The sequence below is a fragment of the Pseudomonas sp. AC083 genome, assembly GCF_979253165.1.
Window position 1 is genome coordinate 55,512 of sequence record NZ_CEEDDH010000008.1, and the last position, 48,311, is coordinate 103,822.

Sequence of the window (48,311 nt, forward strand, 5' to 3'; positions counted from 1 at the left end):
CGCGAATATTCCAGAACTGCGTGCTGAAAACCGCCACAGGTGCCGAGGAAAGGTCGCCCTTGCTCGCGGGCAAAGCGGATGGCGCGTAGCGCACCGTCTTCACTTTTATAAGGGCTGGCGGGTACACACCAGAACCCATCGAATTGAGTCAGCGCAGTGTCGGTGCCGATCTCTTCAGTGGCCAGCCACTCGAACTGCACGGTGCGTTGCAGGTGTTCGGCGACCAGGCCGAGTGCAACCGGAATCGCTTGGTGGGCGGTGACCTGAGGGTCGTAATCGCCAACCAGGGCGATGCGGACGGCGCGATTTTCCATGGGATTTCCCTGCGCTTGCTGAAGGATGGCAGTCACTATAGATCGCGTGATTGCCATCCCACTATCCCGAGTTTTACCTGGTGACTGAGACTACCGCCATTACCCCGGCACCCGCTCATTGGCAAACATGCTCACCGCATCCACCGCCTCACTGGCGCCATCGCGAATCTGCAGAATCACCGTGCCGGCCTGATTGGCCAGTTCCACGCCTTCTGCGGCGCGGTCGCGGGTGCCTTGCATGCTCTTGATCGCCTGCCGTGTTTCGCTTTGGATCAGACTGATCATGGTGGAAATCTCCGCGGTGGAACCGCTGGTGCGCGCCGCCAGTTGCCGTACTTCATCGGCCACCACGGCAAAGCCGCGGCCCTGTTCACCGGCGCGCGCGGCTTCGATGGCGGCGTTGAGGGCGAGCAGGTTGGTCTGATCGGCGATCGCGCGGATGGTGTTGACGATGGCGGTGATCTGCTCGGAGCGGTCGCCCAGTTGTGCGATCAGCGTTGAGGACTGGCTGATGTCTTCGGCGATTTCGCGCATTTCGCTGGCAGCCTGTTGAATCACCTGCGTACCTTGCTCGGCGACTTTTCGCGTCGCTACCGAGATGTGATAAGCGGTGCTGGCACTGCGCGCGTCCTGCTCGTGTTGCTCGACACGGGCGGTAACGTCAGACGCGAACTTCACGACTTTGTACAAACGCCCCGAAGCGTCGTAGACCGGGTTGTAGTTGGCCTCCAGCCAGACGATCTGACCGCGTTTATCCACGCGCTCGAACTGCCCGTGGAAGAACTCGCCCTGATTCAGGCGGCGCCAGAAATCCTGATAGGCGCCGCTGTTGACCAGCGCCGGCGTGCAGAACAGGCGGTGATGCTGGCCCTTGAGCTCTGCGAGGCTGTAACCCATGCGCGTGAGAAAATTCTGGTTGGCGGTAAGAATATTGCCGTCGAGATCGAACTCGATCACCGCCATCGCGCGATCAATCGCCTGCAGTTTGGCGTTGGCCTCGTTCTCCTGCTGCACCTTGGCGGTGACATCCATCGCGTACTTGACCACTTTGATCACCCGTCCCGACGCATCCTTGATCGGGTTGTAACTGGCCTCGAGCCAGATCGGCTGGCCCTTGCTGTCGACCCGTTCAAAGGTGCCGGACTGGAACTGACCGTTTTTCAGGCGCGTCCACAGCTCAGTGTATTGGGCACTGCGCCCGAACTCCGGTGTGCAGAAATGCCGATGCGGCTGGCCGATCGCCTGGGCAGCCGTGTAACCCATGGTCTTGAGGAAGTTGTCATTGGCACGCAACACCACGCCATTAAGATCGAACTCGATCACCGCCATCGAACGGTCGATCGCTTCGAGCATTGCAGCTTGGTCAAAAACGGTGTGTTGCAGTTCAGCGAGGGCGGCTTTCTGGCGATTGAAGAACATGCTTGCGATACTCGGAAGTGGGGAAAATCAAAAGGATTCAGTCCCTATTCCTGCGCCGGCAGACCGAAATGCACAGACGGCATTCGGTGGTGACTGCTCAATGCCAGCGTTCCGTTACTGGCAGATGGCTACTTATACAAAACTTAATAAAGTTGTACAAGAAAGGAATTTTTCACGAGTTTGTATAACTTTTTGCGAAATTAGTTGTACGCGGCTCGCCGCGCCAGTGATTCACCGCTGATACAGTGCCAGGAACATCTCCAGCGCCGACTCGGCAACTGCATTCTGCGCGTCTGGATCAAGGGCCGCGCGACCCAGCGAGATCTGCGGCCAGAACGCGAATGCCTTGAGCAAACCTTGTACTTGATGCGCGGCAAATTCTGGATCCACCGGCTTGAGCCGTCCGTCGGCTTGTGCTGCGCGTATCCAGACGGTCAGGCCTTCCTCGCGCTCGCCCATGCGCTCGATCATGTTCTGCGCACGTTCGGGGGAATGAATGGTTGCGGCAATCGCCACCCGGGCGAGGGTGAGAAAATTCTCGTCAGCCATCATCTGCACTTTTTCTCGCAGCATCAGGCGCAGCTGCTCATGCAGCGGTTGCTCGCGGTCGTAGCTCACCGACGGCTCGGCAATGATCCGCGCCCACAACTGATTAAGGATCTCGGCGAACAGCTCTTCCTTGCTCGGAAAGTGGTTGTACACCGTCCGCTTCGACACCCCCGCCGTGGCGGCGATCTTGTCCATGCTGGTGATTTCGAACCCGTGGGCACGGAATTCGGCGATCGCCGCCTGGATGATGGCTTCGCGTTTGCGATCGGTGAGGCGTTGTGGAGCGGTCATGAGCGGACTTCAGTAGAGAAGGGATGAAATTACACTCGGCAGTTTACTTGGCGTCGGCTTTGATGCAACCTAGAAACTACACCGCTCAGTGTAATGTTGCGTTAATCCTCGCACCTTACAAACCAGAGCGTTTGGCCTTTGCGTGCAGCTTGGCCATTTTCATTTCCCGTGGAATACCGTGCAGCACACGGTTTTTCGGAGTCGTTCAGTCATGGCCAATCGAGTCTCTCTCCCGGATAACACTCCCACGCCTGAAGCCTCTCGACAGGATCAAGGGCTGTTTCGCAATCATGCGCCGGTGCAGCGCGAAGGGGGACGCAAAATGCTGCGGATCATGTGGAACATGATTTTCCACAAACCGCGCGACACCCGTCCGAGCGCCGCCATTCCTGTGCAGCCGCTGACCCGTGAAGATCTGCTCGCAGCGCCCAATCACAGCGTTTACCGCTTGGGGCACTCGACGCTGCTGCTGAAGATGCGCGACAAATTCTGGATCACCGACCCGGTCTTCGCCGAGCGCGCCTCGCCAGTGCAATGGGCTGGCCCGAAACGCTTCCACCAACCACCGATCAGCATTGACGAGCTGCCACCGATCGAAGCGGTGATCCTCTCGCACAACCATTACGACCATCTCGACTACGAAGCGGTACTCAAACTCGCCGCCAAAACCACGTACTTCCTGACTCCACTCGGCGTGGGCGACACCCTGATCAAATGGGGCATCGACGCCAGCAAGGTGCGCCAGTACGACTGGTGGCAGGGCACCGAAATCGCAGGCATCCGCTTCATCGCCACCCCATCGCAGCACTTCTCCGGCCGTGGCCTGTTCGACGGCAACAGCACGCTGTGGGCGTCGTGGGTGATGATCGACGCCGACACACGAATCTTTTTCAGCGGCGACAGCGGTTACTTCGACGGCTTCAAACGCATCGGCGAACAATACGGCCCGTTCGACCTGACCCTGATGGAAACCGGCGCCTACAACGTCGAATGGCCCCACGTGCACATGCAACCGGAAGAAACCCTGCAAGCCCACATCGACCTCAAGGGCCGCTGGCTCTTCCCGATCCACAACGGCACCTTCGACCTGGCCATGCACGCCTGGCATGAACCCTTCGACCGCATCCTTGCCCTCGCGTGGGAACGCAGTATTGCGATTACCACACCGCGGATGGGGGAGGCGTACAACCTTGCGCATCCACAACGGGGGAGTGCGTGGTGGATGGCGGTTGAAGAGGAGGGGGAGGCGCTAGTGCAGAACGCCTGACGATTTCATCCGGTTCGCCTCGGTGCGAACCGGATGAATCAGATTCCTATTTCCGTCATTCGCCGGTGGTAATCCTCCATCGTAGCGACTGACAAATCCCTGAATTTTCCACGAAGTATCTGACTTAGTGTTTCCAAGGTGATGCCAGTAATTTGCGCCGCTTCAGACTCGTTCAGGTTGGCAGTCTTGATCAACGCGGCCATTTTTGTCGCATATCCCGATTTGATCAGCATTTCATCTGCACCCTGCAGTCCCAAATCTGCGTAGACGTTGCCCGTGCTTCTTTCGATATCCATCCTTAGCGCTCCTTATTCGGCCATCGCAAAATCCCCACGCCCCACCGATTCCCCCGCCATACCCTGCGCCCTGACACTGCGCCCCGGTGCAAACCCCGGGAAGAACACCAACCCCTGCGCTTCAAACCGATAAGCCAGTGCCAGTCTTGCGGCGTCCGCCACGTCCTGCTGCGCTTCGAACCGCTGGATATCTGCCACCGCCACTTCGGCCTCGCGCGACAGTTGTTCAACGCTCCAGCCCAGCATGGCGCGGGCCTGGACGCAGTGGGTCGGGGTGAACTGGAAAAGGGCAATGCGTTCGAGGACGTGGTTCATCGCAAGAGAGGCCATGGTGTGCTCCGGGCTCAAAAGTGCTGATTGAAAATGTACTGTGTTTTTGTACAGTTGTTTTCGGCCGGGATCAAACGCATTTTTCGAATTTGCCTAGTTCGTTGGCTCCAACCAGACGGACGGTGCCTGTCCCAGCACACGCCGAAACATCGTCGAAAACGCCGCCGGGCTCTCGTAGCCGAAGTCCAGGGCGATCCGCGTCACCGCTTCCCCCGCCGCCAACCGTGCCAACGCCTGCACGACGCACGCCTGCTGGCGCCACTGACGAAAGCTGAGCCCGGTCTGCTGCCGAAACAATCTGTTAAAGGTACGCAAGCTTATGTGTAACTGGTCTGCCCAATGCTGCGGGGATTGATGCGTATTGGGCATGTTCAGAAAGGTCTGACACAGACTGAGGAGCTTTCCTTCGGCGGGCATGGGAATGTGTAGGGCAAGGGGCGCGCTGCGTGCCAGTTCATGCAACAGCAAGTTGATCAGCACACCGTTGCGTCCGGCCTGGTCGTACATCAGTGGCACGTCCACCGCTTCCATCAGCAAATGCCGCAGCAGTGGCGACACATTGAGCACTTGGCAGTCCGGCCCCAATTCCACGTTGCCCGGTTCGACATACACACTGCGCGTGCTCACCCCGAGCATCAACACCTCATGGGCCACGCCCGGTGGAATCCACACCGCGCGTTGCGGCGGCACCACCCAATTACCGTTCCGAGTGCTGACTTGCATCACGCCTGTTGCGCCGTAGAGCAATTGCCCACGTTGATGCGTATGAAACGGGAGTAGGTGGCCGTGGGAATAATCGGTACCGATGGCCACGACCGGGCGAGGCGTGTCATCGAGCTGATTGATCGAAATATTGCGCATCAGGCGTGTTCCAGCGATTGGCGTAAACGCGAACATTATTGGCCCAACTACTGAAGCCGGCCAATGCCTGACGCACTAATGTAACGGCTCCCAGTTCTGGACGCTCACCATGTTCTACCTCCTGCTTGCACTGTTCGGCTGCCTCACCGGCATCAGCGCCGTGCTCTTCGGTTTCGGCGGCGGGTTCGTCATCGTGCCTCTGCTCTATCGCATGCTCACCGCCAGCCACGCAGCTGACGACCCCATCGCGCAATCGGCCATGCACATCGCCGTGGCCACCTCGACCTGCGTGATGATCGTCAACGCCCTGATCGCCACACGCAAACACCAACGCGCGGGCAATCTGCTCAGGGAATATCTTTGGCCATTGGGCGGGTTTATCGGCGTGGGCGCGATCGTCGGCGCCATCGCTGCGATGTGGGTCAACGGCCAAGTCATCCGCTACGCCTTCATCGCCTATATAGGCGTGACCATCGTCGATTGCCTGCTGCGCCAAGGATTTCTCACACAGTCCCAAACCACTTTCCCACGGCGACTGACCATGACGGAAACATCCGCCGGCGGTGTAGGCATCGGCGCCGTCGCAACCTTCCTCGGCGTAGGAGGAAGCGTCATGACCGTGCCGCTGCTGCGCCGTTGCGGGTTGAGCATGTCGCAAGCCACATCGCTGGCCAATCCGCTCAGCGTGCCGGTAGCGTTGGCCGGCACACTGACGTACATGGCGCTGGCCGGTTTCACCGGGGCTGATCTGGGCGTTTGGTATATCGGGTATGTCGATGTGCTGGCGTTTGCGCTGCTGACGGTTGGCTCGTTGCTGGGGATCAGATTGGCAGCGCGGTGGATTGGGCGGATACCGGATAGAATGCATGCCCAAATCTATGTTGGCTTACTTATGCTAGTGATGCTGGGTATGTGGACGAGATGAGCTAATGCGGTTAACCGGGTTAATCTTGCTGAGGTCAAACAGAACACACGGGGAACGTCATGTCGATCAGTGAAAGTGACTGGAAGAAATTCAAGCAACTGCGCAAAATCGCGCTCGACCGTTTTTGCCAAGGTGTGCTCGCCGATACCAAGACAATCACACAGCACGGTGCGCTGTCAGCCCATGCCCGCTACGGCATGATCTACGGTTTGATCAATGATCGAAACCGCGACATGGCTCGCATGTTCGATGGTCTGGCTCGTTCCTCCGCGCTTTGGAAACTGACGCTCATGGTCTCGCATGATTTATTGACCCATGCGGAGTTGTCGATTCTGAGCGAGGAAGTGCAGAAGCTGACTTCTGATATTGAACGTCGGGCTTACGAAATTGAGTGGGTCGAAGAGATCGTTCGAGATGACTGACCCAATGTCACCCGCGCTTCCAAGAGAACCTGAATGTTGATCTTCAATTGCACCGAAGCCGCCAGTAAGTTCTTCAGCCGTGTTCATAAAGGCAAAACGATCACGCCGGTGGACACCAAACCGCCGTCATCAGTTATTGAGGATGATGCGCTGAACGGCGCGGACGAACAGTGGTTGGTTCATGCGATCACTGTGCAGCGCAAACATGTGTTGTTGGTCCTGCACATCAAAACCCGCTATTGCGTGATCCTGGCTGACGCGAAAAAAGCCGACGATCACGAGTTCGTTTTGCGCTTCACCGAGCGTTGGGTGAATGGCCTGATGATCAATGCCCAAAACCATGGCCTCGGACAATGGCTAGACCCCGAGGTGATGTTGGCGCGGATGCAACAGACTTGTGAGCACCAGCGATTCTATCGGCGCGGCCATCGCAGCGCGCAAAAACACATTGATGAAATTGCCTGGTGTTTTCGAGACAAGGTCGCTGGAACGGGTTGCTTACCACCCAATGAAGTCACGGCGATGGTTTTCGACGAACAAATGAACGACACGCCAAGAAACAGCAAGGGAGCCAAGTCCTACTACTTCCCGGACGAGGAAATGACGCTTCACTGGCTGCGCCATTATTGCTTCCTCGATGATGTCCAGCTGCACGCTGCGAAAGAGCGTCGGCATCAAGTCGCGCGGGAGATCGCGGAGATGGAGCGCAAGGCTTTTAGGGAAGAGTATGAGAGGCAGAATTCTAGGAACTGAGTTTGGCCCGTCACCATCTGCGACGCTTTTTTACGGGCAACGGCCCGCTCATTCAAGGATGAAACGATGCATCTTGGACTGTTGCGCATCAACTTGGCTTTAGCACTTATAGCTTTATGTCTCTCACCGCGCGCCTGGGCCGAAGACAGTAGGCAAGTCTTCACCGGCACCTTGGGTAAAGCCGCGATTGTTGTTGAACTCGACGCGCGCTACAACGAAGGCCGTTATTTTTACCGAAAATACCGAACCGACCTTGCGCTGGAAACTAGTAAAGACGGCGACGCGTTGGTGATGCTGGAAGGCGCTGCAATGGACGGTGACTCGCGCCCGACCTTGCGCTTGCTGCCCACACTCAGCGGTTGGAGCGGCGAGTGGAAGGCCCCTTCCGGAAAAACGCTAAAAGTGGACTTACAACCCGCCAGGCTTCCTGATGTTCCTGCAGGTGCCGCGCCATATCTGGCGCAACTGCATGACACACAGCCCTACGAATACCTGCGGCTCGAGGGTTTGCTGTTGAAAAAAGGCAAGACCGAAACCTTCATGGGCTACACCCTGCAGTGGTGGAGCGAGCCGAAGTCGGGGGCTTCGCTGTTTGAAGTGGTATCGGGTTACGCCCCGGCAGCGCAGGAACGCATCAATCAATATTTGAGGGCGCGGTTATGGAGCGAAGTGTCGCAGTATTACGGTTGTTCGGGGAGTTACACGCAATCCGCGCAGCCGCTGTGGATGTCGTCTTCAGTCATGAGCGTGCGAGTGTCCACCGAGTATTATTGCGGCGGTGCGTATCCTGATCAAAATAATGAATCGCTGAACTTCGATACGCGGACTGGGCAACTGTTGAGCCTTGAAGATGTGCTGTGGGTGGGCCAGGGTGAGCCGCTGCATCGTGAAGAATCACCTGACGCATCTTCGGAGGCAAGCTCCAATTACCGCGCCAAAGAACTCGCCCCTTGGCTCGTCGAACAATTGTCGAAGCGTTACCCTACCGAAATGACCGTTGTCGCTGAGGGCGAAAATGATTGCGGCTATGACGAGCCAGAACCCTGGCAATTTCCTACATGGCAGTTTGGAGAAAAAGGCGTCACCTTTTTTCCGTCCTATCCGCATGTCATGGCAGTTTGCGGATACGTCGAATGGGGCGTTCTACCCTATGGTCTGCTCAAGCAGCATCCGGGTGCCGTGAAACTGCAACTGCCCGAAAGCTAACTCTCATTCCAACCCCGGCGCTTCACGAATAATGAAGTGATCCAGGTTCTCGATATTGGCATTGAAGACCTCGAAAGGTTTTTCGGGGTTCTTCTTGCCGGGCACCTGCTTCAACTCCGGCGTCACCCCATAGAAGAAACAGAACAACGCCTTGTCGCTGTCCACCGCGTGCTTGATCTCTTCCAGAAACGCCTTGCGCTTGCGGTAGTTGTCGATCAGCTTCTTGTTCAGATAAACGCTGACCGGATACGGCTTCTTCTTAGTGTCCTCGGGCTTCTTGAACCAGACCTTGTCCTCGAAATCGATGCGAAAACTGGCACTGTGGAAGTCCTCGATTTTCTTGATCCGCCCCCAGTAAATCAGCCCCTTGTTGTCCGTCAGATACTCGATCTTCTTGAAGAACGAACTGTACGGCGCCGAATGCTCACCGACCTTCAACGGCATCCGCTTGAGCAACTCCTTGTCGGCGAAGTTGGAAACAAAACACTCCACCGGATGCGCAAACACACTGGTCTTGTCCGGCGCCGACTCGCGACTCGCTGACTCTTTACCACTGTCTGCCACCACCCGAACCGGATCATCCCGCAACACATCCGCCGCCCCCGCTGGCGCGACAGGCTTGCGCACATACTCACGCCGGGTCAGCAATAACTCCGACGGGAAATGCTCCTCACGCCCGTCATCCACCTCGCCATCCGCCGTCTCAACGCCAGATGCCGACGCCTTCAAACTCACATACGGACAACCCACCACATGCTGCGTAGTCGGCAGATTCTTGAAGTGCGGCGTGCGCACGTAATTCACATTCTTGGCGTTGAACGTACCCAACTCATTGGAAGCCTCGAACGCCGAGCGACAGGCATCGTTGGGGCACTTGAAGTGTTCCTTCGCCGAGTCAAACGCCACCGTCTCATCGAAATTGAGATCGCGAACGTCATAGATCGACAACTTGTCGTCGAGGCTGAGGCAGTAGGCGAGATCGAATTTCATGGTGAGGCTCGGATCCTTGAGTGGGGGAGGGGTATTAATAGCGGGAGGCGGCGCGGGTTGCACTGATTGTTTTCAGGGGGAGGCGGAATTTGTGGGAGACAGCCTGCTGGCGATTGGTGGCATCAACTCAATATCGAATCCAGACACCCGCCCGGCAGCAACACGTTTCAAATGTGGTGAGGGGATTTATCCCCGATGGGCAGCGAAGCTGCCCCAAATCCAGCAAATGAGGTTAGCCAGACAAACTGCAATTATTCCTTTTCGAGTCTTCCAACGTTGTCATAAAGCCAAGCAGTGAATTCCGCTCTGTCGTCCGAATGGTGGCAACGTTGGTGACAGTTGGGACACAACGCCACAACATTCGAAGGAAGGTCCGAACCCTCTTGCGACATATGTTTAACGTGATGGGCTTCCAGAAACGGTTTCCCATTCTTTTTAAATGGAGCTAGTTCGCCACAGCCTTCGCACTTTCCGTTGGCCTGCTGGCGAACCCAGCCCCTCAATTCAGGATCGCGAAAGTAAGTCTTTCTGGTGGTCTCGGTCCAAACAGGATTTTTTATTCCTTTTGGGACGTATAGGAATGGCTGCCGCTCAAATTTGGCCGCTCGCTGTTCTAGCTTTGCTTCGTCCGCCGTGGGATCAAAGTCCTCAGGAGTAACAACACTAGAAGCGTCGAGTGCTGTACGAATGCTACGCGCAACATTAGCGCCGACATTCTTGGCAGGTTTGTAACCCTTGATAGGTTCACGGCCCAACTCGACCATGACGGAAGAAATGTTCTGCATCCGAAATTCGATAGAACTCTTGGTTCGCTCAGCCAGTACGCCCTCGCGAAGTACGCGATTCTCGTGTGCCTTGTTGTATGCCTGTTCTTTCTGTTCACACGACCACATCCGGAGATAGGCATCGACCGCTGCCTGAATCTCTACTTCACTCCAGTCGCTGTTACTTTTTTCCATAACCATACAGTCGCCGAGGGTTGAAAACCCTCGGACGATACTGAGTGGCCATTGCTGCTGTCTACGAAAATTCCTACAAAAAATAGCGACGGATCTCGCATGTGATCCTACAAACGCATAGCTTACCCCATTGAATGCTTCGACGACTGAAACGCCTGCGCGAGCCTTCGCCACCAAGGCTTCGTCGCCATCGTTTTTCGTGGTGTCTGATCGCTCAACAGATAGGGCATGTCCCGTAGCCGAATCCAACCCTCGTTCTGCCAATGCAACAGACTCAGAGGCATCTCCGGCCAATCCAACAAACTCAGCATCGGTCGATCTGAATGTCCCGAGTGCTCTACATCACGCAGGGCTGGCACAACCTGATGAGTCAACCACTCACGCAACAACCGATTCCCGGGCACGTAGTGATACACCAATAGAGCGTACACACCGGATTCGCTGAGCATCAGTTGCTTTTCGGGTTGTCGGAAATACTCAATCCACAAAACGCGACGCTGATCCTTGTCCAGTTTGTTGACCATGCGTTCGCTCAGATGGACACCCATCAAGCGGCCGATATCGCGGGCGCAGAACCATGGTTGGTTTTCAAGGAGGAGGGCGTGGAGAGAGAGGTTGTGGCGAGTGAATAATGTGGGTGTATGTGAATCAGGCATGGTAGGCCTCCAGAACTGGAAGCTTGCAGATGGCGACGCGGTTGAAGCTAATTACCTTCGTATCGAAGGAGACATTTTTAGGCATATCCTTTACCTCTGTGTGATGTCAGCTTTCTTAGGGCTGGGTGCCGGGAGCTAAGAAACCCCACACAGAGGGCCGGACATATTCCCCATTCGGGTCTTGTATTCGCCCACTCCCGGCATAACAGAGTTTTTTGATGCGCACGGGGAAACCGTAGGCACAAAAAAGCCGCTACTGTCGGGTGCGGTCAGTCCGCTGTGTGAGGTGTTTCTTAGGCACCTTTTTGAAGCCTATTGCTTTACAAGTATTTGGTCAAGGCAGAGTTTTAAATACGTCCGCAGATAAGCGGATGTACGTTTTAGTGGATGTCAAACTTGCTGGAAACTGTATGTGTTTCTAATGTTTGCGTGAAAGAATGATCCTACAGAGCTAGCATCAATTAAATCTGTATAAGTATGTTCTGGAACATCGTAATAATCATATATTGTCCCATTGTTGAACTCGACTTGTAAGGTTGAGGTGCCTGCGTCATAACCCACGCTGGCAATATTACTTGAGCTAACGGGTGTTCTTTCCATTTACGTTTTCTCCTTTAGCGTTTCCTGGTTTCGCCAGGCCGATACTAATATTTCATAATTTTCCTGTTTCCGGTCAGCAGACCAGTTTTTTGATACGTCTGGATCTTTACTGTTTGGATATTTATCAGGAGGTAATATGCTTATTCTGCATCGTGTTGGAAGTTTTGCGGCTTCTCCAACTATTACGGCTTCGCCTGTTCTGAGAACAGGTAGAGAGTCGATTATTCCTGCAAGTCCCTCTGACATCGCAGATTTTACAATTCCTCTATCTGTTGAGTTGTTAATTCGAAGTGCGATGATCGTTCCGCATTGCGATAAAATTGTTTCATCTATTTCTGATGGTCTCTGGCTTACAATCATAGCGCCTATGCCAAACTTTCGCCCTTCCTTAGCAATTCTTTGAACCATATGTTTCGCCAACCCGCTGTCGGATTTCGAAAGGTATCTGTGTGCTTCTTCTAGTACTACCAGTAGGGGACGATTTTTCATGCCGGAAGAAAGGTTTCTTCCCCATAGCGCTGACTCGAATAAGATATCTAAAATTGAACCAAGAAGTAGGCTTAGTCTCGTGGATGGCATTCCAGATAAATCTAGGATTGTTATTGGTTTGTCGTGCCCTAGCCATTCAGCTAAAAGCTGATCTAAGTCTTTTTGAATTGCTCCATCTTTGTCTGGATTCCAAGGGCCAGGGTTTAGCAGGAATGAGTATTGAGAATCAAGCAGTCTGGACTTCATCAACTCGAGCTGTTTTTTTATCACTCCGGGCCCACCTTTCTGTGGCGGGCTTCTTCCGGCACCTGGCGGTACGAATTTCGGTGATACTAACGTATCAAAGTCACCTTTCGATGTATAAGCTGGATCTGTTTGCGCGTCATCATTCCAATTTACAGTGTCGTCGTGATAAAGGTCGTACCAGATTTTTTTTATTCTGTATGGTAAGGGAGTGAATCCAGTTATTTTTTCTGGATCAATTCCTTTGATTTTGTTTGTGGTAAGTGAAAGCTTCTTTTCTTCAATCGTTTTGTCTAGGTATTGAGTCTTGGCGGATTCGTTTAAATTTCCGCATAAGAAGTCGATAAGGCTTTCGGGGGAAATGCACCAGTACGGAATAAAAAGTTTATTCTCGCTTTCTGGAGTTACCGAAAAAACTTTAGCGATGTCTCCTAGTGCGGATGCATATTCACCGTGAATGTCAATCAATAGTACCCTGGATGATGGAAGCTTTATTAGTTCGTCATGTAGTACGAGTGACCTTAAAATTGAGGCCGTGCTTGTAGACTTTCCGGAGCCGGTAGAGCCTAGTATGGCGGAATGCCTAGATACCAGCTTGTCTAGATCGATACTGACATCGATGCCGTCGGAGCTTGAAAGCTTTCCGATTCTAAATTGACTTTTATCTGATTTTCCAAAGACCTTTAGTAAGTCACTGTCGACAACAATATGAACATCATCGCCGATGCTAGGGTACTCGCTGATACCCCTATCAAATTCACCACCTATGATTTCTCCAATCAACTCCACCCGTATCCAGCGCCTTTGGCTGAGAAGTTTTTGGTCATTTTCTAAACTTGAGGACTCATTCGATTCGGAAATCACACCAAACAGCTGATTGTATCCTAGCGGAATTTTTACGAAGCTTCCTACTTGCCCAATTCTGTAGTTTTTTCCTTCGAGTATAGTTATTCCAGAACTCATACTGCCGGTAAGTTCAACCGCTATGGAAGAGCTAGATACCGAGCTTATACTGCCTAAAAGTGTTGGGCTACGCATTTTGGCTATCTTCCTCGATTCTTTGAGGAGGAAATAGCTCGAGTACTTGGCTTAGGTTCTCTAGCGGTATATCTTCAAATTTAACTCCGAATTCTCCACCGGCAGTTGCCAAAAAGCGTGTCAGTGTTTTGAAGTCACCAAGCAGGAATTTTTCGTCTATGTAATATTCTTCTCTAATTGATTCCCAGTTTTTGGCTGGTAATATTCCTGTTCGCCATTTTGCCTCCACTCCATTAATTATCGCACCGTCCCTACAGAAGATGCTTGCATTAGGGCATTTCAAGGCAATTTCGCGTGCATATGGTTCGTCAGATAATTTGTTGTATTGGAAGGCAAATAATGCTGTTGATGGATTGGCGATCAAGCTTTCTATTATTTTGGAAGATATATGTGCGTCAGCAAAAGAGAAACCAGAACAAATCAAAAGCGTATCTGGCTCCAACAAAAAGTTTTTAAATCTTTCAAAAAGCGAAGAAAATGGAGCCGCTTGAGTCTGGTCGTACTTGATATGTGAGGGATAGACCATGCTGGTGTTTTGCGAGTGAGGTAGCCTAATGACCTCATTGCTCGGCCCAATTTCCCAGCCGATTGAGCCATGCAGTTTCCATACTCTCACCCATCTTGGTGGAAGATCATTTCTTGATATGCTAGATGGGTCAAAAAATGCATTTCTGGAGCCGCTAAACCCATCAAAATAAGGGGTTTTAACACGTTCTAGTGCCTGCTCTAAAAGGAGGTCGTAATTTGTAGTGAAAACCTCTATGCCGTGCTTTCTATTAATGCCGTTAATCCAAGACACTAGTTCGCAATAAGGTGTTGGACTATAGGGTAGCTCTCGATCAACCACTTTTCTAATAGAATTGCATATGTTGTCAGTCAGGCTTGTAAAGTCATTGCTGTCGTAGCCATATACTTTGGAAGACCCTATAACATCAGCGAGCGCTCTAATTTTTGAGAGGACTTTCTCAAAGTTTTTGTCTTCTATCGATGACTCGATTTCTTCGAAGACTTTCAAGTCTTCGGGGGATAAATCTGATTTGATAGCTTTTGTTAGACCTACAACGTTTGGGATCAGCGGCTCCCATGCATCTTTTCCTACATTAATGCTTACAGGAGCTCCAGCGCCGAGGAGTATCCCAATTTTTTTCTTGCCATTGGTTATGATCTGGCGAAAGCCAAACATGTATTGGTCAGGGTTATGCACGGACTCGTTCATGCCAGTTCCTTAGCTAAAAAAAAGCCCTGCATGAGCAGGGCCTTTTTAGCTACCCTAACAACCATGTAAGGTAGACTCTTATTGCATGGCGTTACGCCACTGTCAATCCCAGCTCAACGCCCCACCAGTCTGATACTCAATAACCCGCGTCTCAAAGAAATTCTTCTCTTTCTTCAAGTCCATAATCTCGCTCATCCAAGGGAACGGGTTAGTCGTCCCTGGGTACTCTTCCTTCAAACCAATCTGCGACAGACGACGGTTAGCGATGAACTTCAAATAATCCTCCATCATCGCCGCGTTCATACCCAACACGCCGCGTGGCATGGTGTCGCGTGCGTATTCGATCTCCAGCTGCGTACCCTGCAGGATCATCTGGGTCGCTTCTTCTTTCATCTCAGCATCCCACAAATGTGGGTTTTCGATTTTGATCTGGTTGATCACGTCGATGCCGAAGTTCAGGTGCATGGATTCGTCGCGCAGGATGTATTGGAACTGCTCGGCGACGCCGGTCATTTTGTTGCGGCGGCCCATGGAGAGGATTTGGGTGAAGCCGCAGTAGAAGAAGATGCCTTCCAGAACGCAGTAGTAGGCGATCAGGTTGCGCAGCAACTCTTTGTCGGTTTCCGGGGTTCCGGTTTCGAACTTCGGATCGGAGATCGAGCGGGTGTATTTCAGGCCCCAGGCTGCTTTCTTCGCGACCGATGGGATCTCGTGGTACATGTTGAAGATTTCGCCTTCATCCATGGCCAGCGATTCGATGCAGTACTGGTAGGCGTGGGTGTGGATCGCCTCTTCGAAAGCCTGGCGCAGGATGTACTGGCGGCATTCCGGGTTGGTGATCAGGCGGTACACGGCCAGGACCAGGTTGTTGGCAACCAGGGAGTCGGCGGTGGAGAAGAAGCCGAGGTTGCGCATGACGATGCGGCGCTCGTCGTCGGTCAGGCCTTCCGGGTTTTTCCAGAGGGCGATGTCGGCGGTCATGTTGACTTCTTGCGGCATCCAGTGGTTTGCGCAACCGTCCAGATACTTCTGCCAGGCCCAGTCGTACTTGAATGGCACGAGTTGGTTGAGGTCGGCGCGGCAGTTGATCATGCGCTTTTCGTCAACGGCGACACGGGCGGAGGCGCCTTCGAGTTCGGCGAGGCCTTCGGCGACGTCGAGGGAGTTCAGTGCAGCCTTGGCGCGGGCCACGGCGGCCGAGTCGTCGGCGGTGACGGCGCGGGCTTCCAGCGCTGCGGCGCCGCCGGCGTTGTCGAGGCGGTCCATGTTGGCTTCGCTTGCGTGGCCGGCGTTGGCGCCTTTCACGGTTGCGACTTCACTGTCTTCTTTATCGAATTCGTCCCAGCTCAGCATGACGTGTCGTCTCCTGCGTGAGGGCTTGTGCCCGTGTGAAACCTGAAGGGTTGGTTTTTCACACGGCCAAACAAGCCGCGTTGGATGTCGTTTTTTGCAGCGCTGCACGCAGGCAAATAAACAGAAATTTTGACGGGTTCCGAGAGCCTCTGATGGGCGCAATCAGCGTCTGGCACTGTTGCGGGGCTTCAGAATGGCTTTTGCTCCCTGTAAGGGAATATTGCTGACCCGTATAGGGCGGCATTATAGGGAAATTTTTACCGGCGTGGTGCGGCGAATCGGCTCATGGCGAGGCCGAGGAGGGGGTGGATTTCGGTCCGACCGAGGGATTACAGGGCTTTGCGCGGAATCGACCCGAGCAGATTTTTTTTCGTTAATTTTTTGGCAGGTGGTTTTTTGTTTAAAAAATAGCCAGAAAAGCGGGTTTTTCACTATATCTAGTGTTTTGCAAGCCTTTTTCGCGGATCCAGACACAACTGAGCCCGACCGAAGCCGGGCTGGAATCGACCCTCAATGTAGCGCTGAGCGATCCGATTCGGTGCAGTCTGATTCAGTTCGTGCAGCCGTTGCCCATGATGCTGTAGCGCAGGATGTGGCGTTGGCCTTTGGAGTCGTCGTATTCCATTTTTGCCGGTACAACTTCGCAGACATTTGGAATTTCGCTCATCGATACAACTTTGGCGATGTCCAGATGTGTGGAGTAAGTGTATTCCTCGATGACCGGTTGTTGCTGTGCGACATCAGTCGGGACCTCGTCTGCCATGGCGGTTGCGCACAGACTGCTGAGGGCCAGAACCAATAAAGCTTTCATTTCTAATTCACCTTTTTGAGGTCGAGTGGGGTCACGCAACCTTTTTAGGGTTGCGTGTGGAGCTTGAGTATTTGATGCGTTACTTGGAGAGCTGGATTAACGGCCTTCGTGGGGGCTGTAACGTTGTTAATCGCGGTTGCCTTGTTGGCGAGGTGAATTTTAGGGCGGTGGGGTGTCGGTAAACAGGGGCGGTTTTGATAAACACTTTTGATAGATTTGGTAACAATCGATTCAGGTCTTGGTGTCTGGCCGGATGGGGTTTGCCTGACGGACTGCGTTGACTGCATCGCTGGCAACCCAGCTCCTACACGGAATGCGGACATTTTGTAGGGGCTTGTTACTACCATCGTCGAATGGTTCTATGGCCCCCACCCGGCTACAACGGGGTCATACAAAAACAACTATTACACCGAGGTAGGAAAGATGAGTGCGGCTTCTCTGTATCCCGTTCGTCCCGAGGTTCTGGCAAACACGCTGACTGACGAGGCGACCTACAAAGCCATGTACCAGCAGTCGGTCGTCAACCCTGACGGCTTCTGGCGCGAGCAAGCCAAGCGTCTGGACTGGATCAAGCCTTTCACCACGGTGAAGCAGACGTCGTTCGACGATCACCATGTCGACATCAAGTGGTTTGCCGACGGCACCCTGAACGTTTCCTACAACTGCCTCGACCGTCATCTGGCCGAGCGCGGCGACCAAGTCGCGATCATCTGGGAAGGCGACGATCCTTCCGAAAGCCGCAACATCACCTACCGCGAACTGCACGAGCAAGTGTGCAAACTGGCCAACGCCCTGCGTGGCCAGGACGTGCACCGTGGCGATGTGGTAACCATTTACATGCCGATGATTCCCGAAGCCGTGGTCGCCATGTTGGCTTGCACCCGGATCGGCGCGATTCACTCGGTGGTGTTCGGCGGTTTCTCGCCGGAAGCCCTGGCCGGTCGCATCATCGATTGCCGTTCGAAAGTGGTGATCACCGCTGACGAAGGCATCCGTGCCGGCAAGAAGATTTCCCTCAAGGCCAATGTCGACGACGCCCTGACCAACCCGGAAACCAGCAGCATCCAGAAAGTCATCGTCTGCAAGCGCACCGGTGGCGACATCAAGTGGAACCAGCATCGCGACATCTGGTACGAAGACCTGATGAAAGTCGCGGGCACCGTTTGCGCGCCGAAAGAGATGGGCGCCGAAGAAGCGTTGTTCATCCTTTATACCTCCGGTTCCACTGGCAAGCCGAAGGGCGTGCAGCACACCACCGGCGGTTATCTGCTGTATGCGGCGATGACCCACGAACGCGTGTTCGACTACCGTCCGGGCGAAATCTACTGGTGCACCGCCGACGTCGGCTGGGTCACCGGCCACAGTTACATCGTCTACGGCCCGCTGGCCAACGGCGCGACCACCGTGCTGTTCGAAGGTGTGCCGAACTACCCGGATATCACCCGGGTGGCGAAGATCATCGACAAGCACAAGGTCAACATCCTCTACACCGCGCCGACCGCGATCCGCGCGATGATGGCCTCGGGTCAGGCTGCCGTGGAAGGCGCCGATGGCAGCAGCCTGCGTCTGCTCGGTTCGGTGGGTGAGCCGATCAACCCGGAAGCCTGGGACTGGTACTACAAGAATGTCGGCAAGTCGCGTTGCCCGATCGTCGATACCTGGTGGCAGACCGAGACTGGCGGCAACATGATGAGCCCGCTGCCGGGTGCCCACGCGCTGAAGCCGGGTTCGGCGGCGCGTCCGTTCTTCGGTGTGGTGCCGGCGCTGGTCGACAACCTCGGCAACATCATCGAGGGCGAGGCCGAAGGCAATCTGGTGATTCTCGATTCGTGGCCAGGCCAGGCGCGTACGCTGTACGGCGATCATGATCGTTTCGTCGATACCTACTTCAAGACCTTCCGTGGCATGTACTTCACCGGTGACGGCGCGCGTCGCGATGCCGACGGTTACTACTGGATCACCGGGCGCGTGGACGATGTGCTCAACGTCTCCGGCCACCGCATGGGCACCGCCGAGATCGAGAGCGCGATGGTCGCGCATCCGAAGGTGGCCGAAGCTGCGGTGGTGGGCGTGCCGCATGACATCAAGGGGCAGGGCATCTATGTCTACGTGACCTTGAAGAATGGCGAGGAGCCGACCGAGCAACTGCGCCTGGAGTTGAAGAACTGGGTGCGCAAGGAGATCGGCCCGATTGCTTCGCCGGACGTGATCCAGTGGGCGCCGGGGCTGCCGAAGACCCGTTCGGGCAAGATCATGCGCCGCATCCTGCGCAAGATCGCCACGGCGGAATACGATGGGCTGGGCGATATCTCGACCCTGGCGGATCCGGGTGTGGTGCAGCATTTGATTGATACGCACAAGACCATGAATGTTGCTTAAGCGTTAGAAACATAGGAGCCCTGTCCGGTGATGCCGGGCGGGGCTTTTTTGTGTCTGGTGGATTTGTGTCGATCGGGCTGGCCTCTTCGCGAGCAGGCTCGCTCCCACAAGGAAACGGGCGCATTTCAAATGTGGGAGCGAGCCTGCTCGCGAAGGAGATCTGTCAGACACCGCAGTAGTCAGCTGTAGGAAACCGCAACACCCCAACCAATAATTATCGATCTGCACCGTCAGGCCTTTCCCGCTGTTACCCGCCACAACCCAATGTGTAACCGCCCGCGCCAAACCGGGGCGAAGGGAAACGCGGTGCGCCGTTTTAGAGCCTCCAAAGCCCCGCGGAAAAATAAGACATAACGCTGCGCTTGCCGGATTAGAAGGGTTTGCGAATAATGGGCCCGCAACTTGCAATATGTATCGGTTCACTGTCTTTCGCTCTTGCATGAAATTGCAGGGCTGTCAATGAGCTCAAACCGCTTTCTCGGTGCATCTGTAATTAGTTGTCGCATTGAAGAAATATCGGCTTCGGGCCTGTCGTTAGAATGCCGATCACTCGCTCATCGTGGCTGACGTTGAAATCGCCTGCGGTTTCAACGGGAAATTTCCGCCGATGCGCAACCGATTTCCGATTCACCCATTCGCATATTGGGCTGTCGCTCACTCTGCCGTTTTTGCCCTTTACCGATGGAGTCCCAAGATGAAGAAACGTGTGCTGCTTGGCGCCCTGGCACTGTCCGTGCTGTCGCTGAATGCCGTCGCTGACGAAAAACCTGTGAAGATCGGCATCGAAGCGGCTTACCCTCCATTCGCTTCGAAAGCACCGGACGGCAGCATCGTCGGTTTCGACTACGACATCGGCAACGCGCTGTGCGAAGAGATGAAGGTCAAGTGTGTGTGGGTCGAGCAAGAGTTCGACGGTCTGATCCCGGCTCTCAAAGTGCGCAAGATCGACGCCATCCTGTCGTCGATGTCGATCACCGAAGATCGCAAGAAGTCGGTCGACTTCACCAACAAGTACTACAACACTCCGGCGCGTCTGGTCATGAAGGCCGGCACTCAGGTCAGCGAAGGTCTGGCTGAGCTGAAAGGCAAGAACATCGGCGTACAGCGTGGCTCGATCCACGAGCGTTTCGCCCGCGAAGTTCTCGCTCCACTGGGCGCCGAGATCAAGCCGTACGGCTCGCAGAACGAAATCTACCTCGACGTGGCTGCCGGTCGCCTCGACGGTACCGTGGCTGACGCCACCCTGCTGGACGATGGTTTCCTGAAAACCGACGCCGGCAAAGGCTTCGCATTCGTTGGCCCGGCCTTCACCGACGTCAAATACTTCGGCGACGGCGTAGGTATCGCAGTGCGCAAGGGCGACGCCCTGAAAGACAAGATCAACACTGCCATCGCGGCCATCCGCGAAAACGGCAAATACAAAGCAATCCAGGACAAGTACTTCGCCTTCGACATCTACGGCAAGTAAGACGTCTCTGCGACAAGTCCGAAATGGCGCAAGCAACAGAATCTCTGCGGTTTGCGCCATTTTTTCATCCCAACTTTCGAGGACCTGAATCATGTTGAAAGGCTACGGGGCTGTCATCCTCGATGGCGCATGGCTGACGCTTCAGCTCGCCTTGTCGTCCATGGCTCTGGCCATCGTTCTCGGGCTGATCGGTGTCGCGTTGCGCCTGTCGCCGGTGCGCTGGCTGGCGTGGCTGGGCGACCTGTATTCGACGGTGATCCGCGGCATTCCCGATCTGGTGCTGATCCTGCTGATCTTCTACGGCGGTCAGGACTTGCTCAACCGCGTCGCGCCGATGCTCGGCTATGACGACTACATCGACCTGAACCCGCTGGCCGCCGGTATCGGCACCCTCGGTTTCATCTTCGGTGCGTACCTCTCGGAAACCTTCCGTGGCGCGTTCATGGCGATCCCCAAGGGCCAGGCCGAAGCGGGCATGGCGTACGGCATGAGCAGTTTTCAGGTGTTCTTCCGGGTGATGGTGCCGCAGATGATTCGTCTGGCGATTCCCGGCTTCACCAACAACTGGCTGGTACTGACCAAGGCCACCGCGCTGATTTCCGTGGTCGGTCTGCAAGACATGATGTTCAAGGCCAAGCAGGCGGCGGATGCCACGCGCGAGCCTTTCACCTTCTTCCTCGCAGTGGCGGCGATGTATCTGGTGATCACCAGTGTTTCGTTGCTGGCATTGCGTCACCTTGAGAAGCGCTACTCGGTAGGCGTAAGGGCGGCTGATCTATGATCTTCGACTACAACGTCATCTGGGAGGCACTGCCGCTGTACTTCAGCGGCCTGCTGACCACCCTCAAACTGCTCGCGCTGTCGCTGTTCTTCGGTTTGCTCGCGGCGTTGCCGCTGGGGCTGATGCGCGTCTCGAAAAACCCGTTCGTCAACGGCGCCGCGTGGCTGTACACCTACGTGATTCGCGGCACGCCGATGCTGGTGCAGCTGTTCCTGATCTACTACGGTCTGGCCCAGTTCGAAGCAGTACGCGAAAGCTTCCTGTGGCCGTGGCTGTCCAGCGCAACGTTCTGTGCCTGTCTGGCTTTTGCCGTGAACACCAGCGCCTACACCGCAGAAATCATTGCCGGCAGCCTCAAGGCCACGCCGAACGGTGAGATCGAAGCGGCCAAGGCCATGGGCATGTCGCGCTTCAAACTGTACAAGCGCATCCTGCTGCCGTCGGCCCTGCGCCGCGCGCTGCCGCAGTACAGCAACGAAGTGATCATGATGCTGCAGACCACCAGTCTGGCGTCGATTGTGACCTTGATCGACATCACTGGCGCGGCACGTACCGTCAATGCGCAGTTCTACCTGCCGTTCGAGGCGTACATCACCGCCGGCGTGTTCTACCTGTGCCTGACCTTCATTCTGGTCAAACTGTTCAAACTGGCCGAGCGTCGCTGGTTGAGCTACCTCGCGCCACGGAAGCACTGATATGCAACGCATCGACCATGTATTGCCGTGGAGCCACTTGGGCAGCGAGCGCAAGGTTTCGGTTTTCCGTTTCGGCAGCGGCGAGCGCAAGGCCTACCTCCAGGCCAGCCTGCACGCCGATGAACTGCCGGGCATGCGCACCGCCTGGGAGCTGAAAAAGCGCCTCGGCGAACTCGAAGCCCAAGGCTTGCTCAACGGCGTGATCGAGCTGGTGCCGGTGGCCAATCCGATCGGTCTAGGGCAATTGCTGCAAGGCAATTTCCAGGGCCGTTTCGAGGCGGGCAGCGGCAAGAATTTCAACCGTGATTTCGTCGAGCTCAGCGCGCCGGTCGCGGCGGCACTGGGCGACAAGCTCGGTGATGATCCCCATGCCAACGTGCGCCTGATCCGCCAGGCAATGGCCGACCACTTGGCCGGCTTGCCTGAAGCGAGCAGCCAGTTGCAAGGCATGCAGCGTGTGCTGCTCAGCCACGCCTGCACCGCCGATGTGGTGCTGGATCTGCACTGCGATGCCGAAGCCGCGCTGCACATGTACGCGCTGCCGCAGCACTGGCCGCAGTGGCGTTCGCTGTCGGCGCACCTGCACGTCAAGGTTGCTTTGCTCGCAGAAGATTCCGGCGGCAGCTCGTTCGATGAAGCCTGCTCGTTGCCATGGCTGCGCCTGTCGCGGCAGTTTCCCGAGGCGCAGATTCCGCTGGCGTGTCTGGCGACGACCATCGAGCTGGGCGGGCAGGCCGACACTGGCCGCGTCGAAGCCGAGGCTTATGCTGAAGGCATTCTGGCGTTCCTTGCCGAGCAAGGTCTGATCACCGGCGAGTGGCCGGACCCGGCCTTCGAACCGTGCGAAGGCATGCCGTTCGAAGGCACCGAATTGTTGTTCGCACCGCACCCCGGTGTGGTGAGTTTTTCCCGCAAGCCCGGCGAATGGGTCGAGGCGGGCGACGAGATTTTTCAAGTGATCGACCCTGTGTCCGATCGGGTCAGCACGGTATGTGCTGGTACGTCCGGGGTGCTGTTTGCCATTGAACGGCTGCGCTATGCCCAACCCGGTTTCTGGCTGGCCAAGGTGGCGGGGCGCGAAGCGCTGCGTCACGGGCGCTTGCTCAACGACTGACTGACTGTTTTTGTGAGAACCGACCGCATGTACAAACTTGAAGTCCAAGACCTGCATAAACGCTATGGCAGTCACGAAGTGCTCAAGGGCGTGTCCCTGAAAGCCGCCGCCGGCGATGTGATCAGCATCATCGGCTCCAGTGGCTCCGGCAAAAGTACTTTCCTGCGCTGCATCAACCTGCTCGAGCAGCCGCACGCCGGCAAGATCCTGCTCAACAACGAAGAGCTGAAACTGGTGGCGAACAAGGACGGCGCGCTGAAAGCCGCTGATCCGAAGCAGCTGCAACGCATGCGTTCGCGCCTGTCGATGGTGTTCCAGCATTTCAACCTGTGGTCGCACATGACCGCGATTGAAAACATCATGGAAGCGCCGGTGCACGTGCTCGGCGTACCCAAGTACGAAGCTCGGGAAAAAGCCGAGTACTACCTGAACAAGGTTGGCGTGGCCCATCGCAAAGACGCGTTCCCGGGGCACATGTCCGGCGGCGAGCAGCAGCGTGTAGCGATCGCCCGAGCGCTGGCGATGGAGCCGGAAGTGATGCTGTTCGACGAACCGACCTCGGCCCTCGACCCGGAACTGGTCGGCGACGTGTTGAAAGTCATGCAGGCGCTGGCGCAGGAAGGCCGCACCATGGTCGTGGTGACCCACGAAATGGGCTTCGCCCGTGAAGTGTCGAACCAGTTGGTGTTCTTGCACAAAGGCGTCGTCGAAGAAAGCGGCAACCCGCGCGAAGTGCTGGTCAACCCGCAATCGGAGCGCTTGCAGCAATTCCTGTCGGGTAGCCTGAAATAAATCAGGGCTGCCGTTGTGCACCAGATTAGGTCATGCTTCGCGATCTCCTGGCTGGCTCAGATCCCCTGTGGGAGCTGACGAGTGCAACGAGGCTGCGATCTTTTGATCCTGTTTTCGAAAATCAAAAGATCGCAGCCTTCGGCAGCTCCTACATGGATCTGTGTCGGACTCAGGATTTGTGTTCATTTCCGGGCTAGCATTGGCCCATGCCTTCATCACCGTTGTTCGTTTCGGATTGCCCGCCCATGACTGCCCATCGAATTGGTTTCCTGATTTGGCCCAGCACTAAAGCGTTGACGCTGGCGCTGGCGGAGGAGGCCTTGCGTGTTGCGCAGCGGGTGCACCCGGACGTGGTTTACGAGCTGTCGTTCTTGCAGGCCGAGCCGCAGAGCGAAGGGGCCTGGCAATTGCCCGGCGAACCCTGGGCCGGCAAGCTCGAGAATTTCCAGAAACTGTTCCTGCTCGCTGACGAGCCGCCGACCACCCTGGCGCCGGCGCTGAGCAGTGCGCTCAAGCAACTGGTGCGTGCCGGTTGCGTGATCGGTGGTCTGTCGGCCGGTGTCTATCCGCTGGCCCAGCTCGGTTTGCTCGACGGTTATCGCGCCGCCGTGCACTGGCGCTGGCAGGACGATTTCGCTGAGCGCTTCCCGAAAGTCATCGCCACCAGTCATCTGTTCGACTGGGATCGCGATCGCCTGACCGCTTGCGGTGGCATGTCGGTGCTCGACCTGTTGCTGGCGGTGCTGGCCCGTGATCACGGCGCCGAGCTGGCCGGTGCGGTGTCGGAAGAACTGGTGGTCGAGCGCATCCGCGAGGGTGGTGAGCGTCAGCGCATTCCGTTGCAGAATCGCCTCGGCTCCAGTCATCCGAAGCTCACCCAGGCGGTGTTGCTGATGGAAGCCAACATCGAAGAGCCGCTGACCACCGACGAAATCGCCCAGCACGTGTGCGTATCCCGTCGGCAACTGGAGCGGATCTTCAAGCAATACCTCAACCGCGTGCCGAGCCAGTACTACCTGGAATTGCGCCTGAACAAGGCCCGGCAAATGTTGATGCAGACCAGCAAGTCGATCATCCAGATCGGCCTGTCGTGCGGCTTCTCCTCGGGGCCGCACTTCTCCAGCGCCTATCGCAATTTCTTCGGGGCCACGCCGCGGGAAGATCGCAACCAGCGACGCAGCAGCAGCCCGTTCGAATTGTCGTCAGTGCCGCCGGAGCGTGGCTGAGCGCGGGCCGACTTCAATCGATTTCGATGCTTGGGGAAAAATCATGGAAATCCTCAATCGTCTGATACGCGTTGTCGTTGCTCGACTGCTGCTCCAGCACGCGCAATTGATACGCCGCCTCATACCGCTGCAGGCGCTGCAAACTTTCGGCAGTCAGCGGGTTGTCGCTGAAGTCGTATTCGGTCAACACCTCGCCGGGCTGTGAAGGAAACTCGCCCGGCAACTCGGTGATCGCGTTCCCGGACAAGTCCGCGTACATCAATCGAGGCAGTCCGAACAGGCCGTCAGGCACCTTGCTCAAGGCACAGTTGCCCAGGCGCACATCAGTCATCTGCGGGAAATGACTCAGATCAGGAGTCATATCCAGCGGATTGTCGCTGAGGTCCACGGAACTCAGGTTCCTCAGCGTTGCGAATGCTTCTGCGGCCTGCGCAGTCAGCGTGATCTCACAGCCAGGCAGATACAGACTGCGCAGCCGGTCCATGGCGAATATCCGGGTGGGAATCTCGCCCAGCGGGTAGTCGCGGATGTCGATGCCTTTGAGCTTTGGAAACAACTCCAGCAGACGATCGATCCGAGGCGGGGCGGACGCCGTGGTGGTCAGTTTCAATTGTTCGATATGGTCAAAACGCGCGGTCAGCGGCGGCAGCTCGCCGGTAAACGACAACTCGCAGCTAACTCCCGGACCTGTCAGGTACGAGGGGGCACGGCGCAGCTCGTCTTCCAGGTTTTGTCTGAATTCCTGGCGGTTGAGTCTTTCCCTGGCTGCCGCGTCGGTCGCAAGCGGCATCTGCGTGCCGGGATCGTTGGGGATCTCGTTTGCCCAGCTATCCAGGCGTTCGAGCACGCTGGTGAGGCCGGTTTTGCGGCGCATCAGCTCAAGACGTCCATCGGCCAGCGTACCCGCAAGCTTGTAGACCAGATCGTTGGCATCGAAGCCGGACAGCGACGGGTAAAGGCCTTGCGCCAGATCGATGTCGTCCTGTTGGACCCAGACACCGAAATTGTCGGCTTTGGCCTGGAAAGCGGCTTTGACACGTTCTCTGGAAGCAACCGACAACGGGTTGGCGCCCAGTTCAATGCCGCGACCGGAATAACGTGTCAGTTCCGTCGGCACCTCGATGATGTTGTTGTCGCTCAGCAACGCAACTTCCAGCTGCGGCAGCTGTTCCAGCCCGGCAGGAACGCTATCGATTCCGGTGCTGGTCAGATCGATGAACGTCAGGTTCTGCAGTGCCGACACATCCGGCGTGACCTGCAGCGGATTGCTATACAAGTCCAGGGACTTCAAGCGGGTCAGCGTGGACAAGACCGCTTGTCCGACAGGATCCAGTGTGATCTGGCACTTGCTCAGCATCAACGTTTCCAGCGACGGCAGGCTTTGCAGCGCTTGCGGCATCCGGCCCAGGGAAAAATCCTGCAGTTCCAGACCCTGCAAGCCGCTGAAGCTTGTGAGAAAACCGTCGGAAACCTTCAGTGCCGGATTGCCCTGCAGACTGAGATGGGTGATGTGACTGAAGTCGGTGGCCAATTGCGGTAACTCACCGGTAAATGCCGCATTGGCAGTGAAGGTGTTGAGCCGTAATGCTGAATTGTCGGTGCGCCTGCCGCGCCATAGTTGTTCGAGGCTTTCGCTGAATTTTTGTCTCTCGGTGAGTTCTGCGGCTTTTTCCTGCTCAGTCCATGGCCGCTCTGTCGATGGATTGTTGACTGGCAGACGCTCACGCCATGCGTTGAGATCGCCAATCATGCGGGCGATTTCGCCCTCCCACCTGATCAGTTGCGCCGTGCCGGTCTGTAATGTCCCGGGCAGGCGATAGATCATGTTGATCGCAGCGTTTTCTCCAAGTCGCGGGAACAGTCTCTGCGCCATGGCAATGTCAGCCGATGGCGGCTTGATCCGGAAGTTGCGCCCGTGTGCCGCGTAGTAGAACTTGACGCGCTCGCGGGCATTTATCGACAGAGGGTTGTCGTTCAGATAGATGCCGTCGGCCCTATTGGGCTTCAGGCTGAAGATAGCGTCCGGCAGCTCGGTAATCTGGTTGTTGGCAAGCGAGAGCTCTCGCAGCAACGGATGCTCGGCGATGCCCTTCGGCACGCTGGTCAGATCGGTATGGCCAAGTAAGAAGTTGGTTACCTTGGGCAGGGTTGTCAGATCGGGCGCGTTTGACAGTGGGTTGTGGCTCAGATCGAGCAGCCGCAACTCGGGCAGAGTGCCGAGTACTTGCTGCCCGGCAGGTGACAGTGTCAGCGCGCAGTCATTCAGTTTGAGCTCTTTGAGATACTGCAGGCGGCCGACGAATGAGGGTATGTCATAGAGCGTGAAGGCTTTCAATTTCAGCGTCTGAAGATTCGGGAACAAGGCAGCGAACGGCTCCAGTCCGGCGGTCGTCACGTTGCCGGTGAGCTTGAGGCTGGTCACGTGATCGAAGTTGACACTCAGGCGCGGCATTTCGCCGAGAAACTTAAGGTCTGCCGCAAACAATGCGCTGCGCTTGCCGCTTCCCATCGATCTTTCGCTCCAGAAATCCTCCAGCAATAGCTTGAAGTCCGAGCGTGCGGATCGTTGCGCCAGATGCTCGCTTACGCTCAAGGCCTGGCCTGTGACCGGGTGCGCGGACGGAATTGCCGAGGCCCAGCGGGTCAGGTCATCGCGCATCTGTTGCTGCTCCGCTTTCCAGCGAAGGAGCTGTTTGCGGCTGTCGCCCAGATTGCCGGGCAAGTCGTAGATCATCTCGCTGGCCTCCTGCTTGTTCAAACCGGGAAACAGCTGCCGGGCGAGGCTGACATCCGGCTCGGGCGCCAGGACGTCAAAGTCGTTTCGATGGATGCGGAAGTAGTTTTTGATCTGATCGCGCGTTGCTGCCGATAGCGGATTATCGGCAAAGTCAATGCCGTCACTGCGCTCGGCCGGGAGGTCGAACAGCGCCTCCGGCAATTGCGTGATGCGGTTGCCCGAGAGCGCTGCGGTTCGTAACCCCGGATGGCTGCTCAGTCCTTCGGGAACGACGGTCAACCCGCAGTTGGACAGATCGAGATGGAACAATTCCGGCAACAGGTTCAGGTCGGGGAACGTTCCCAGCGGATTGTTGCTCAGGTCCAGCGTGTCCAGGGCGGTGAGTGACAGCAGCGCAGCCTGGTTTTCCGGGGTCATGACCACGCCACAATTCTTCAGCTCCAGATCGGTCAGCCGAGGCAGTTTTGCTTCGCCAAGCGCCAGCGGTTCCAGTTCGAAGCCGTTCATTTTCAGCTTGGCAAGGTTGGGCAAGCACTCCACGAAGCGCAGGGCGGCGGTGATATTGGCGTTGCCAACGAGGTTCAACCGGGTAACGCGCTCCAGACCGGTGCTGAGTATCGGCATATCGCCACTGAACGTCGCCGTTGCCCTGAGTTCTTCAAGGCGCGGGTACGTGGGCGGGCTGCGCCAGAATTGTTCGATCTGTTGCGCAAAGTCTCGTCTGGCATCCAGTTCGCGGGTCTGCGTCTCGAGCGGCAGACGTTCTCCCGATTCGGCGGCAGTTACGGCGGCCTGGTTGATCCATTGGTTGAGTTCGAGATTCAGTACGCCGAGCTCATTTTCCCAGCGTGACAACTGTGCACCGCACTCGGCCAATGGCCCGGGCAATCGGTACAAAACCCGTGTCGCGCCTTCGGTATCAAGGGAAGGGAACAAGGCGATGGTGCGCTGCAGATCCTCCTGCACAGGCCGGACCCCGAAGTGCTTGCCGGTGTGCTCGTAAAACACTTTGACCCGTTCGCGAGAGGCCGTGGTCAACGGGTTGTCTGCAAAGGTGTAACCATCGCTGAGGGAGCTGGCCAGATTGAAGAACTTTTCCGGTATCCGCGTGATGCGGTTGCGATCGAATTGCGCCGAGATCAATCGCGGATGATCCAGCAGGTCGTCGGGCACCGTATGAATGCCGGTATCCGACAGATTGACGTAGCGCAACGAGGGCATCGCGTGCAGGTCCGGCGGCAAGCCCAGCGCATTGCCTTGCAGATCGAGCAGGGTAAGTTGTGGCAAGGAAGCCAGCACCGACTCTGTGACCGTTGTCAGGCTCACTCGGCAATCGCGTAAACGCAGTTCGCGCAGCGAGGGCATTGAAGTCAGTGCTTGCGGCAGGCTCGGCAGGTTGAGGTTGCGCGCATCCAGTCTCCGCAACTGACTGAACGACTGCAAAAAATTGTCAACGGAAGTGGTCATCGGGCTGCCATCGATGACGAGCGAGGTGATATGGCTGAAGTCTGCCGACAACACCGGCAAGTCGCCCATCACCGCAGGTGTAAGGTCCAAGGCATACCCGGCGGCAAGACCCTGCCGATCGAGGCTCGTGACGAGCTCCCGCCTCCAGCCTTTGAGCAATTGCTCCCTGAGCAGCCTGCGATTCTGGATTTCGGCGCGCTTCTCCAGCGGCGTCAGCGCTGTGCCGGTTTCGGGATGCAAGGCGGGCGGATTGTTGGCCCAGACATGCAGCTCGTTCTGCAATTGCAAGTAGTCATTTTGCAAGCGAAGCATTTCTGCGCGCGGGCCTGCGGGACTGCTGCGCATGCTTTCGGCGAGAAAGCGCATCTCATGGTTCGACATCCGTGGATAGAGCACCCGTATGTCTTCTTCGAGGATGTGCGGTTGGCCAGCGGGGCGGGGCGGACGCGGCGCCTGCTGGGGATAACCATCGGTTCCCAGCAGGCGCAGCGTGTCGACTGCCGGCGCTTGGGACGGCGTATCGGCAATCACCTGACGCCACTCGTTGCGCTCAAGCGTACGTTCGCGAATGGCCGCCTTCAGCGCCTGACTCTGACCGATGCGCAGGTCCAGGCTCTGGCGCTCACTGTCGGGCAATGCGTACAACAGGCTGGAATAGAAATCCGCGAACGAATGCAGCTGCTGCCCGCGATCGTCGTAAGGTTGATATTGACCATCGTCGCGGCACACCAGCACCTTGTATTCGGGCGCATCGTCACGGCCGATGGTGTCCAGTAATGTGCCCTCGTAGCGCCCGTCACGGATTTCGATGCGCACATCACCACTCCAGCCCGGCAACAATTTGAGGCTGTGCAGCGCCAGAGAATCAGAGTCGGGGTTGCTCACCGAATCCAGCTCAAGGCCTTCATACGAGCGGGTAACGCGCACCTCGTCACTGGCCATCTGCATGAGCGCCTGTTGGCGCGCCGGCAATTGTCCTTCGCTGATCTGCAGCAGTTCGCTGCCGGTCGCGGTATCGAGCAGTTCGCGGGTAATGCTGGCCGGCAATTGCGGAGGGTGAGTCTCGAGTCGTGCCGCCAGCGGGTCGTCGAGGTGCTGAAGGGCTTGATAGCGCGACTCGAACAGCGCGCTTGTGTTGCGTCTGGCGAGGTCCGCCACTTGCTTGCGCAGGTTCTGGCTGCGGACCTCGATGGACGGCGTCGGTCCGGCGAAGGGCTCGTCCAGCAAGGCTTTGATCTGCGTCTCGTCGAGGGTTTGGAGCAGGGTTTTGAGCACGTCGCCACCGATCAGTTCGCCCTGGCGCAGTTCGGTCACGGGCAGGGTTGTGTCGGCAGACGATTGCCACAGTTGCTCGCCTTGGCGATCGAGCAGACGCAGGCATTTGTCGCTTGGCCAGCGACCGTATTCGCTGAGCACCTGCAGCTGCATGGTCGGGTCGGCGCGCAGAAAAACGTCGGCGTCATCGCTGTCGAGCTGGTCGATGAAACGTTGCAACTGCTGATCAAGCTTGAAGCGCTGAATGCTGTCGGCCAGCAGCGGCGGGACCTTCTGCTGCTCGACATGCATTTTGCGCAACGCGTCTTCGCTGGTTCCGCTGATCTGCAGGACGGTTTCACGCTCGCTCGCGGACAAGCTCTCGACCGCAGGGCCGATACGGCGCAGCGCGGTTGCGCCATCCCACTCCAGCGGTTGCTCGAGTTCAGTGTGCCAGGCACCTTCGCCGTTGTGGCGCAGCACCGGTTGGTATGCGTCAGGGCGACTCGGATGTTCGATGCGGTACTGCCCCGGCACCTGGCTTTCGGTGACTGCAAAGTGCGCATCCTCCAGTGGCAACAGGCGCTTGTCTTCATGGGTATGCAGACCCAGTGCATCGGGTTGCGAATCAGCACTCGGGCGCTGCGGATGTTTGTAGCGTTCGAGATCCGGTTGCCAATAGCGGGTGTCACCATTGGCCAGTTGTACCGGTTTGAAGCGGTCGATGAACGCCACGATTTCCTTGGGCAATACCTTGCGAAACTCGGCCGCGCCAATCGCACCGCCGACGGCGAACATGCCCAACTGGATCATCGATTCCACGGTGCCCATCAAGTGTTCGACCGCTTCGGTCGTGCGCCCCTGCGCCCACTCGACAATGCCTTCGAATACTTCATCGAGCATCTGATAGGCCATGTACGCCATCATCGCTTCACCGAGCACCGGCACGAAGGGCGCGACGATCATCGCGGCGGTCTGGGCGATGGAAGAGAGGATGTTGACCAGCGAATCCCAGAATGCCCAGCGCGCCCTTTGATCAACCAGGGCAGTCGGTACGGCAATGGTTCGGGCGTCATTGAAAATCTTGTTCAGCTTTGCCTGGTACAGGTGTTGCCAGACATCGTCGTAAAACGGCGTCAGCGCAGCCTGCAGATCGGGCTGCTCCACCGGGGCTTCGCGCCACGCCGGCAGCGGGTCGCCGGGTTCGTGCGGATGCCAGCGGATTTCACTCAGCCGGCTGTTGAGGGTGCTGAAGAAAAAGCCGCGCTGGTCGTGATTGACGAAGCGGCTGAAGAACTGCTGATAGTCCCTGGAGCGCAACTGGCGCGTCAGTTCCACGACCATTTCCAATGGCGAGGCGTACTCCTTGAACGGATGTTCGGGGTCATCCGGGACATAGGCGACGACGCGCGCTGCATTGCGTGTCATGTACAGGTCCGGGGCGAATACCACGATGCCGGTCAGCGGTGCGCAAAGCATCGTCATGTCATGACACAGCAGCGGGGCGCCATGCACATGCAGGCCTTTCACGCCGTCGAGCATCGCCCCGATCGTGCGTAACGCGTTTTCCGAGACATCGCGGTTCATCCGCGCCCATTGCAGGGCAGACTTCATCGCGGCCTTCTGGCTGGCGTCGATCTTGCCGCGCAAGACCGACGCGACCATCGGATCGGAATAGCCCAGATTGTCTTCCAGACTGGCTTTGTATTGGGCGCCGATATCCAGTCGACGGCACAGTTTTGTGAAAGCGGAAATGCTCAGTTTCGCCTTGATCTCGGGCAGGGTTTCAAACTGTCCTGTGGCCGAGGGGGCGCTGGTGAATGTCGACTCGGCTTCGAAGGCGTTGTCTTCGGTTTCCCTGTCTTCGAAGTTATGCAGCGCAGCCTCGAGCAGTGACACGGACCAGGCGCGGGCGCCGGTGCGGATCGGAAACCACGGGGTGGTGGCGGGAATGTACAGGCGCACGTAGGTGTTTCTGACATCCAGTTCCAGATCGAAGCAGCGTTTCAGCTCGGCCTTGAGCAGGGGCTCGGCGAAGGCCGCAGCGTCCTGCAAGTGCTCCAGGCTTTTATCGACCCGGCTCTGGGCGCTGATATGCGCCGCCCCAAGGCTTTTCATCAGCGCGTGCTGTTCGGCTGGCGCGTTCTTGAGCGCGGCCGGCTGCTGCGGGAGGCTACTTTTCAGTGCTTCTCGCCGAGTGGCTGAGGTGTCGCCCAGCCAGGCGGGAATCGCGTTTTTCAGTGGTTGATAATGCTCGTCCGCATGGTGCGCGTCAGTTGCGTCATCCGGGATTGCCGATGGGGGTGCTTCAGACAAATGCATGGCCATTCCTTGGCGTTGGGAAGAACCCTCAGCAAATCAGCAGCAAGCGCCCCCCGTGCGGTAGATATTTATGTCTCTGCCGTGGGGGCTGACTTGGTATCCTGCGCGGCCTGCCGCAAATCGGCCGCGCCCGGTAAACTGCGCCTTTGCGACGCTATATGTCGCATTGCCGTAAACCCGGGAAAATCCGGGGTTTGCGCTATAAGAAGTTGTCGCTTGGCGACAAGGCCGGGCACCCAACTGTCCTTACAATCCCCTCATCGCTCGCCAGTTCCAGGCGGGTGTTCCTCTTCAGGAGACTCCGATGTCCGTTGAGCACGCTGCGGTACAACGCGCCGATTTCGACCAGGTAATGGTTCCCAACTACGCGCCTGCCGCTTTCATTCCGGTGCGTGGCGCCGGTTCCCGGGTCTGGGATCAGGCCGGCCGCGAGCTGATCGACTTCGCCGGCGGGATTGCCGTCAACGTATTGGGCCACGCGCATCCGGCGCTGGTCGGTGCGTTGACCGAACAGGCGAACAAGCTGTGGCACGTGTCCAACGTGTTTACCAACGAACCGGCCCTGCGTCTGGCGCACAAGCTGATCGACGCCACGTTTGCCGAGCGCGTGTTCTTCTGCAACTCGGGCGCCGAAGCCAACGAGGCCGCATTCAAGCTGGCCCGTCGCGTCGCATTCGACCGTTTCGGCACCGAGAAATACGAAATCATCGCCGCGCTGAACAGCTTCCACGGCCGTACCCTGTTCACCGTCAACGTCGGTGGCCAGTCGAAGTACTCCGACGGCTTCGGCCCGAAAATCACTGGCATCACCCACGTTCCCTACAACGATCTGGCCGCGCTGAAAGCCGCGGTGTCCGAGAAGACCTGCGCGGTCGTGCTCGAGCCGATCCAGGGCGAAGGCGGCGTGCTGCCGGCCGAGCTGGCTTACCTGCAAGGCGCCCGCGAACTGTGCGACGCGAACAACGCGCTGCTGGTGTTCGACGAAGTGCAGACCGGCATGGGCCGCAGCGGCAAGCTGTTCGCCTACCAGCATTACGGCGTGACCCCCGACATCCTCACCAGCGCCAAGAGCCTGGGCGGTGGTTTCCCGATCGCGGCGATGATGACCACCGAAGCGCTGGCCAAACATCTGGTCGTCGGCACCCACGGCACCACTTACGGCGGCAACCCGCTGGCCTGCGCCGTCGCCGAAGCGGTGATCGACGTGGTCAACACCCCTGAAGTGTTGAACGGCGTGAACGTCAAGCACGACAAGTTCAAGACCCGCCTGCGACAGATCGGCGAGAAATACGGCCTGTTCACTCAGGTACGCGGTCTCGGTCTGCTGATCGGTTGCGTGCTCAGCGAAGCGTGGAAAGGCAAGGCCAAGGACATCTTCAACGCCGCTGAGCAGGAAGGCCTGATGATTCTCCAGGCTGGCCCGGACGTGATCCGTTTCGCCCCGAGCCTGGTGGTGGAAGATGCCGATATCGACGCCGGTCTCGACCGCTTCGAACGTGCCGCAGCGAAGTTGACGCAAGCCTGATGGACCTTTCGGCGCCTGGAGTTTTTCCGGCGCCGAACCAATTTTTGATACCGGGCACATTCACCTGTTGGATTGAACCTGTGGTGAGGGGATTTATCCCCGATGGGCTGCGCAGCGGCCCTAGATTTTTGGGGGTGCTTCGCCCCCCAGCGGGGATAAATCCCCTCGCCACAAGTCCCATTCCTGCATCGATCTTTATGTGGGCCCGGTTTTTTCTGTGAATATTGAAGAGAAAGGAGTGACACCATGCTGGTGATGCGCCCCGCGCAAATGGCTGATCTGGGCGAGGTACAGCGTCTGGCTGCGGACAGCCCGATTGGTGTCACTTCCTTGCCGGATGACGTGGAACGTCTGAGCGACAAGATTGCCGCGAGCGAAGCTTCGTTTGCCGCCGAAGTGAGCTTCAACGGTGAAGAGAGCTACTTCTTCGTTCTTGAAGATTCCACTACCGGCAAACTGGTCGGCTGTTCGGCCATCGTCGCTTCCGCCGGTTATTCGGAGCCGTTCTACAGCTTCCGCAACGAGACTTTCGTCCACGCCTCCCGCGAGCTGAAGATCCACAACAAGATCCACGTGCTCTCGCAGTGCCACGACCTGACCGGCAACAGCCTGCTGACCAGTTTCTATGTGCAGCGCGAACTGGTCGGATCACCGTGGGCCGAGCTCAATTCCCGTGGCCGTCTGCTGTTCGTCGCCAGCCACCCGGAGCGTTTTGCCGACTCGGTGGTGACCGAGATCGTCGGTTACAGCGACGAGAATGGCGACTCGCCGTTCTGGGATGCGATCGGGCGTAACTTCTTCGACCTCAACTACGCCGAGGCCGAGCGCCTGTGCGGGCTGAAAAGCCGCACCTTCCTCGCCGAGCTGATGCCGCATTACCCGATCTACGTGCCGCTGCTGCCGGACTCCGCCCAAGAGGCGATGGGCCAGGTGCACCCGCGTGCGCAGATCACTTTCGACATCCTGATGCGCGAAGGTTTCGAGACTGATCACTACATCGACATCTTCGACGGCGGCCCGACCCTGCATGCGCGGGTTTCCGGGATCCGTTCGATCGCCCAGAGCCGCGTGGTGCCGGTGAAAATCGGCGAGCCGGTCAAAGGCGCTGGACGCCAGTACCTGGTGGCCAACGCGCAGTTGCAGGATTACCGCGCGGTGTTGCTGGAGCTGGATTACGCGCCGGGCAAACCGGTGACGCTGGATATGGAAGCAGCCGAAGCCCTGGGCGTCGGTGAAGGTGCCAGCGTGCGCCTGGTGGCGGTTTAACGCCTTAGCGAGTTTCACGGGTGGCGCGAGCGGCCCGTTTGAGGAGATAGCATGATTGTTCGTCCCGTACGCAGCAGCGATTTATCCGCGCTGATCGACCTGGCCCGCAGCACCGGCACCGGCCTGACTACCTTGCCGGCCAATGAAGAGCGCCTGACCCACCGGGTCGGCTGGGCCGAGAAGACCTTTCGCGGCGAAGCCGGGCGTGGCGATGCCGACTATCTGTTCGTGCTCGAAGACGATGACGGCCGTGTGGTGGGGATTTCCGCCATCGCCGGCGCGGTTGGTCTGCGTGAGCCCTGGTACAACTTCCGCGTCGGTCTGACGGTCAGCGCTTCGCAAGAGCTGAACATTTACCGCGAAATCCCGACGCTGTTTCTGGCCAACGACCTGACCGGCAATTCCGAGCTGTGCTCGCTGTTCCTGCACGCCGATTACCGCAACGGCTTGAACGGTCGCATGCTGTCCAAGGCGCGCATGCTGTTCATCGCCGAGTTCCCGGAGCTGTTCGGCAACAAGATCATCGCTGAAATGCGCGGTGTGTCCGATGACGCCGGGCGCTCGCCGTTCTGGGAAAGCCTCGGCCGCCATTTCTTCAAGATGGAATTCAGCCAGGCCGATTACCTGACCGGCGTCGGCAACAAGGCATTCATCGCCGAACTGATGCCGAAATTCCCGCTGTACACCTGCTTCCTGTCGCCGGACGCGCGCAACGTCATCGGCCAGGTGCACCCGGACACCGAACCGGCGTTGGCCATGCTCAAGAGCGAAGGCTTCAGCTATCAGGGTTACGTCGACATCTTCGACGCCGGCCCGGCCATCGAATGCGAAACCAGCAAGATCCGCGCGGTGCGTGACAGCGAAGCACTGGTGCTGGCCGTCGGCACGCCGGGCGATGACGCCACGCCGTTCATCATCCACAACCGCAAGCGCGAGGATTGCCGCATCACGGCTGCGCCAGCGCGTCTGGCTGCGGGCACCCTGGTGGTCGATCCGCAGACCGCGAAACGTCTTCAACTCAGCGCCGGCGATCAGGTTCGCGCCGTGGCGCTGTCCGCTGCACGGGAGTCGAAATAATGAATTCGCTATACATCGCAGGTGAGTGGCTGGCCGGTCAGGGCGAGGCCTTTCAATCGCTGAACCCGGTGACCCAGCAAGTGCTGTGGGCGGGCGAGGGCGCCACTGCCGCGCAGGTCGAATCGGCGGTTCAGGCTGCTCGCCAGGCATTTCCTCAGTGGGCACGTCGCACCCTCGAGGAGCGCATCAGCGTCCTCGAAGCTTTTGCTGCTGCGTTGAAAAACCACGCTGACGAACTGGCTCGCACCATCGGCGAAGAAACCGGCAAACCGCTGTGGGAAGCTGCGACTGAAGTGACCAGCATGGTCAACAAGATCGCGATTTCGGTGCAGAGCTACCGCGAGCGCACCGGCGAGAAGAGCGGCCCACTGGGCGACGCTACCGCCGTATTGCGCCACAAGCCGCACGGCGTGGTCGCGGTGTTTGGTCCTTACAACTTCCCCGGCCACCTGCCTAACGGTCATATCGTCCCGGCGCTGCTGGCCGGTAACAGCGTATTGTTCAAGCCCAGCGAACTGACGCCGAAAGTCGCCGAGCTGACGGTCAAGTGCTGGATCGAAGCCGGTCTGCCGGCAGGCGTGTTGAACCTGCTGCAAGGCGCGCGGGAAACCGGCATCGCTCTGGCGGCGAACCCGGGTATCGACGGTCTGTTCTTCACCGGTTCGAGCCGCACCGGCAATCACCTGCACCAGCAATTCGCCGGGCGTCCGGACAAGATTCTGGCGCTGGAGATGGGCGGCAACAACCCGCTGGTGGTCGATCAGGTCGCTGATCTGGACGCGGCGGTGTACACGATCATTCAGTCGGCATTCATTTCCGCCGGCCAGCGCTGCACCTGCGCCCGCCGTCTGCTGGTGCCGCAAGGCGCGTGGGGCGACAGCCTGCTCAAGCGTCTGGTTGAAGTCAGTTCGACCATTGAAGTCGGTGCCTTCGATCAGCAACCGGCACCGTTCATGGGCTCGGTGATTTCCCTCGGCGCGGCCAAAGCGCTGATGGATGCGCAGGAACAACTGCTGGCCAACGGCGCGGTGGCGCTGCTGGAAATGACCCAGCCACAAGCGCAGTCGGCTTTGCTGACCCCGGGCATTGTCGATGTGACGGCCGTGGCCGAGCGTCCGGACGAAGAACTGTTCGGGCCGCTGCTGCAAGTGATCCGCTATGCCGATTTCGGCGCCGCGATCAGTGAAGCCAACAACACCGCTTATGGACTGGCCGCCGGTTTGCTCTCCGATTCCGAAGTGCGTTACCAGCAGTTCTGGCTGGAAAGCCGCGCCGGCATCGTCAACTGGAACAAACAGCTGACCGGCGCCGCGAGCAGCGCGCCATTCGGCGGCGTCGGCGCCTCGGGCAACCACCGCGCCAGCGCCTATTACGCAGCGGATTACTGCGCATACCCGGTGGCCTCGCTGGAAACCCCGAGCCTGGTGTTGCCTGCTGCCCTGACACCCGGCGTGAAAATGGCGTGATGCCCATTCGCGAGCAGGCTCGCTCCCACAGGGAAATGCATTCCAGTGTGGGAGCGAGCCTGCTCGCGAAGGCCGCGCCTCGGTCTTAAAGAATAGTTACTGAAGCCTATAACAACAGATTCTCGTGGAGCCTCGCTGATGAAATCCTATGAAGTCAATTTTGACGGTCTAGTGGGGCCGACCCATAACTACGGTGGTCTGTCCTACGGCAACGTCGCCTCGCAGAGCAACAGTCAGCAATCCTCGAATCCGAAGGAAGCGGCGCTGCAAGGTCTGGCAAAAATGAAAGCGCTGATGGACATGGGCTTCCAGCAAGGCGTGCTGGCCCCGCAGGAACGTCCTGATGTGGCGGCGCTGCGTCGTCTGGGCTTCAGCGGCACTGACGCGCAGGTGATCGAGCGCGCCGCCAAGGAAGCGATGCCGCTGCTGGTCGCCAGTTGCTCGGCGTCGAGCATGTGGGTGGCCAACGCCGCCACGGTCAGCCCGAGTGCCGACACCGCTGACGGCCGCGTGCACTTCACCGCCGCCAACCTCAATTGCAAATACCACCGCAGCATCGAACACCCGACCACCAGCCGCGTGCTCGGCGCGATGTTCGCCAATCAACAGCACTTCGCCCATCACGCCGCTTTGCCGGCAGTGGCGCAGTTTGGCGACGAAGGCGCGGCCAACCACACGCGTTTCTGCCGTGAGTACGGCGAGGCGGGCGTCGAGTTCTTCGTGTTCGGCCGCAGTGCGTTCGACAACCGTTTCCCGGCGCCGCAGAAATACCCTGCACGCCAGACCCTCGAAGCCTCGCAAGCCGTCGCGCGTCTGCACGGTCTGCGTGACGAAGGCGTGGTCTACGCGCAGCAGAATCCCAACGTCATCGATCAGGGCGTGTTCCACAACGACGTGATCGCCGTGGGCAATGGTGAAGTGCTGTTCTATCACGAGGACGCGTTCCTCGAGACCGACAAGATGCTTGCCGAGCTGCAAGGCAAACTGGCCAAGGTCGGCGGTAACTTCCAGTCTGTTTGCGTGCCGCGTTCGGCGGTCACTGTGGATGACGCGGTGCGTTCCTACCTGTTCAACAGCCAGTTGCTGTCGCGTGCCGATGGCTCGATGCTGCTGATCGTGCCGCAGGAATGCCAGGCCAACGAACGCGTCTGGGCTTATCTGCAAAGCCTGACCAGCTCCGGCGGGCTGATCCGCGAAGTGAAAGTCTTCGATCTCAAGCAAAGCATGCAGAACGGCGGTGGCCCGGCGTGCCTGCGTCTGCGTGTGGCGCTGAATGAAACCGAACTGGCGGCGGTCAACCCAGGCGTTATCATGACGGCCCCGTTGTACGGTTCGTTGACCGCATGGGTTGAAAAGCACTACCGCGACCGCCTGAGCGAAACCGACCTGGCGGACCCGCAGTTGCTGCTCGAATGCCGGACGGCACTGGATGAACTGACGCAAATCCTTAAACTGGGCGCGGTTTATCCCTTCCAGATCAATTGATCGCCAGCGCGCTGCCTGAACGTGGCGCGCGGCGTTTCACCCAAGAGAGTAAAAACATGAGCGATTCCCTGCAGCTGATCCTTGAAGACACCGACGGCACGCAATTGCAAACCTCGTGCACCCGCGTCGCGGTCATGTGGCAAGGCAAAGAGCTGTGGATCCAGCAGGACGGCCGTGGCCAGCTGCTGATCGGCGTGGACGTCGAGGAAGGTGACGAAGAGTACGCCAACCTGCTGCTGCGCCCATTGGCGACTAATCTGGTAAGTCTGCAACTGGAAATGGAACCGGCTGACCTCGGCGCTGACGAGGATCACGTACACGGCCCGGATTGCAACCACGACCACTAAGGAAACCGCTCTATGCTCGCCCTCGGCAAACTGCTTGAACTGACCCTCGCCGGCCGCGAACCGGCGGAGAAGACTCAACTGACTGTCGAAGGCGTGCGCATGCGCTGGTTGAGCGAAGGGGCGCTGGAAGTGCGGCCCCCGGAAGCGCGCGACAATGGCCTGGACCTGCTGCTGTCAGCAGGCATCCATGGCAACGAAACGGCACCGATCGAGTTGCTCGATCGGCTGTTGCACGACATCGCACGCGGCGATCTCAAGCCGCGCGCACGCATTCTGTTCCTGTTCGGCAACCCGGAAGCGATTCGCAAGGGCGAGCGTTTCGTCGAGCAGGATGTCAATCGGCTGTTCAACGGCCGCCACGAACAAAGCAGCGGCTCGGAAGCGTTGCGCGCCTGTGAGCTGGAACGGCTGGCGGCGAGTTTCTTTAGCAAGCCCGAGCGCCAGCGTCTGCACTACGACCTGCACACGGCGATTCGCGGTTCGAAGATCGAACAGTTCGCCTTGTACCCGTGGAAGGAAGGGCGCCAGCATTCCCGCCGCGAACTGGCGCGCCTGCGCGCCGCCGGCATGGAAGCAGTGTTGTTGCAGAACAAACCATCCATCGTGTTCAGCTCGTACACCTACGACAAACTCGACGCCGAGGCTTTCACCCTGGAACTGGGCAAGGCGCGGCCGTTCGGGCAGAACGACGGCGTCAACGTGTCACTGCTGGAAACCCGCCTGAAACAGATCATCGAAGGCACTGAGCCGGAGACAGAAGAAAGGCTGGACGGCTTGCAGTTGTTCAGCGTGGCGCGGGAAATCATCAAGCACAGCGATGCGTTCCGCCTGAATCTGCCGGCGGATATCGAGAACTTTTCCGAGCTGGAACCGGGTTATGTGCTGGCCGAAGACCTGGCCAATACCCGCTGGGTGATCGAAGAGCAGGGCGCGCGAATCATCTTCCCCAACCCCAAGGTCAAGAACGGCCTGCGCGCCGGCATCCTGATCGTCCCGGCCACTGACGAAAACCTCGCCTGACGTGATCGTTCCCACGCTCCGCGTGGGAATGCAGCCCGGGACGCTCTGCGTCCGTTCCAAAGCCGAACGCGGAGCGTCCGTTGAGGCATTCCCACGCAGAGCGTGGGAACGATCATGTGAGAATCAGACCGCTACAGCGCGCGGCTCGGTTCGACGCAACGCGCGAATCTTCTGCAACGTATCGGCGCAAGTCCGCGCCGCTTCCTGACCCTTGTGCACAAAGTGCTCGAAGAAGAACTTCTGATGCTCTTCGCCCGAATGGAAGTGATGCGGGGTCAGCGACACCGAGAACACCGGCACTTCGGTTTCCAGTTGCACCTGCATCAGGCCGCTGACCACCGATTGCGCAACGAACTCGTGACGGTAAATGCCGCCGTCCACCACCAGGGCGGCGGCGACGATGCCGGCGTAACGGCCAGATTTGGCCAGCAGCTTGGCGTGCAGCGGCATCTCAAAAGCGCCGCCGACCTCGAAGAAATCGATGTCCGATTCCTGATAACCCTGCACCAGCATTTCAGCGACGAAGCCTTTGCGGCTCTGGTCGACGATTTCCTTGTGCCAGCAGGCCTGGATGAACGCGACGCGCTCGCCCTGTGGGTGTTTGCTTTTGCTGTCGATAGCGGTGGGTTGCATGTTCTGACTCCTGTTTGTGTGAAAAACAGGGCGTTATGAATCGAAAGGGATGCAAGGGTGCGAACGCAGGCACGGATGCACGCGGACGGCCCTTTGGCGTCGATCCCGTTCTCTCTTCATCCGGACTATGACCGTCGGCCCCGGGATCACACCGGGTCTGCTGACCTTGCCGACGCACCCGACTCAAGTCGTGTGCAGCGCCAAGCGCTCGCGGGCTATGCGCGTTGCGCGCAATTACCGCCGGTGGGGAATTGCACCCCGCCCTGAGAACGTTTGTGCCGCCCGAAGGAGGGCGGCGCAGGATTTTTAACACATAACCCCTGTGGGAGCGAGCCTGCTCGCGAAAGCGGCTTCACATTCAACGTATATGCTGACTGTTACTCCGCTTTCGCGAGCAGACTCTCTCCCACATGGATTGTGCTTTTTCCTGAGGGCGGTGATTTTTCCTCGATCAAGGGTTGATTAATCTGCGCGATGACCGCAGTAATTCCACCTCACAAAGGGATTTCCCCATCTGACCAGAGGCCAGGTTCATGAGCGTTATCGATCTTCGCAGCGACACCGTCACCCAACCGACTCCAGCCATGCTCGATGCGATGACCGCAGCGGACACCGGAGACGACGTGTACGGCGAAGATCCGACGGTCAATCACCTCGAGGCCGAACTGGCCAAGCGCCTGGGCTTTGCCGCCGCGCTATTCGTGCCGACCGGGACCATGAGCAACCTGCTCGGCCTGATGGCGCACTGCGAGCGTGGCGACGAATACATTGTCGGTCAGCAGGCGCACACCTATAAGTACGAAGGTGGCGGGGCGGCGGTGCTCGGTTCGATTCAGCCGCAGCCGCTGGAGGTGCAGGCCGACGGTTCACTGGATCTGGATCAGGTCGCCGCCGCGATCAAACCGGACGATTTCCATTTCGCCCGCACGCGTTTGCTGGCGCTGGAAAACACCATGCAGGGCAAAGTGCTGCCGCTGGAATATCTGGCGCGCGCGCGACGCTTTACTCAGGAACACGGCCTGCAATTGCACCTGGACGGGGCGCGTTTGTACAACGCGGCGGTCAAGCTCGGCGTCGATGCCCGGGAGATCACCCAGCATTTCGATTCGGTGTCGGTGTGCCTGTCCAAAGGCCTCGGCGCGCCGGTCGGCTCGGTGCTGTGCGGCTCCGAGCAACTGATCGGCAAGGCGCGGCGTTTGCGCAAAATGGTCGGTGGTGGCATGCGTCAGGCCGGGTTGCTCGCGGCGGCTGGCTTGTACGCGCTGGATCATCACGTCGAACGGCTGGCGGATGACCATGCCAACGCGCAGTTGCTCGCCGAGGGTCTGCGTGAGGCCGGTTTCGTCGTCGAGCCCGTGCAAACCAACATGGTCTATGTGCAAATGGGCGACAAGGCCGCAGCACTCAAGGACTTTGCCGGCGAACGCGGGATCAGGCTCAGCGCCGCTGCGCGCTTGCGCATGGTCACGCACATGGACGTCAGTCGCGCACAAATCGAACAAGTGATCGCGACATTCGTCGAGTTTTCACGCAAGTGACAGCGTCAGCCGTCCAATTGACCGTTTCTATCGTATAAACACGCTGTACCCCGCGCGCAGGGCCGATATAATGCGGCCCTTTGCCGTCGCTTCGTCTCACGACGTTTCGAACAGGCCTTTGGCCGCAGCCTCCGTGGAAGAACCTAATGAAAAGCGCAGAAATCCGTGAAGCCTTCCTTCGCTTCTTCGAAGAGCAAGGCCACACCCGTGTAGCCTCCAGCTCTTTGATTCCGGGCAACGACCCAACCCTGCTGTTCACCAACGCGGGGATGAACCAGTTCAAGGACTGCTTCCTGGGCCAGGAAAAACGTGCGTACACCCGTGCCACCAGCAGTCAGAAATGCGTGCGCGCCGGCGGCAAGAACAGTGACCTGGAAAACGTCGGTTATACCGCACGTCACCACACGTTCTTCGAGATGCTCGGCAACTTCAGCTTCGGCGACTACTTCAAGCACGACGCGATCACCTTTGCCTGGACCTTCCTGACTGGCGTGCTCAAGCTGCCGAAGGAAAAGCTCTGGGTCACTGTCTACGCCACCGACGACGAAGCGTATGACATCTGGACACAGAAAATCGGCGTGCCGGCCGAGCGCATGATCCGCATCGGCGACAACAAGGGCGCGCCGTACGCTTCCGACAACTTCTGGACCATGGGTGATACCGGCCCGTGCGGTCCGTGCACCGAGATTTTCTACGACCACGGCGAGCACATCTGGGGCGGCCCGCCGGGCTCGCCGGAAGAAGATGGCGACCGCTACATCGAAATCTGGAACAACGTGTTCATGCAGTTCAACCGCACCGCCGATGGCGTGTTGCATCCGTTGCCAGCGCCGTCGGTGGACACCGGCATGGGCCTGGAGCGGATCAGTGCGGTGATGCAGCACGTCAACTCCAACTACGACATCGACCTGTTCAAGAACCTGCTCAAGGCTTCGGCTGAAGCGATCGGCTGCGAAAACGGCGATCAGTCGTCGCTCAAAGTCGTCTCCGACCACATCCGTTCCTGCGGTTTCCTGATTGCCGATGGCGTGTTGCCGTCCAACGAAGGTCGCGGTTACGTACTGCGCCGGATCATCCGTCGCGCCTGCCGTCACGGCAACAAGCTCGGCGCCACCGGCAGCTTCTTCTACAAGATCGTCGCGGCGCTGGTTGCCGAGATGGGCGAAGCCTTTCCGGAACTGCAGAAGCAGCAAAGCAACATCGAGCGCGTGCTCAAGGCTGAAGAAGAGCAGTTCTCCAAGACCCTGGAGCACGGCCTGAAAATCCTCGAGCAGGATCTGGCCGAGCTCAAAGGCACCGTGGTGCCAGGCGACGTGGTGTTCAAACTCTACGACACCTACGGTTTCCCGATGGACCTGACCGCCGACATCGCCCGCGAGCGCGGCCTGACCGTCGACGAAGCCGGCTTCGAGCGCGAAATGGAAGCCCAGCGTGTTCGCGCGCGTTCGGCCAGCTCGTTCGGTCTGGACTACAACACCCTGGTCAAGGTCGACGTGGCCACCGAGTTCACCGGTTACGCCGCCACCAGCGGCTCGGCGAAAATCGTTGCCATCTATAAGGATGGTCAGTCGGTCGACGTGCTGAGCGAAGGTCAGGAAGGCGTGATCGTCCTCAACCAGACGCCGTTCTACGCCGAATCCGGTGGCCAGATCGGCGACTGCGGTTTCATTCAGGCCGGCAGCAGCCGCTTCGACGTGCGCGATACCACCAAGACCGGCGGCGCATTCCTGCACCACGGTGTGCTGGCCTCGGGCAGCCTGACCATCGGCGCGCCGGTGGAAACCCACGTCGATGCCGAAGTGCGTCACGCCACCGCACTGAACCACTCGGCGACGCACTTGCTGCACGCCGCGCTGCGTCAGGTGCTCGGTGAGCATGTGCAGCAGAAAGGTTCGTTGGTCGACAGTCAGCGCCTGCGTTTCGACTTCAGCCACTTCGAAGCGATCAAGCCAGAACAGATCAAGCAGCTGGAAGACATCGTCAACGCCGAGATTCGCAAGAACTCCGCCGTTGAAACCGAAGAAACCGACATCGAAACCGCGAAGAACAAAGGCGCTATGGCGCTGTTCGGCGAGAAGTACGGCGACAGCGTGCGCGTGCTGAGCATGGGCGACTTCTCGGTCGAACTGTGCGGCGGTATCCACGCCAACCGTACCGGCGACATCGGCCTGCTGAAAATCATCAGCGAAGGCGGTGTGGCATCGGGCGTGCGTCGTATCGAGGCAGTCACCGGTGCTGCGGCGCTGGCCTACTTGAACGCTGCAGAAGAACAACTCAAGGAAGCGGCCAGCCTGGTCAAGGGCAGCCGCGACAATCTGATCGACAAGCTCTCGGCGGTACTGGAGCGCAACCGTCTGCTGGAGAAACAACTCGAGCAGTTGCAGGCCAAGGCAGCCAGCGCTGCGGGCGACGATCTGTCGGCCTCGGCGGTGGACGTCAAGGATGTGAAGGTGCTGGCCGCCCGTCTGGACGGTCAGGATGGCAAAGCGCTGCTGGCGCTGGTCGATCAGCTGAAAAACAAACTCGGCCGCGCAGTGATCCTGCTCGGCGGTGTCCATGAGGAAAAGGTCGTACTGGTTGCAGGCGTAACCAAGGACCTGACTGGCCAACTCAAAGCCGGTGATTTGATGAAACAGGCTGCTGCGGCAGTGGGCGGGAAGGGTGGTGGTCGTCCGGACATGGCGCAGGGCGGCGGTGTCGATGCCGCTGCGCTGGATGGCGCGCTGGCGCTGACCGTTCCATTCGTCGAGCAGGCTTTATAAGACGGCTCGCCGGCCCCGCAGTCTAGTGGCGGGCCCGGCGACTGTTCGAAAGATTATTGGGCGCCCTTCATGGGCAGAGGCGGCTTTGAAATGGCTTTGATCGTACAGAAATTTGGAGGCACCTCGGTCGGCACTGTCGAGAGAATCGAGCAGGTCGCCGACAAGGTTAAGAAATTCCGCGATGCCGGCGATGACCTGGTGGTTGTGCTGTCTGCAATGAGCGGCGAAACCAACCGTCTGATCGATCTGGCCAAGCAAATCAGTGGCGAGGCGCAACCGGTTCCGCGCGAGCTGGACGTGATCGTATCCACCGGTGAGCAGGTGACGATTGCCCTGTTGGCCATGGCGCTGATCAAGCGCGGTGTGCCGGCGGTGTCGTACACCGGCAATCAGGTACGGATCCTGACTGACAGTGCGCACAATAAAGCGCGTATCTTGCAGATTGATGACCAGAAGATTCGCGGTGATCTGAAGGCTGGTCGCGTGGTGGTTGTCGCCGGTTTCCAGGGCGTCGACGAGCACGGCAACATCACCACCCTCGGGCGTGGCGGTTCCGATACCACCGGCGTGGCACTGGCGGCGGCCTTGAAGGCGGATGAATGCCAGATCTACACCGACGTCGACGGTGTCTACACCACCGACCCGCGTGTGGTGCCGGTCGCTCAGCGTCTGGACAAGATCACCTTCGAAGAGATGCTGGAAATGGCCAGTCTCGGCTCCAAGGTGCTGCAGATCCGTGCGGTGGAATTCGCCGGCAAGTACAACGTTCCGCTGCGCGTACTGCACAGCTTCAAGGAGGGTCCGGGCACCCTCATTACTATTGATGAAGAGGAAACCATGGAACAGCCGATCATTTCCGGCATCGCTTTCAACCGCGATGAAGCCAAGCTGACCATCCGTGGCGTGCCAGACACCCCGGGCGTGGCGTTCAAGATTCTCGGCCCGATCAGTGCCGCGAACATCGAAGTCGACATGATCGTGCAGAACGTCGCGCACGATAACACCACCGACTTCACCTTCACCGTGCACCGCAACGACTACCAGGCCGCACAGACCGTGCTGGAAAACACCGCTCGCGAGATCGGTGCCCGTGAGGTCGTTGGCGACACCAAGATTGCCAAGGTCTCGATCGTCGGCGTCGGCATGCGTTCCCACGCAGGCGTGGCCAGCCGCATGTTCGAATCCCTGGCGAAAGAAAGCATCAACATCCAGATGATCTCGACTTCGGAAATCAAGGTGTCCGTAGTGATCGAAGAGAAATACCTGGAACTGGCTGTGCGCGCGCTGCACACGGCTTTCGAACTGGATGCTCCGGCCCGTCAGGGCGAGTAATCCGCTTCTGTGAAGGGCGCGGTCTGACCGCGCCCTTTATTTTTGAATGGCGCGAGCCCCGGAACTGTTCTTTTGCTCGCGCTGGTCAATACTCAGGCATGTAGGGCTACGATCGCTGCGGTTGTAGGTCGGGTGCCTTTTTTTTGCAGACTGTTGTCCCTGAAATGAATGGCGTAAGGAGAAAGGTATGCTGATTCTGACTCGTCGGTGCGCGGAAAGCCTGATTATCGGTGACGGCGAAATCACCGTGACCGTGCTCGGCGTCAAAGGAAACCAGGTGCGTATCGGCGTCAACGCTCCGAAAGAGGTTGCGGTGCACCGTGAGGAAATTTACCTGCGTATAAAGAAAGAGAAGGACGAAGAACCAAGCCATTAATTTTTATCGATTTTTATGTTTGCAAACGGGGAAGAAGCTGGTTAATATACGCCCCGTGTTGCGGAGAGCTGGCCGAGTGGCCGAAGGCGCTCCCCTGCTAAGGGAGTACACCTCAAAAGGGTGTCGGGGGTTCGAATCCCCCGTTCTCCGCCATTATTTGCTTAGTACGTCGTAATCTAGCTTCTTCTGTAAGTTGTTGAAATTACTAGAAAAAGTGGTTGACATAGAGATTAGACGGCCTATAATGCGCGGCAACAAATG

The 48,311-nt window shown here is 58.1% G+C and carries 39 protein-coding genes, 1 tRNA gene and 1 riboswitch (1 of these 41 only partly in view); of the genes, 24 read left to right on the forward strand and 16 right to left on the reverse strand.

What is annotated here, in order from left to right; translation table 11 throughout:
* The 3 genes from AC0IXA_RS13900 to AC0IXA_RS13910 form a co-directional block, all read right to left on the reverse strand.
* Positions 1–314 carry the start of a CTP synthase C-terminal region-related (seleno)protein gene (locus AC0IXA_RS13900; protein WP_471813495.1) on the reverse strand. 391 nt of this gene lie to the left of the window's left edge, so the window shows 314 of its 705 coding nt (coding positions 1–314); the start codon lies at positions 312–314; its stop codon lies off the left edge, out of view.
* Positions 315–413: 99 nt separating this feature from the next.
* Positions 414–1,733, reverse strand: a complete 1,320-nt coding sequence (locus AC0IXA_RS13905) for a methyl-accepting chemotaxis protein (protein WP_366300506.1) — start codon at positions 1,731–1,733, stop codon at positions 414–416.
* A 231-nt stretch (positions 1,734–1,964) separates the two neighbouring features.
* Positions 1,965–2,573, reverse strand: a complete 609-nt coding sequence (locus AC0IXA_RS13910) for a TetR/AcrR family transcriptional regulator (protein WP_016773570.1) — start codon at positions 2,571–2,573, stop codon at positions 1,965–1,967.
* A 211-nt stretch (positions 2,574–2,784) separates the two neighbouring features.
* On the opposite strand from AC0IXA_RS13910, the gene AC0IXA_RS13915 reads away from it, so the two are divergent.
* Positions 2,785–3,840 carry an MBL fold metallo-hydrolase gene (locus AC0IXA_RS13915; RefSeq protein ID WP_471813498.1) on the forward strand — a complete coding sequence of 352 codons (1,056 nt, stop codon included), beginning with the start codon at positions 2,785–2,787 and terminating at the stop codon, positions 3,838–3,840.
* A 38-nt stretch (positions 3,841–3,878) separates the two neighbouring features.
* Here AC0IXA_RS13915 and AC0IXA_RS13920 read toward each other — a convergent pair whose 3' ends face one another.
* From AC0IXA_RS13920 to AC0IXA_RS13930, 3 genes are all read right to left on the reverse strand, one after another.
* Complete coding sequence (locus AC0IXA_RS13920) at positions 3,879–4,136, reverse strand: helix-turn-helix domain-containing protein (protein ID WP_471813500.1); 258 nt, start codon at positions 4,134–4,136, stop codon at positions 3,879–3,881.
* A gap of 12 nt (positions 4,137–4,148) precedes the next feature.
* Entirely contained in the window at positions 4,149–4,466 is a 318-nt protein-coding gene (locus AC0IXA_RS13925) for a helix-turn-helix domain-containing protein (protein WP_039758012.1), read from the reverse strand.
* 93 nt (positions 4,467–4,559) lie between these two features.
* Positions 4,560–5,327: an AraC family transcriptional regulator gene (locus AC0IXA_RS13930; RefSeq protein ID WP_471813502.1), complete on the reverse strand. Its 768-nt coding sequence runs from the start codon at positions 5,325–5,327 to the stop codon at positions 4,560–4,562.
* Between the two features lie 109 nt (positions 5,328–5,436).
* On the opposite strand from AC0IXA_RS13930, the gene AC0IXA_RS13935 reads away from it, so the two are divergent.
* From AC0IXA_RS13935 to AC0IXA_RS13950, 4 genes are all read left to right on the forward strand, one after another.
* A complete protein-coding gene (locus tag AC0IXA_RS13935; RefSeq protein ID WP_217862735.1) occupies positions 5,437–6,252 on the forward strand; it encodes a sulfite exporter TauE/SafE family protein in 816 nt (271 codons plus the stop codon).
* Between the two features lie 59 nt (positions 6,253–6,311).
* Positions 6,312–6,674, forward strand: a complete 363-nt coding sequence (locus AC0IXA_RS13940) for a hypothetical protein (RefSeq protein WP_039758005.1) — start codon at positions 6,312–6,314, stop codon at positions 6,672–6,674.
* 33 nt (positions 6,675–6,707) lie between these two features.
* Positions 6,708–7,427 (forward strand): DUF6933 domain-containing protein, encoded by a 720-nt coding sequence (locus tag AC0IXA_RS13945; RefSeq protein WP_125917216.1) that lies wholly within the window; start codon positions 6,708–6,710, stop codon positions 7,425–7,427.
* 66 nt (positions 7,428–7,493) lie between these two features.
* Positions 7,494–8,633 carry a hypothetical protein gene (locus AC0IXA_RS13950; RefSeq protein ID WP_125917218.1) on the forward strand — a complete coding sequence of 380 codons (1,140 nt, stop codon included), beginning with the start codon at positions 7,494–7,496 and terminating at the stop codon, positions 8,631–8,633.
* Positions 8,634–8,636: 3 nt separating this feature from the next.
* On the opposite strand, the gene AC0IXA_RS13955 is transcribed toward AC0IXA_RS13950, so the two are convergent.
* The 8 genes from AC0IXA_RS13955 to AC0IXA_RS13990 all read right to left on the reverse strand — a co-directional run bounded on the left by AC0IXA_RS13955 (position 8,637) and on the right by AC0IXA_RS13990 (position 16,988).
* Complete coding sequence (locus tag AC0IXA_RS13955) at positions 8,637–9,623, reverse strand: hypothetical protein (protein WP_471813505.1); 987 nt, start codon at positions 9,621–9,623, stop codon at positions 8,637–8,639.
* A gap of 251 nt (positions 9,624–9,874) precedes the next feature.
* Positions 9,875–10,582: an HNH endonuclease gene (locus AC0IXA_RS13960; RefSeq protein ID WP_471813507.1), complete on the reverse strand. Its 708-nt coding sequence runs from the start codon at positions 10,580–10,582 to the stop codon at positions 9,875–9,877.
* 122 nt (positions 10,583–10,704) lie between these two features.
* A complete protein-coding gene (locus AC0IXA_RS13965; RefSeq protein WP_471813509.1) occupies positions 10,705–11,238 on the reverse strand; it encodes a BRO-N domain-containing protein in 534 nt (177 codons plus the stop codon).
* 390 nt (positions 11,239–11,628) lie between these two features.
* Positions 11,629–11,838: a KTSC domain-containing protein gene (locus tag AC0IXA_RS13970; protein ID WP_122844450.1), complete on the reverse strand. Its 210-nt coding sequence runs from the start codon at positions 11,836–11,838 to the stop codon at positions 11,629–11,631.
* Complete coding sequence (locus AC0IXA_RS13975; protein WP_471813511.1) at positions 11,839–13,608, reverse strand: ATP-binding protein; 1,770 nt, start codon at positions 13,606–13,608, stop codon at positions 11,839–11,841.
* Positions 13,601–14,824 carry an SIR2 family protein gene (locus AC0IXA_RS13980; protein ID WP_471813513.1) on the reverse strand — a complete coding sequence of 408 codons (1,224 nt, stop codon included), beginning with the start codon at positions 14,822–14,824 and terminating at the stop codon, positions 13,601–13,603. Before AC0IXA_RS13980 ends, AC0IXA_RS13975 begins: the two co-directional genes overlap by 8 nt.
* Before the next feature lie 102 nt (positions 14,825–14,926).
* Entirely contained in the window at positions 14,927–16,177 is a 1,251-nt protein-coding gene (locus tag AC0IXA_RS13985) for a ribonucleotide-diphosphate reductase subunit beta (RefSeq protein ID WP_016773579.1), read from the reverse strand.
* A gap of 550 nt (positions 16,178–16,727) precedes the next feature.
* Positions 16,728–16,988 (reverse strand): DUF2790 domain-containing protein, encoded by a 261-nt coding sequence (locus AC0IXA_RS13990; protein WP_016773580.1) that lies wholly within the window; start codon positions 16,986–16,988, stop codon positions 16,728–16,730.
* A gap of 423 nt (positions 16,989–17,411) precedes the next feature.
* Between AC0IXA_RS13990 and acs the strand changes: the two genes are divergently transcribed.
* From acs to argR, 7 genes are all read left to right on the forward strand, one after another.
* The gene (gene acs, locus AC0IXA_RS13995) at positions 17,412–19,367 is read left to right on the forward strand and encodes an acetate--CoA ligase (RefSeq protein WP_016773581.1); all 1,956 of its coding nucleotides are present in this window, start codon (positions 17,412–17,414) and stop codon (positions 19,365–19,367) included.
* Positions 19,368–20,061: 694 nt separating this feature from the next.
* Positions 20,062–20,835: an ABC transporter substrate-binding protein gene (locus tag AC0IXA_RS14000; RefSeq protein WP_471813516.1), complete on the forward strand. Its 774-nt coding sequence runs from the start codon at positions 20,062–20,064 to the stop codon at positions 20,833–20,835.
* Between the two features lie 91 nt (positions 20,836–20,926).
* A complete protein-coding gene (locus AC0IXA_RS14005) occupies positions 20,927–21,616 on the forward strand; it encodes an ABC transporter permease (protein WP_016773583.1) in 690 nt (229 codons plus the stop codon).
* Complete coding sequence (locus AC0IXA_RS14010; protein ID WP_024014019.1) at positions 21,613–22,311, forward strand: ABC transporter permease; 699 nt, start codon at positions 21,613–21,615, stop codon at positions 22,309–22,311. Before AC0IXA_RS14005 ends, AC0IXA_RS14010 begins: the two co-directional genes overlap by 4 nt.
* 1 nt (position 22,312) lies before the next feature.
* Entirely contained in the window at positions 22,313–23,425 is a 1,113-nt protein-coding gene (locus tag AC0IXA_RS14015) for a succinylglutamate desuccinylase/aspartoacylase family protein (protein WP_471813519.1), read from the forward strand.
* A gap of 27 nt (positions 23,426–23,452) precedes the next feature.
* A complete protein-coding gene (locus AC0IXA_RS14020) occupies positions 23,453–24,217 on the forward strand; it encodes an ABC transporter ATP-binding protein (RefSeq protein WP_007912705.1) in 765 nt (254 codons plus the stop codon).
* A 245-nt stretch (positions 24,218–24,462) separates the two neighbouring features.
* On the forward strand, positions 24,463–25,443 hold the full coding sequence (gene argR, locus AC0IXA_RS14025; RefSeq protein WP_024014018.1) for a transcriptional regulator ArgR: 981 nt from the start codon (positions 24,463–24,465) through the stop codon (positions 25,441–25,443).
* Between the two features lie 13 nt (positions 25,444–25,456).
* On the opposite strand, the gene AC0IXA_RS14030 is transcribed toward argR, so the two are convergent.
* Complete coding sequence (locus AC0IXA_RS14030; RefSeq protein WP_471813522.1) at positions 25,457–33,223, reverse strand: dermonecrotic toxin domain-containing protein; 7,767 nt, start codon at positions 33,221–33,223, stop codon at positions 25,457–25,459.
* Between the two features lie 304 nt (positions 33,224–33,527).
* Between AC0IXA_RS14030 and AC0IXA_RS14035 the strand changes: the two genes are divergently transcribed.
* The 7 genes from AC0IXA_RS14035 to astE all read left to right on the forward strand — a co-directional run bounded on the left by AC0IXA_RS14035 (position 33,528) and on the right by astE (position 41,409).
* A complete protein-coding gene (locus AC0IXA_RS14035) occupies positions 33,528–34,748 on the forward strand; it encodes an aspartate aminotransferase family protein (RefSeq protein WP_471813524.1) in 1,221 nt (406 codons plus the stop codon).
* A 246-nt stretch (positions 34,749–34,994) separates the two neighbouring features.
* Positions 34,995–36,014, forward strand: coding sequence for an arginine/ornithine succinyltransferase subunit alpha (gene aruF, locus AC0IXA_RS14040; protein WP_016773587.1), 1,020 nt, complete (start codon positions 34,995–34,997; stop codon positions 36,012–36,014).
* Between the two features lie 51 nt (positions 36,015–36,065).
* Positions 36,066–37,091, forward strand: a complete 1,026-nt coding sequence (gene astA, locus AC0IXA_RS14045) for an arginine N-succinyltransferase (RefSeq protein ID WP_024014014.1) — start codon at positions 36,066–36,068, stop codon at positions 37,089–37,091.
* Positions 37,088–38,557 carry a succinylglutamate-semialdehyde dehydrogenase gene (gene astD, locus AC0IXA_RS14050; protein WP_471813673.1) on the forward strand — a complete coding sequence of 490 codons (1,470 nt, stop codon included), beginning with the start codon at positions 37,088–37,090 and terminating at the stop codon, positions 38,555–38,557. The genes astA and astD overlap by 4 nt, the downstream gene beginning before the upstream one ends.
* A 138-nt stretch (positions 38,558–38,695) precedes the next feature.
* Positions 38,696–40,042, forward strand: a complete 1,347-nt coding sequence (gene astB, locus AC0IXA_RS14055; RefSeq protein ID WP_071173304.1) for an N-succinylarginine dihydrolase — start codon at positions 38,696–38,698, stop codon at positions 40,040–40,042.
* A 56-nt stretch (positions 40,043–40,098) separates the two neighbouring features.
* Positions 40,099–40,389, forward strand: a complete 291-nt coding sequence (locus AC0IXA_RS14060) for a hypothetical protein (RefSeq protein ID WP_016773591.1) — start codon at positions 40,099–40,101, stop codon at positions 40,387–40,389.
* Positions 40,390–40,401: 12 nt separating this feature from the next.
* On the forward strand, positions 40,402–41,409 hold the full coding sequence (astE, locus tag AC0IXA_RS14065) for a succinylglutamate desuccinylase (protein ID WP_471813527.1): 1,008 nt from the start codon (positions 40,402–40,404) through the stop codon (positions 41,407–41,409).
* 123 nt (positions 41,410–41,532) lie between these two features.
* Here astE and AC0IXA_RS14070 read toward each other — a convergent pair whose 3' ends face one another.
* Entirely contained in the window at positions 41,533–42,042 is a 510-nt protein-coding gene (locus tag AC0IXA_RS14070) for a 6,7-dimethyl-8-ribityllumazine synthase (protein ID WP_016773593.1), read from the reverse strand.
* Positions 42,043–42,145: 103 nt separating this feature from the next.
* A riboswitch (FMN riboswitch) is annotated at positions 42,146–42,317 on the reverse strand.
* Positions 42,318–42,575: 258 nt separating this feature from the next.
* On the opposite strand from AC0IXA_RS14070, the gene ltaE reads away from it, so the two are divergent.
* From ltaE to AC0IXA_RS14095, 5 genes are all read left to right on the forward strand, one after another.
* Positions 42,576–43,580, forward strand: a complete 1,005-nt coding sequence (gene ltaE, locus AC0IXA_RS14075) for a low-specificity L-threonine aldolase (protein WP_206421708.1) — start codon at positions 42,576–42,578, stop codon at positions 43,578–43,580.
* 146 nt (positions 43,581–43,726) lie between these two features.
* Positions 43,727–46,342: an alanine--tRNA ligase gene (gene alaS / locus AC0IXA_RS14080; protein WP_122612069.1), complete on the forward strand. Its 2,616-nt coding sequence runs from the start codon at positions 43,727–43,729 to the stop codon at positions 46,340–46,342.
* A 90-nt stretch (positions 46,343–46,432) separates the two neighbouring features.
* Positions 46,433–47,674 carry an aspartate kinase gene (locus AC0IXA_RS14085; protein ID WP_016773595.1) on the forward strand — a complete coding sequence of 414 codons (1,242 nt, stop codon included), beginning with the start codon at positions 46,433–46,435 and terminating at the stop codon, positions 47,672–47,674.
* Between the two features lie 187 nt (positions 47,675–47,861).
* Positions 47,862–48,050, forward strand: coding sequence for a carbon storage regulator CsrA (gene csrA, locus AC0IXA_RS14090; protein WP_002554426.1), 189 nt, complete (start codon positions 47,862–47,864; stop codon positions 48,048–48,050).
* 62 nt (positions 48,051–48,112) lie between these two features.
* Positions 48,113–48,203, forward strand: a tRNA-Ser gene (locus AC0IXA_RS14095).
* Positions 48,204–48,311 lie beyond the last annotated feature (108 nt).

Coding starts and splice junctions, on each gene's coding strand:
- AC0IXA_RS13905 (WP_366300506.1), bottom strand. CDS start 1,733: ATGTTCTTCAATCGCCAGAAAGCCGCCCTCGCTGAACTGCAACACACC.
- AC0IXA_RS13910 (WP_016773570.1), bottom strand. CDS start 2,573: ATGACCGCTCCACAACGCCTCACCGATCGCAAACGCGAAGCCATCATC.
- AC0IXA_RS13915 (WP_471813498.1), top strand. CDS start 2,785: ATGGCCAATCGAGTCTCTCTCCCGGATAACACTCCCACGCCTGAAGCC.
- AC0IXA_RS13920 (WP_471813500.1), bottom strand. CDS start 4,136: ATGGATATCGAAAGAAGCACGGGCAACGTCTACGCAGATTTGGGACTG.
- AC0IXA_RS13925 (WP_039758012.1), bottom strand. CDS start 4,466: ATGGCCTCTCTTGCGATGAACCACGTCCTCGAACGCATTGCCCTTTTC.
- AC0IXA_RS13930 (WP_471813502.1), bottom strand. CDS start 5,327: ATGCGCAATATTTCGATCAATCAGCTCGATGACACGCCTCGCCCGGTC.
- AC0IXA_RS13935 (WP_217862735.1), top strand. CDS start 5,437: ATGTTCTACCTCCTGCTTGCACTGTTCGGCTGCCTCACCGGCATCAGC.
- AC0IXA_RS13940 (WP_039758005.1), top strand. CDS start 6,312: ATGTCGATCAGTGAAAGTGACTGGAAGAAATTCAAGCAACTGCGCAAA.
- AC0IXA_RS13945 (WP_125917216.1), top strand. CDS start 6,708: ATGTTGATCTTCAATTGCACCGAAGCCGCCAGTAAGTTCTTCAGCCGT.
- AC0IXA_RS13950 (WP_125917218.1), top strand. CDS start 7,494: ATGCATCTTGGACTGTTGCGCATCAACTTGGCTTTAGCACTTATAGCT.
- AC0IXA_RS13955 (WP_471813505.1), bottom strand. CDS start 9,623: ATGAAATTCGATCTCGCCTACTGCCTCAGCCTCGACGACAAGTTGTCG.
- AC0IXA_RS13960 (WP_471813507.1), bottom strand. CDS start 10,582: ATGGAAAAAAGTAACAGCGACTGGAGTGAAGTAGAGATTCAGGCAGCG.
- AC0IXA_RS13965 (WP_471813509.1), bottom strand. CDS start 11,238: ATGCCTGATTCACATACACCCACATTATTCACTCGCCACAACCTCTCT.
- AC0IXA_RS13970 (WP_122844450.1), bottom strand. CDS start 11,838: ATGGAAAGAACACCCGTTAGCTCAAGTAATATTGCCAGCGTGGGTTAT.
- AC0IXA_RS13975 (WP_471813511.1), bottom strand. CDS start 13,608: ATGCGTAGCCCAACACTTTTAGGCAGTATAAGCTCGGTATCTAGCTCT.
- AC0IXA_RS13980 (WP_471813513.1), bottom strand. CDS start 14,824: ATGAACGAGTCCGTGCATAACCCTGACCAATACATGTTTGGCTTTCGC.
- AC0IXA_RS13985 (WP_016773579.1), bottom strand. CDS start 16,177: ATGCTGAGCTGGGACGAATTCGATAAAGAAGACAGTGAAGTCGCAACC.
- AC0IXA_RS13990 (WP_016773580.1), bottom strand. CDS start 16,988: ATGAAAGCTTTATTGGTTCTGGCCCTCAGCAGTCTGTGCGCAACCGCC.
- acs (WP_016773581.1), top strand. CDS start 17,412: ATGAGTGCGGCTTCTCTGTATCCCGTTCGTCCCGAGGTTCTGGCAAAC.
- AC0IXA_RS14000 (WP_471813516.1), top strand. CDS start 20,062: ATGAAGAAACGTGTGCTGCTTGGCGCCCTGGCACTGTCCGTGCTGTCG.
- AC0IXA_RS14005 (WP_016773583.1), top strand. CDS start 20,927: ATGTTGAAAGGCTACGGGGCTGTCATCCTCGATGGCGCATGGCTGACG.
- AC0IXA_RS14010 (WP_024014019.1), top strand. CDS start 21,613: ATGATCTTCGACTACAACGTCATCTGGGAGGCACTGCCGCTGTACTTC.
- AC0IXA_RS14015 (WP_471813519.1), top strand. CDS start 22,313: ATGCAACGCATCGACCATGTATTGCCGTGGAGCCACTTGGGCAGCGAG.
- AC0IXA_RS14020 (WP_007912705.1), top strand. CDS start 23,453: ATGTACAAACTTGAAGTCCAAGACCTGCATAAACGCTATGGCAGTCAC.
- argR (WP_024014018.1), top strand. CDS start 24,463: ATGACTGCCCATCGAATTGGTTTCCTGATTTGGCCCAGCACTAAAGCG.
- AC0IXA_RS14030 (WP_471813522.1), bottom strand. CDS start 33,223: ATGCATTTGTCTGAAGCACCCCCATCGGCAATCCCGGATGACGCAACT.
- AC0IXA_RS14035 (WP_471813524.1), top strand. CDS start 33,528: ATGTCCGTTGAGCACGCTGCGGTACAACGCGCCGATTTCGACCAGGTA.
- aruF (WP_016773587.1), top strand. CDS start 34,995: ATGCTGGTGATGCGCCCCGCGCAAATGGCTGATCTGGGCGAGGTACAG.
- astA (WP_024014014.1), top strand. CDS start 36,066: ATGATTGTTCGTCCCGTACGCAGCAGCGATTTATCCGCGCTGATCGAC.
- astB (WP_071173304.1), top strand. CDS start 38,696: ATGAAATCCTATGAAGTCAATTTTGACGGTCTAGTGGGGCCGACCCAT.
- AC0IXA_RS14060 (WP_016773591.1), top strand. CDS start 40,099: ATGAGCGATTCCCTGCAGCTGATCCTTGAAGACACCGACGGCACGCAA.
- astE (WP_471813527.1), top strand. CDS start 40,402: ATGCTCGCCCTCGGCAAACTGCTTGAACTGACCCTCGCCGGCCGCGAA.
- AC0IXA_RS14070 (WP_016773593.1), bottom strand. CDS start 42,042: ATGCAACCCACCGCTATCGACAGCAAAAGCAAACACCCACAGGGCGAG.
- ltaE (WP_206421708.1), top strand. CDS start 42,576: ATGAGCGTTATCGATCTTCGCAGCGACACCGTCACCCAACCGACTCCA.
- alaS (WP_122612069.1), top strand. CDS start 43,727: ATGAAAAGCGCAGAAATCCGTGAAGCCTTCCTTCGCTTCTTCGAAGAG.
- AC0IXA_RS14085 (WP_016773595.1), top strand. CDS start 46,433: ATGGCTTTGATCGTACAGAAATTTGGAGGCACCTCGGTCGGCACTGTC.
- csrA (WP_002554426.1), top strand. CDS start 47,862: ATGCTGATTCTGACTCGTCGGTGCGCGGAAAGCCTGATTATCGGTGAC.